Below are 57,505 nucleotides of genomic sequence, written 5' to 3'. Positions count from 1 at the left end.
CCGCCGAAAGTGTGGTAGGCCAGCGGCACCGGGATCGGCACGTTGATGCCCACCATGCCGATGTTCACACGGCTTGCGAAGTCGCGCGCGGTGTCGCCGTCACGGGTGAAGATCGCGGTGCCGTTGCCGTACTCGTGGTCCATCGCCAGCTTCAACGCTTCCTCGTAAGTGCCTGCACGGACGGTGGAAAGCACCGGGCCGAAGATCTCCTGCTTGTAGATGTCCATGTCGGGGGTGACATGGTCGAACAGGTGGGCGCCGACAAAGAAGCCGTCCTCGTAGCCCTGCAGTTTGAAGTCGCGGTTGTCGACCACCAGCTTTGCGCCCTGGTCGACGCCGGACTGGATCAGGCCCAGGATACGCTCCTTGGACGCCGCGGTCACAACCGGGCCCAGGTCGACGTCGTCGCCGGCGGTGTAGGGGCCGACCTTCAGGGTTTCGATGCGCGGGATCAGCTTTTCGATCAGCTTGTCGGCGGTTTCCTCTCCGACCGGCACCGCAACCGAGATTGCCATGCAGCGTTCGCCGGCCGCGCCGAAGCCTGCACCGACCAGCGCGTCAGCGGCCTGGTCCAGATCGGCGTCGGGCATGATGATCATGTGGTTCTTGGCGCCGCCGAAGCACTGGGCGCGCTTGCCGTTGGCGGTGGCGCGGGAATAGATGTACTGCGCGATCGGGGTGGAGCCCACGAAGGAGACGCCCTGGATGATTTCGCTGTCCAGGATGGTGTCCACGGCTTCCTTGTCGCCGTTCACGACCTGGAACACGCCTTCGGGCAGGCCGGCTTCGATGAACAGCTCGGCCAGCATCAGCGGCACGGAGGGGTCGCGCTCGGAGGGCTTCAGCACCACGGCGTTGCCGCAGGCCAGCGCCGGGCCGACATGCCACAGCGGCATCATGGCGGGGAAGTTGAACGGCATGATCGAGCCGACAACACCCAGCGGCTGGCGCATGGAGTACATGTCGATGCCGGGGCCTGCGCTGTCGGTGAATTCACCCTTCAGCATCTGCGGTGCGCCGACGCAGTATTCGATCACTTCCAGGCCGCGCTGCAGATCGCCCTTGGCGTCCGGGATGGTCTTGCCGTGCTCGCGGCTCAGCGCTTCTGCCAGCTTGTCCATGTCGCGGTTCATCAGGCCAACCATCGCCATCATCACGCGGGCGCGCTTCTGCGGGTTGGTCGCGCCCCATGCGGGCTGCGCCGCGGCGGCCTTTTCGATCGCATCGGTGGTCTCGGCAGCGCTGGCCATCGGGCACTGGTACTGCACCTCACCGGTTGCGGGGTTGAAAACATCGTCAAAGCGGCCCGAGGTGCCGGAGACCAGTTTGCCGTTGATAAAGTGGCCGAGTTCTTTCATCGGATCCTCCTCTGTTCATCTTGCCTCCATCGTAGGCTTGCAAAAAACATCGGAAAAGAGGAAACATTTCAAAGAGGCTTTGCAGGAACGCAAAAGGTTAACACTGCATTAGCAGGAAAACGGAGGACCCGGGGCCAATGGATCCGCAGTGGGATGATATGAAAGTGTTTTTGGCGGTGGCGCGGGAGGCGAGCCTGTCCGGCGCCGGACGTATCCTCAAGATGGATCCCGCCACCGTCGGCCGCCGCATTGCCCGGTTCGAGGCGGCGCTGGAAACGCCGCTGTTCGTGAAGTCGCCGCAGGGCTATGCCCTCAGCGCCGTCGGCGACCGTCTGCTGGTCCATGCCGAGGCGGCAGAACAGGCGATGCGGGCAGGCACCGAAGCGCTGAGCGGCCCCAGCGATACCATGTCCGGACAGATCCGCATCGGCGCGCCGGACGGCAGCGCCAACTATATCCTGCCGCAGGTCTGCGCCCAGATCGCCGAAGAGAATCCGGACCTGGACATCCAGATCGTGGCGCTGCCGCGGGTGATCAACCTCAGCCGCCGCGAGGCCGACATGGCGGTCACTGTCAGCGCACCGACCGCAGGCAAGCTGCTGGTGCAGAAGATCTGCGACTATAAGCTGCACCTGGTCGCCTCGCGCCATTACCTGAAGGAGCATCCGCCGATCGAAAAGCTGGAGGACCTGAAGGGCCACAAGATGATCGGCTATATTCCCGACATGATTTTTGACAAGGAACTGGACTATCTGAACGACATCGGCGTGGAGCGGGTGGCGCTGGCGTCCAACTCGGTCTCGGTGCAGATCAAGATGGCGGCGCAGGGCACTGCGGTCTGCGTGGCGCATGACTTCAGCCTGCCGGCCCACCGCATGCTGCGAAAAATCCTGACTGACAAGGTGAGCCTGACACGCAGTTTCCATCTGGTGCGGCATCAGGGCGACCAGCGCAGCGAGCGTCTGAACCGCTTTGCCCAGGCGTTGTCAAAGGGTATCCGCGACGAGGTGGCCCGGCTGGAAGCCTTGACTTAAAGCTGCGTTGCGGCAAACCTCTTAAATACGCAATATTATTTCGGAGGTTTGCTGAATGCTTGTCCAAGTGATTTTGAAGTCGAAAGCCAGCACTGGGGTCGTTACGGTCAAGCCGGACGCCAGCGTGGCTGAGGCGGCAAAAGTGATGTCGGACAACCGGTTCGGCACCGTTGTGGTCTCAGGTGACGGGGAGACGCCGGATGGAATCCTGTCGGAACGGGATATCGTCCGTGAACTCGCCAAGGTCGGCTCCGGCTGCCTGGACCGGCCGGTCAGCAGTTATATGACAAGGGATCTGGTCACCTGCACCAGCCAGTCCAACGTCGGCGAGATCCTGCAGCAGATGACCGACGGACGGTTCCGCCACATGCCGGTGGTTGAGGACGGAAAGCTGATCGGCATCGTGACGCTGGGCGATGCGGTCAAGGCGCAGCTGTCGCAGGTGGCGATGGAAAAGGACGCGTTGCAAGACATGATCATGGGGCACTGAGCCGCAGGCGGGCCCATCCGTATTTCTGCCCCCTTGCAATGGCGGCGGCAAATATGTTTGCGTGTGCAGAAATTCTGACAAGGCAGGAGGCCGCCCATGCGCGTGGGTCTGTATCCCGGCACCTTCGACCCGATCACCATCGGGCATATCGACATCATCCGCCGCGCCAGCGCGCTGGTTGACAAGCTGGTGATCGGCGTTGCCATCAACCGCGACAAGGGGCCGCTGTTCAACCTGGAAGAGCGGGTTGCGATGATCGAGGCGGAATGCGCCAAGCTGAGCGATGAGACCGGCACCGAGATCATCGCGCATCCGTTCGAGAATCTGCTCATCGATTGCGCCCGCGATGTCGGCGCCCAGATCATTGTGCGCGGCCTGCGTGCGGTTGCCGATTTCGAGTATGAATTCCAGATGGTCGGCATGAACCGGGCACTCGACAGCTCGATCGAGACCGTGTTCCTGATGGCCGAGGCCCGGCATCAGGCGATTGCCTCGAAACTGGTCAAGGAAATCGCCCGGCTGGATGGCGATGTGTCGAAATTCGTCACCCCGCTGGTCCAGAACAAGCTGATGGACCGGCTCGGCAAGACCGGCTGACCCGGTTCACAGCATTGGACACAGGCAAAGCCGGGCTAACGCCCGGCTTTGTGCTTTCGGCGGCGCGCTGCGCGTACAGGCGGCTGACGCAGCCGCTGGTATTCGGGGTAGGGCGCTTGGATCCCAGCGAATCCGCGTCAAGGTGATCAGCGCCAGAAGGCAACCCAGTCGATCAGCGCAAACAGCCTCTTGCCGAGAAAGATCATGTGGCGGTCGCCGAACAGGGCAATGTCGATGATGGCCGCGGCAATCAGGAACAGGCCCAGAAAAATAGCAATCCGGTTGGTCATGAAGGCTCCGCCGCAAATGAAAACGCCCGCCCAGATAACCTGAGCGGGCGTGAATTCTCAAGGGGGTGAGGCAGGTTCAGCCCAGCTTGCCCATCGCCACGGCGACGTCAGCCATACGGACCGAGAAGCCCCATTCGTTGTCGTACCAGGCCAGCACGCGCACCATGCGGTCCTCGACCACGCGGGTCTGGTCGGGCGCGAAGATCGAGCTTTCCGGGGTGTGGTTGAAGTCGGTGGAGACCAGCGGTGCCGGTTCAAAGCCCAGCACGCCCTTCATCGGGCCTTCGGCGGCTTCTTTGACGGCGGCGTTGATCTGCTCGGCAGTGACGTCGCGGCCAGCGCGGAAGGTCAGGTCCACGGCAGAGACATTCGGGGTCGGCACGCGGATGGCGGAGCCGTCCAGGCGGCCTTTCAGGTTCGGCAGCACTTCGCCCAGGGCCTTGGCGGCGCCGGTCGAGGTCGGGATCATCGACATGGCGGCGGCGCGGGCGCGGTAAAGGTCCTTGTGGCGTCGGTCCAGGGTCGGCTGGTCGCCGGTGTAGGCGTGGATGGTGGTCATGATGCCATGCTCGATACCGAACGCCTCGTCCAGCACCTTGGCCAGCGGCGCCAGGCAGTTGGTGGTGCAGGAGCCGTTGGAGATCATGGTGTCGCCGGCTTCCAGCTGGTCATCGTTGACGCCGAACACGATGGTCTTGTCGACGTTCTTGCCCGGTGCGGACAGCAGAACTTTCTTGGCGCCGCGCTCCAGATGCGCCTTGGCCTTCTCGCCGTCGTTGAACTTGCCGGTGCATTCCAGGACCACGTCGCAGCCGGACCAGTCCAGCTCGTTCATGTCGTAGGTGGAGAACATCTGCATGTCGCCGCGGCCCAGGTTCATGGTGCTGTCGCCGATGGTCACTTCACCCGGGAAACGGCCATGCACGGAGTCGTATTTGATCAGATGCGCCGCGGTCTCCAGCGGGCCGGTGGCGTTCACCTTGATCACTTCGATGTCGTCGCGGCCCGAGGCGGCGATGTGCGACAGGGTGCAGCGGCCGATGCGGCCAAAACCGTTGATCCCGACTTTGATGGTCATGAGTACGTCTCCAAGCGAGCAAAACCTTTGGCCGCCATATAGACCGGGGCGGATGTGGTCTAAAGGGGTAAAAGCGTCATTAAATGAAACTGTTAGCGCAAAATGCGCACGGTGGCGCTAACGTTTTCAGCCGGTGGCGGTAACGGAATTTTGCCGCCCGCAGGCGGTGGCGCTAACGCTTGTGCTGCGGCGCGGAAGCGGGCAGATTGCCTCTCAAACGCGGACAGGATTTGAGGAATTTGGCATGAGCGGATTGCTGGCGCTGCTGGATGATGTGGCGGGGATTGCCAAGGTGGCGGCGGCCTCGGTCGACGATGTGGCGGCAGCGGCGGGCAAGGCCGGGGCCAAGACCGCCGGTGTGATCATCGACGATGCCGCGGTGACGCCGAAGTACCTGCAAGGCTTTGCCCCCGCGCGCGAACTGCCGATCATCTGGCGCATCACCCGCGGCTCCTTGTTCAACAAGCTGATCCTGCTCTTGCCGGTCGCCATGCTGCTGGCGAATTTTGCGCCTTGGGCAATTACGCCCTTGCTGATGCTGGGCGGGTCGTACTTGTGTTTCGAGGGCGCCGAGAAGGTCTTTCACGTGCTGTTCCCCCACGCGATCCACGCCATCGACGAGGACATGAGCATCAAGGATCCCGGCCACCTGGAGGAGCAGAAGATCAAGGGCGCGATCAAGACCGATTTCATCCTGTCGGCAGAGATCATGACCATCGCGCTGGCCGCCATCGAGGCGCCGAACGTCTGGATGCAGGCTGCAACGCTGGCGGTGGTGGCAATTGGCGTGACGCTTGCGGTCTACGGCTCTGTCGCTCTGATCGTGAAGATGGACGATGTCGGCCTGTATCTGGCCAAGAACGCACCGACGCCGGTGGGGCGCGGGCTGGGGCGCGGGCTGGTCAAGTTCATGCCGGTGCTGATGTGGATCCTGTCGGTGGTCGGCACCGCAGCGATGCTGTGGGTCGGAGGCTCCATCATCATCCACGGGCTGGAGGTGCTGGGCTTTGGCTGGCTGGGCCATCTGATCCATGATTGGGCCAATGCCGTGGGCCACGCGGTGCCTGCTGCTTGGGAGGGCTTTGCCGAGTGGACGGCCAAGGCGGCGATGGACGGGGTGTTCGGCGTCGCGCTGGGGCTGCTGCTGATCCCGCTGGCAACCAAGGTGATCGGACCGGTGATTGCGGCGGTTTCGGGAAAGTCGGCAGAGCACTGAAAGAGGTTAGCTACTCAGTAGAAAGTTTGGAAACACGCATTTGAAGAAGCCAATTATCAAGATACTTTCCGGTCCAACTCCAAACCAAATTGCAGCAGGTGAGGTAACGACAGGTGGAACGGCGTCTTTGCTCTCGGCAATGACCAAGGCTGCGGACCTCGCCCCCATGGACGCGAAACAGTTGTACGGTTTCCTCCATTTTAGACTGCATTCCGCCAAACAAGCACAGGCTCGCAGTGGCTGGTTCGGAGGCCGGTTGTTCAACAAATTCAGCGGCGAGGATTCAGACTACGTCCCGCTTTCCGGCACTCAAATCAAGCAAGCTTTCCTTGCTGCGGGGATACAACCTCCAGAATTCATCATTGCCAGCGGTAGCTATGAATTGCGTTTGGACTACGCGCAGAAAGCCTATGATGCGTTGAAGGAAATGGCCGAAATTGACAACGCCCTAGGAGGTTCAGACAAAAAAAGGGCTCCGACAGGAGCCCTTTTCTGTTTCTGGTGTTTGACGGGCCTCAGCCCAGCAACTCTTTCACCTTCGCAACAGCGCCCTCGGCGGTGATGCCGAAGCGTTCGAACAGCTCGCCTGCCGGTGCAGAGGCGCCGAAGCGGTCCATGCCGACGAAGCCGGCTTTCTTCTCCTGGCCGCGCTCGCCCAGCAGCCAGCGGTCCCAGCCGCCGTCGCGGACGGCTGCTTCGATGCCGACACGGACCGGGCCTGCGGGCAGGACCTTGCGGCGGTAGGCTTCGTCCTGCGCTGCAAACAGCTCCATGCAGGGCATGGAGACGACGCGGGTGCCGATGCCTTCAGCTTCCAGCTTGGCCTTGGCTTCCATCGCAACTGAGACCTCGGAGCCGGTGGCGATCAGGATGACCTGACGCTTGTTCTCCGCCTCTGCCAGCACATAGGCGCCTTTTTCGACCATGTTGGTCAGCTTGTGCTCGGTCCGGACGGTCGGCAGGTTCTGACGGGTCAGGGTCATCACCGACGGGGTTTCCTTGGAGGTGAGGGCGATTTCCCAGGCCTCGGCGGTTTCCACGGTGTCGGCCGGGCGGAACACATAGGTGTTCGGGGTCGCGCGGCAGATCGCCAGATGTTCCACCGGCTGGTGGGTCGGGCCGTCTTCGCCGACGCCGATCGAGTCGTGGGTCATCACGAACACGGTCGGGATCTTCGACAGCGCGGCCAGGCGCATCGCCGGGCGGGCATAGTCGGTGAAGCAGAAGAAAGTGCCGCCGTAGGGGCGCATGCCGCCGTGCAGCGCCATGCCGTTCATTGCTGCGGCCATGCCGTGCTCGCGGATGCCCCAGTAGACATAGCGGCCCTTGCGGTTGTCGGTGTCAAACACGCCCAGGTCGCCGGTCTTGGTGTTGTTGGAGCCGGTGAGGTCGGCCGAGCCGCCCACGGTTTCCGGCATCAGCGGGTTGATGACCGCCAGTGCCATTTCCGAGGATTTGCGGGTGGCAACCTTGGGCTGCTCCTCGCTCACCTGCTTTTTCAGTGCCTTGATGGCAGCCGACAGCTTCTTGGGCGCGTCCAGGTTGTAGGCGCGGGTGAAGCGGTCCTGCTTCTGCTGCGACAGCTCGGCAAAGCGGGCTTCCCAGGCTTCACGCTCGGACTTGCCGCGGGCTCCGATCTCTTCCCACTGGGATTTGATCTCTGCCGGCACCTCGAACGCGCCGCCGGTCCAGCCGTAGGCGTCCTTGGCGGCCTGCAGCTGCGCAGGATCGGTCAGCGCGCCGTGGCCCTTGGAGGTGTCCTGCGCGGCGTGGCCCAAGGCGATGTGGGTCTTGCAGGCGATCATCGACGGCTTCTTCGACTTCTTCGCCGCGATAATGGCCTCGTCAATGGCAATCGGGTCGTGGCCGTCGATTTCCAGCACCTGCCAGCCCGACGCCTTGAAGCGCTGCACCTGGTTGGTGCGGTCGCTGAGGTCCACGGTGCCGTCGATGGTGATGTTGTTGTTGTCCCAGAAGACAATCAGCTTCCCCAGTTGGTGGCGGCCTGCAAGACCGATGGCCTCCTGGCTGATGCCCTCCATCAGGCAGCCGTCGCCGGCGATCACATAGGTGTGGTGATCGACAACTTTCTTGCCGTAATGGGCGCGCTGCATTTCCTCTGCCATGGCAAAGCCGACGGCGTTGGAGATGCCCTGGCCCAGCGGGCCGGTGGTGACTTCAACCGCGTCGATCAGAAAGTTTTCCGGGTGGCCCGCGGTGATCGCGCCGGTCTGGCGGAAGTTCTTGATCTGATCCAGGGTGACCTGCTTGTCGCCGGTCAGATACAGCAGCGAGTAGATCAGCATCGAGCCGTGGCCCGCCGACAGGACAAACCGGTCGCGGTCCGGCCACTGCGGGTTGCCGGCATCGAATTTGAGGTGCTTTTCGAACAGAACGGTGGCCACATCGGCCATGCCGATCGGCATGCCGGTATGCCCGGAGTTGGCGGCGGCGACGGCGTCCAGTGCCAGCGCGCGGATGGCGGCGGCCTTGTTCCAATGTTCGGGATTGGCGGTGCGCAGGGCTGTCAGGTCCACTTGGATTGTCCTTTGGCGTTAACAGGCATTTGCAGCGCTCAATAACAGCGATGCGCCAAAGATCAAGCGTGGTTGCGCCGATCGCCGGTATTCTGCGCGAAGATGGCGCGGCAAGTGGTTGAAACGCAAAGGGGGGTGATTTATCCCTGAAAGGGAAGAACTGGCCCATGCCGGCCGCGCGTGCTCGATTCGGGCAGGCCGCGGGACGACAAAGGAACGGCAGGGTGCGGGTGAGGGACAGGCATGAACCAGATTGAAGAACTGCAAGGCCGCATCCAGGCCGCGCTGGAACGCATCAGCGCAGGCGCCGCCGCGCTGCAAGAGGCGCGCGCGGCGGACAAGGTCAGGGCCGAGGAAGCGGCTGCCGAAGCCGTGCAGGCTGCTGAGGCCGCCGCCGCCGGTGCCGCCAATGCCGAGCTTGAGCAGGCGCTGGACGAGGAAAAGACCGCCAACGCCCAGCTGGAAGAGCGGGTGAAGGTGCTGCACGCCCGCCTGAAAGAGGTTGAGGGCAGCGCGCCCGCCGGGTCTGCCAGCGATGACGACGTGGCTGCCATGCAGGCTGAGCTGGAGCTCTTGCGCAACGAGGCCGGCGACCCGGCTGAGAAACAGGCGCTGCGGGCCGAGGTTGCCCGACTGAAGGGGGAGCTTGAGGCGGCCGCCAACACCGCGGCCAGCGATAAGGAAGCGCTGGAAGATCAACTTACCGAGGCCAAAGCCGCCAATGACAGCCTGAAGGCGCAGCTGGACGCCGCCCCTGCCGGGGAGGGCGCCCCGGCGGAGCAGCCTTCAGCCCCCGACATGAGCGCCGAGCTTGAACGCCAGAACGAAGCGCTGGTGCGGCTCGACACGGAGCTTCAGCAACTGCGCCAGGCCAATGAGGAACTGCGCGCCTCAAATGCCTCCCTGCGTGACGCAAACGCGCAAAGCCTCGGCGATGCGGGGCTTATCAATTCCGCGATGGAAGCCGAAATCGAAGGGCTGCGCGCCGCCCAGGCCAGCGATCAGGCCCAGGTCAACGCGGTCCTGGCCAAGCTGGAGCCGCTGCTGGCCACCGCCCGCAACCTGCCTGAGGGAGAGGAAGTCTGATGCCCGAAGTGACCATTCATATCGGCGGCCGCGGCTTTGAGGTCTCCTGCCAGGAGGGCGAGGAAAGCTATCTGCACTCTGCCGCCAAGATGCTGGACGACGAGGCCCAGGTGCTGTCGGATCAGATCGGCCGCATGCCAGAGGCGCGGATGCTTTTGATGGCCGGGCTGATGCTGGCCGACAAGACCGCCGCCGTCGAAGACCGGATCAAGGAAGTCGAGGCCGAACTGGCCGAGCGCATGCAGGAACTGGAAGCGCTGAAAGCCGCGCCGCCGCCGGAGCCCGAACGGATCGAAATCCCGGTGGTGCCGCCGCAAGTGACCGAAAGCCTGGCTGAACTGGCTGCCCGTACTGAGGCGCTGGCCCAGGAGATCGAGGAACAGGCGGCAGGCTGAGGCCGTTGCCCCAAGACATTGCAATAAAAGGAAAAGGCGCCGCATGGGCGCCTTTTTGCGTTACGGAGGATGGCGCCTGGGATCAGGCGTTGGCTTCGCGGATCTTGTCGGCGGCGTCCTTGTTGAAGGCGATGCCGTTGTCCTCGAACAAGGTGTCCAGCTCCGACGACAGGGCCATCTCGGTGATGATGTCGCAGCCGCCCACGAATTCACCCTTCACATAGAGCTGCGGGATGGTCGGCCAGTCGGAATATTCCTTGATGCCCGAACGGATCTCTTCGTCCGCCAGCACGTTCACGTCGGTGTAATCCACACCGATGTAGTTCAGCACCGCTGCCACACGCGAGGAGAAGCCGCACTGCGGCATTTCCTTGGTGCCTTTCATGTAGAGCACCACGTCATTGGCTTTGACGGTTTCGTCGATGCGGGTCTTTGCGTCGGTCATTACCGAGTCCTTTTCCTTCGAAGGGCCGTCATGCAGAGACGACACAAATTCTGTTACTGCTTCCGCAGCCTTGGAGACTGCACCAGAGCATAGCTCTTCTATCATTCAGGAGCTTTAGTCGTTAACGCCAGCGCGTGCAACTCGCCATCTGGGCCGTCCATCTTGCCTTTCAGCGCGGCATAAACGGCGCGCTGCTGCTGGACGCGGTTCTTGCCGCGGAAGCTTTCGTCGACCACCATGGCGGACATATGCACGCCGTCGGTGCCGCCGACCTGGATGTCGGCGTCAGGGAAGGCCTGGCGCAGCAAATCTTCAATTTCATGGGCTTGCATAGGCATCTGGGGGAGTCCTTTGTCTGATTTGACAAAAATGTAAGTGCCCGCTGAAGGCTGTGCAACCCGGATTAGCTGCGGTCTTGCGTATAAAGGGCGAGAGTTTCAACGAAATCCGGCAGTTCAGCCAGAGCCGCCTGAACGCTGTCTTCTTCGAAATCCCAGATGGATGACGGGGAGACCGGGCAGAGTGCGCGCGTCAGCTCCGCGCAGCGGTCCCGCAGGTCCTGCGGCAGCGGCAGCGCGGCGGCCTCCTGAAGCACCAGCAGCGCCTCGTGGATCGGGCGCAGCACCCGCAGGGCGTGGGTCATGTGGGTCAGGAGGTCCGGGTCGTCGCGCCAGGTTTCGCCGTCAAACAGCAGTTGCGTCACCCGCTGGCCGGCGCCTGCGCAGGAATAGGCGACGCAGCCGCCGAAACCGCATTTGGCCAGATCGGCGTGAATGGAGCAGCGGAAATCCGGAGCGAGGTTGGGGCAGGGGGTGTCGGCCTCCTTCAAGAGGCCGAAATCCTCATGCGCCTCAAACGGATAGGCGACACAGCACAGGCCCGCGCAGCGGCTGCAATCCTCTGTCAGCTCAGGAAGGGTCATCGGCCGGTCCCCGGGTCAAAGGAAAAGGCGGGACGGCTGTGCCGTCCCGCCCTTGAATGTTTATGTGGCGCGCCGCCGCCAAGGGCAGCGCCCGGGCATCAGGCCACGGCAGCGGCGAAGCTGGAGCGGAAGATGTCCTTCAGCTCGGCCAGCGGCGCTTCGGAGCCGCCGATCTTCACCATGTCGCCGCCGAACTTGCCAACGGTGGTCAGCGGAACGCCCGCCTGGCCGGCGGCCAGCATCAGCGCCTCGGCCTGGTCGAAATTGCAGGCGATCAAGTAGCGCGCCTGGTCTTCGCCGAACACGGTCTGGGTGTCGCCTGCGTCGATCTGCACGCCTACGCCGGCCTCTTCCGCCATCTCGAACGCCGCCAGCGCCAGGCCGCCGTCGCCGAGGTCGGTGCAGGCCTTGATCAGCTCGCGGTTGGCGCGGATGAACTCGCCGTTGCGCTTCTCGGCCTCCAGGTCCACCGCCGGGGCGTCGCCGTCCTCGCGGTTGAAGACCTCTGCCAGCAGCGCCGACTGGCCCAGGTGGCCCACGGTTTCACCCACCAGCAGGGCGACATGGCCGTCGCGCGCCTCGCCGATGATCGGCTCTTCGCCAGCGGCAATCAGGCCGACGGCGCCGATGGTCGGGGTTGGCAGGATGCCCTTGCCGTCGGTTTCGTTGTAGAGTGACACGTTGCCGGACACGATCGGCATATCCAGCGCGGCAACTGCCTCGCCGATGCCCTTGATGGCGCCGACGAACTGGCCCATGATTTCGGGTTTTTCGGGGTTGCCGAAGTTCAGGTTGTCGGTGGTCGCCAGCGGCTTGGCACCCACGGCGGTCAGGTTGCGGTAGGCTTCTGCCACCGCCTGCTTGCCGCCCTCAAACGGATTTGCCTTGACGTAGCGCGGAGTCACGTCGGAGGTGAAGGCCAGTTTCTTGTCGGTGCCATGCACCCGCACGATGCCGGAGCCTGCACCCGGACGACGCTGGGTATCGCCCATCACGGTGGTGTCGTACTGCTCATAGACCCACTGCTTGCCCGCGTAGTTCGGCGAGGAGAGCAGCGCCTTCAGCCCGTCGATCGGGTCGATGGTCGGCACGTCCGCGTCGGTCAGCGGTTCGGCGGCCGGGGTTTCCACCCAGGGGCGGTCGTATTCCGGCGCGGTGGAGGACAGTTTCGACAGCACCAGATCGGCTTTCACTTCGCCGTTGTGCATGATCAGGAAGCGGTCTTCTGCAATGGTTTCGCCGACGATGGCAAAGTCCAGGTCCCATTTCTCGAACACCGCGCGCGCCTCGGCTTCCAGCTCGGGCTTCAGCACCATCAGCATCCGCTCCTGGGATTCCGACAGCATCATCTCGTAGGCGGTCATGTTCTCTTCGCGCTGGGGCACCTTTTCCAGGTCCAGGCGCACGCCCAGCTTGCCCTTGTCGCCCATTTCCACGGCAGAGCAGGTGAGACCTGCCGCGCCCATGTCCTGGATCGAGATCACCGCGCCGGTCTGCATCAGCTCCAGCGTGGCTTCCATCAGGCGCTTTTCGGTGAAGGGGTCACCAACCTGAACGGTGGGGCGTTTTTCCTCGATGGTGTCGTCGAATTCGGCAGACGCCATGGTGGCACCGCCGACGCCGTCACGGCCGGTCTTGGCGCCGAGGTACACAACCGGCATGCCAACGCCCGACGCGGCGGAGTAGAAGATCGAGTCGGTGCGCGCCAGGCCCGCGGCGAATGCGTTCACCAGGCAGTTGCCGTTGTAGGCCGGGTGGAAGCGGACTTCGCCGCCTGCGCAGGGAACGCCGAAGCAGTTGCCGTAGCCGCCGATGCCTTCGACCACGCCGTTGACCAGCTGGCGGGTCTTGTGGTGGGACGGCTCGCCGAATGACAGCGAGTTCATCGAGGCAATGGGCCGCGCACCCATGGTAAAGACGTCGCGCAGGATGCCGCCAACCCCGGTTGCCGCGCCCTGGTAGGGCTCGATGTAGGAGGGGTGGTTGTGGCTTTCCATCTTGAAAACAACGGCATCGCCGTCGCCGATGTCCACGACGCCCGCGTTCTCGCCGGGGCCGCAGATCACCTGCGGGCCGTCGGTCGGCAGGGTGCGCAGCCATTTCTTGGAGGACTTGTAGGAGCAGTGCTCGTTCCACATCGCCGAGAAGATACCCAGCTCAGTGAAGGTCGGCTCCCGCCCGATGATTTCGAGGATCAGATCGTACTCATCGGGCTTCAGCCCGTGGTTTGCGATCAGTTCAGGCGTGATGGCGGGTTCCTGCATCCGTAAACGTCCCCAATGGCTGCGATTGCGCGCCTTTTAGAGCAAGCTTTGCCATTGGGAAAGAGGGGTTGCGCAAACGGATGCGCGCAGAGTGGCCGCAGGGTCAGAACCGCTGCCCGACATAGACATAGAGCTGGGTTTCCTGCTCGTTGTTGCGGCTGACATCAATGGAGAAATCGACCGGAAATTTCCTGGACACCCGGTAGCGGACGCCTGCGCCCGCCGCACTGTGGCTGCCGCCCTGCGTCAAATCGCCGAACTCCGGCCCGGTCCAGCCGGCGCCGGCAAAGACCACGCCGCCCCAGCGCTTGGAAAACCGTCTGCGGTACTCTGCCTGGACGGAGGCGGAGCGCGCGCCAATAAACTGGGTGCTGTTGAAACCGCGCATGTTGTCGGTGGCCCCGATTGAGCATTGGTCGAAGAACGGCGTGCTGGCGGAGGCGGCACACAGGGTGCCGCGCAGGACAAACACTCCGCGGCGCCCCAGCGGACGGTAGCCGTCTAGGATGGCATAGCCCTTGTCATACCGGCGGCTGAGCCCGCCCAGCGCGTGGGAGCGGGTGGCAAATGCCGTCAGCCGGGTGCCCTGGGTGGGATAGTCGCTGTCATCGCGCCGGTCCCAGTCAAGGCTGAGGCCGAAGGTGCTGATCTCCAGATCGGCGTCCGGTTGCAGCTCCGGCGGCAGCAGGCCCGCGTTTGGCGTGATGCTTGTCTCCAAGTAGCGCAGCACGATCCCAGCCGACAGATCCGGCGCCACCCCGTAGGCGGCGTTGATCCGCACCAGCGACCCGTCCTGGCTGACCGGCAGCACCCCAAGCCCGGTATAGAGGTCATAGACGGCATCCGCCCGCGCCGCGAGCGCCTTGATCTGCCAGCGGTTGCCGGGCAAGGCGAGGCTGACCATACCCGCCGCCGCCTGGCTGCCATTGTCGGACCTGAGCCCGCCCAGTCCGATCACCGAGGTATTGGCATCGGGGCTGGTCTTGAACAGATACCCGGCGCCCAGCGCCAGACCGGAGCCGATCATCGGGCTGGAAAACGGCACCGGCGCAACCACGACGGAGCCGTTGCGGAAGCCATAGCCCTCAGATTTCTGCGCCGTCTCGATATGGCCGAGGTGCCGTTCGGTTTGTTCCGGTCCGGCTGCCAGGGCAGGAAAAGCAAACGCTGCCAGCCCCGCGGCCAGAACACCAGACCGGATGGCACGCCGCATGCGGCTACTTTTTCTGCCCGGCACCGCCTTCGGCCCCTTCCGCCGCCTGCTGCTGTGCGGCACTGCCGGCGGCCGCGGCGATGGCGGCCTTTTCGGTGTCGTTCAACTGGTCGGTATCTTCCAGCCCCGGGATCGCCACCCGGACCTCGCGGCGGGCAAAGTCGATTCCGTTCTCGGCAAAGGCCGCCTTGACCCGGTTGAAGATCTCCTTGCGGATGGTGAACTGGGTGCCCGGCTTGGCCATGAACTTGCCGCGGATGATCATTCCGACGTCATCAAAGTCGAAGACACCCTGGCTTTTGAACGGCTGCAGGAAGTCGCCCTTGTAAAGCTCATCCTCCAGCATCGAGGCGCCGATTTTCTTGAAGATCTTCTTCACCTTGTTGGGGTCGGTGTCAAACGGCACGGTGAAGCGCAGCTTCATGATCACCCAATCGCGGCTGTAGTTGGTCAGCTTGGGGATCTCGCCGTAGGGAATGGTGTTGATCGGCCCGCGGTGGTGGCGCAGCTGCATGGAGCGGATCGAGATCTTCTCAACCGTGCCGCGGGTGCCTTCGACCTCAACATATTCGCCGACCCGGAAGGCGTCGTCGATCAGGAAGAAGATGCCGGAAACCACGTCCGACACCAGCTTCTGCGCGCCAAAACCGATGGCGAGGCCCAGAATCCCGGCCCCGGCCAGCAGCGGCGTGATGTCGATGCCCAGCGCCCCGATCGCCAGCAGCCCGAAGATCACCACAATGGCGATCTGGGCGGTGACCAGCAGCAGCGGCAGCACCGTTGCCAGCCGCGAGCCGCCCGCGCCGCCGCCTTCGCCGCCGGCCTCGGCCTCTTCGCCGGAGGTCTGCTCCTTGGCGAGGCGCCGGTTGATCCAGAGCGACACGCCCTCATAGACCACATAGCCCACCGCGATGGTCATGAGGCAGCCGATGATATTGCCGCCGATGCCCTCCGCGCCGGAGGCGATTTCCATCAGGTCGACATCCCAGGCATTGGAGATGATCATCAGCACGATGCCCGCCACCAAGACACGGCCAATCCGGATATAGCTGCGCTTGGTCGACTTATAGGCTTCGGCCGCCAGCCGGCCCTCGCCGGACATCGGCGGCACCAGATGCTTGACCAGCCCGCGGATGGCGGTGTCCAGCGCCGGCGCGGCCAGCAGCCAGAACATGGTTACGTAGTGGGCGCCGTGGATCAGCTGCGCCACCTTGCCCAGCCCGACCAGAGTCCCCACCACCACCCAGGTCAGGGCAGCCACCGCCATTGCGAAGTAGGGATAATAATGTGCTGCAACCTCGTCATACCGGGTGCGGTCCGGGTCGGTGCCGCGCATCATGTCTGTCAGGCCCTCTCGCGCGGTCCAGGCAATCCAGATGATGTAGACATAGACCAGGCTGTCCAGCCAGTAGGCCAGGCGGATCGATTCCGGTGCGATGCCGTTGGCGGTGTTGAAGTTGACCGAGAAGATGGTCAGCCCGGCCAGGAAGATCAGGCCGATGGTGTGCAGGTGCAGGAAATCCGCCCAGCGGTCGCTGGCGTTGACCAGCCGCCGGTCCGGCCGCTCCGGCGCCATAATGAAGCGGGACACGGCCGCACCCACACGCGGCAGCCAGATAAGATAGGTGACCATCGGTGCCGCAAACTGCAGCATCTGCGCGTCCAGCAGCGTCCGGCCCACTGCCCGGATCACGACGTAAAACACCACCAGGCCAATCATCTCGCGCAGGAACCGCCGGCCCAGAAAACTCAGCGCGCCAGCCAGCGTGTCCGCCGAACCGCTGACAGTCTCAAGATTGCGCCAGCGGGCAATCAGCTTGCGCACGGCAAATTCCGCAGCCAGGCCGATGGCCAGCGTCAGGGCAATCAGTCCGATCATTTGCAGCACACCACCCAGGCCGCCGTGCTTCTGGACAAAGTTGCTGATCGCGCGGGACTGGCCTTCCGGCAGCACCGGCAGTTTGCGCACCGCATCCGTGACCGGCAGCGTGAAGGCCGTCCACAGCTGCACCACCCGCCCGGTCAGTGTCGGCGGCGGGGCCGCAGCCTCCTCGCGGGCGGCCACCGCATCAAGCCGTTCCAGCAGCAGCGCCCGGACCTGATCGTCCGACATCCGGGCAACCATCTCATGTATGGCCTCTTCAGTCAGCGGATCGGGCAGGGCGGGCGCAGCCGCCGTTTGCGCCGTTGCAGGCGTCTGCCAGGCGGCTCCCAGAACGAGAACCGTCAAAATTACGCTGAAAATGCGGGCAAAGTGCTGAAAGAATGCCGTCATCGGAACCTCCTGGGTCAGGAAATCAAGCCGGGTGCGGGGAAAACCCTGGCCCAGTTGAACCGATGAGTTGTATTCAGGTCAAAGAAAAAAGGGACGATTGCGCAATGCGTTATTCCACTCCGCGCCTTGCAGGCGGCGGTTGGGGCCAAAAAAAAGGCCGAGCACTAAGCTCGGCCGAAGTCCAACAGGGAGGTATGAAGGGGGGCAGCGCCGCCGCCTTCATGAGGTTCATTTAGGGCGCCGCGGTTAACCCTTCAAGGGGATTAACGCCAAATCAGCGTCAATGCTGCTATGCGGTTTTTGCATGGCTGGCACCGGATGTGCCGGGCCGCGGATTTCCGGACCTTCCTAGCGGCCGCAGACTCGTAGAATGCTCAGGCCAGAAAAGGAACCGGACGCTCAGAGCTTGCCGAGTTCCTTCATATGCTTGCGGTGGGCCATGATTTCGCTTTGCACAAAGTCGCGGAAGGCGCCGACGCGCTGGGAATGGCGCAGCTCCTCCGGATAGGCGAGATAGACCGGCACCTCGTTCTGAACCTCTTCCGGCAGCACTTCGACCAGCTGCGGAAATTCCTCCGTCACATAGTCCGGCAGAATGCCGATTCCCAGATTATGCAGCACGCCCTGCAGAACGCCGAAGTAGTTGTTCACCGTCAGCAGCGAGCCGGGGTCCAGCGCCATCAGCTTCTTGCCCAGCACCGCGGCAGAGCCCACCTGGGCCGAGCGCTGGTTCTGACAGATCAGCCGGTGCTGGGTGATATCTTCGGAGGTTTCCAGATTGCCGTGCTTCTCCAGGTACTCCGGCGTTGCATAAAGCCCCATGCGCACGGTCATCAGCCGCTTGCGCACCAGATCGGCCTGGCTGGGCTCCTTCATGCGGATCGCCACATCGGCTTCGCGCATCGGCAGGTCCAGCACCCGCTCCTCCAGCATCAGGTCGATCTTGAGGTTGGGGTACTGCTCATAAAGCTTGGTCAGCCGCGGTGCCAGCCACAGGGTGCCAAAACCGACGGTGGTGGTGACGCGCAGCTCGCCGAACACTTCCTCCTCGCTGTCGCGGATACGGGCAGAGGCCGCCTCCAGCCGCGCGGACATGGATTGGGTGGCGTCAAACAGCAGCTCGCCCTGCTCGGTGAGAATCAGTCCGCGCGCATGGCGGTGGAAAAGCGTCGCATTGAGGCTCTCTTCCAGTGCGCGGATCTGGCGGCTGACCGCGGATTGGGACAGATTCAGCTTGTCACCCGCATGGGTCAGGCTGCCCGCATCGGCCACCGCGTGAAATATTCTGAGCTTATCCCAATCCATATGTGTTACTTTCTGTCCGTTCGGGGCCGACTGTATGAAATCTTAGTTATGTATCAGTTTTGACGGCGCAAGCGAGCAAAATCGAAAAAAATGCGGCTATTCAGGTCAGTATTTATGACCTATTCTTGCGGGCAGAAAGTGCAAGCTAATCCCGGTTGAGGAGGCCACGATGAGCACGCCGAAAATCACTCTGAACGACAAGTATGATCTGACCAAATCGCCCGTGCTGCTGAACGGCACACAGGCGCTGGTGCGGCTGATGCTGATGCAGAAGCACCGCGACATGGCGGCGGGTCTCAATACCGCCGGGCTTGTCACCGGCTACCGCGGGTCGCCCTTGGGGGCAGTGGACCTGCAGATGTCCCGCGCAGAAAAACAGCTGAAAGAGGCGGATGTCACCTTCCAGTACGGCTTGAACGAAGACCTCGCCGTGACCGCCCTGTGGGGCGCCCAGCAGGCAGAGGTGCGCGGAGAAGGCAAGTATGACGGCGTCTTTGGCCTGTGGTACGGCAAGGGCCCGGGCGTTGACCGCTCCGGCGATGCGATCCGCCACGCCAATATGGCCGGCTCCTCCAAGCACGGCGGCGTGCTGCTGGCGATGGGCGATGACCACACCGGCGAAAGCTCCACCGTGCTGCACCAGTCTGAATGGTCGCTTCTGGACTGCTACCTGCCGATCGTCAGCCCGGCCGGCGTGCAGGAAATCCTGGACTACGGCATCTACGGCTATGCGCTCAGCCGCTTCTCCGGCCTGTGGACTGGCCTCAAGACCATGAAGGACACCATCGAGGTGACCTCGGTTGTCGATGCCCGCCCCGAACGGATGCAGCTGGTCACCCCGGACTTCGACATGCCGGCCGACGGGCTCAACATCCGCCTGGATGACGACCGCTTCCGCCAGGAAAACCGCATCATCGACTACAAGCGCTTTGCGGCAGAGGCGTTCAGCCATGCAAACAAGATGGACAAGCGCATGTGGGGCAAGCCCGGCGCCAAGATCGGCTTTGTCGCCGCGGGCAAGAACTGGCTCGACCTGGTGCATGCGCTGAAGCTCTTGAACATCGACGAGAACATGGCCGAACGGCTGGGCATCACCACCTATAAGGTGGGGCAGACCTGGCCGATGGACATGAAGGGATTCAACGACTGGGCCGAGGGGCTGGACCTGATCGTCGTGGTCGAGGAAAAGCGCAAACTGATCGAGATCCAGATCAAGGAAGCGATCTTTGACAACCGCCGCGGCCGCCGCGTTTACGGCTGGTACAAGGGCGGCGCCGGCGGCATGCACCGCGAGGAGCTGTTCCCGACCAAATATGCGCTCGACCCGATCATGATTGCCGAGAAACTGGGCGGCATCCTGATCGAGGAAGGCCGCGAGACCGAGGCAATCAAGGCCGGGCTGGCAGCGCTGGCAGAGGCGCGCCGCGCGGATAACGCCGAGGAAATCGCCACCCGTCTGCCCTATTTCTGCTCCGGCTGCCCGCATAACAGCTCAACCAAGCTGCCCGACGGCTCCCGCGCCTATGCCGGCATCGGCTGCCACTTCATGGTGCAGTGGATGGACCGCGAAACCACCGGCTTCACCCATATGGGCGGCGAGGGCGTGAACTGGGTCGGCGAGGCGCCGTTCTCCACGCGTAAGCATGTGTTCCAGAACCTGGGCGACGGCACTTACAACCACTCCGGCGTGCAGGCGATCCGCGCAGCACTCGCCGAAGGCACCAACATCACCTACAAGATCCTGTATAACGACGCGGTAGCGATGACCGGCGGCCAGCAGGCTGAGGGCGGTCTCACCGCGCAGCAGATCGCGCATGAGCTGAAGGCGATGGGCGTCAAGACCATGGCCGTAGTCTATGACGAGAAGGAGGACGTGGACGCCGCGCTGTTCCCGGCCGGCATGCGGATGCATGAACGCGCCGAGATGATGAAGATCCAGCGCGAGTTCGAACAGGTCGAGGGCGTCTCTGCCATCATCTACATCCAGACCTGCGCCGCCGAGAAACGCCGCCGCCGCAAGCGGGGACAGTTCCCCGATCCGGACCAGCGAGTGTACATCAACAGTGATGTCTGCGAAGGCTGCGGTGATTGCGGCGTGCAGTCGAACTGCGTCTCCATCGTGCCCAAGGACACCGAGCTGGGGCGCAAGCGAGCCATTGACCAATCCTCCTGTAACAAGGATTTCTCCTGCCTCAACGGTTTCTGCCCGTCCTTCGTGACGGTTGAGGGTGCCAAGATCCGCAAGGAAGCTACCGCGGGCCTCGACCTGCCGGACCTGCCGAAACCGGAACTGCCTGCAATCGACGGCACCCATAACGTGGTGATCACCGGCGTCGGCGGCACCGGCGTTGTGACCATCGGCGCGGTGCTGGCGCAGGCAGCACAGATCGACGGCAAGGGCGCGGGCCTGATGGAAATGGCCGGTCTCGCCCAGAAGGGCGGCGCGGTGCATATCCACTGCCGGATTGCCAACAACCCCGAGGACATCTCCGCCATCCGCGTCGCCACCGGTGAGGCGCATGCGCTGATCGGCGGCGACCTGGTGGTCAGCGCCGGCGCCAAGACCCTGGGCCTGACCACCACCGGCAAGACCGGCGCGGTTGTGAACAGCCATGAGATCATCACCGGCGAATTCACCAAGAACACCGAGTTCAAGGTGCCCTCCGACCGTTTGGAACTGGCTCTGCAGGCGCGCCTGCGCGACCAGCTTGACCTGTTTGATGCCTCCGAGCTGGCCCGCGTCACGATGGGCGACTCGATCTTCTCTAACATGATGGTGTTCGGCGGCGCCTGGCAGAAGGGGCTGGTGCCCGTCAGCCATGAAGCCATCGAGCAGGCGATCGAGATGAACGGTGCCGCGGTGGAGCGCAACAAGCGCGCCTTCGACATAGGCCGCTGGGCCGTGCTGCATCCGGAAGAAGCGGCCAAGCTAATCCAGCCCAATGTGGTTGAGAAGCCGAAGTCGCTGGACGAAAAAATCGCCTTCCGCGCCGACCACCTCGTGGCCTACCAGGGCAAGAGCCTGGCGAAACGCTATGGCAAGCTGCTGGACGGCATCAGCGATCCCGCGCTGAAGGAGGCGGTGGCAAAGGGCTACCACAAGCTGCTGTCCTACAAGGACGAATACGAGGTTGCCCGCCTGCTGCTGGACAGCCGCGCCAAGGCGGAAGCGGAATTCGAAGGCGACCTGAAGCTCTCCTACCATCTGGCGCCGCCGATGCTGGGCGGCACCGACCCGAACGGACGCCCGAAGAAGCGCAAATTCGGCGCCGGCATGGAGCGCTGGTTCCGCCTGCTGGCCAATCTGAAGTCCCTGCGCGGCACTCCGCTCGACATCTTCGGCTACACCGAGGAACGCAAGATGGAGCGCGCGCTGATCAAGCAGTACGAGGCCGACATGAAGGAATGGCTGCCCAAGGCTGCGCCGGCAAACATGGAGCCGCTGGTGGCACTGGCCGAACTGCCGCTGCAGATCCGCGGCTTCGGTCCGGTCAAGATGGCCAATGAACAGAAGGCTGCCAAGCGCCGCGAGGAACTGCTGGCGGCGCTGCGCCAGGGCGGTGTGCCGGTCAAGCAGGCCGCAGAGTAACATCGGGCAGGGCGGGGCACTCCCGCCCGCCTTGACCCTTTTCCTTTCGAGAAAAGGCCCAAGACCGTTGGGCCGAGCGCCGCGCTGTCGCGCGGCGCTTGCCGTTCCGCGGCGTCCTGCCCGCAGCAATTCCTCTGCGGTCCGGAGCCGCGCCGCTGCCAGGGCTTGCAGCAAAGCGTCACACCCCTGTTACGCCCCTGTTGCATAATGCGCCTCCGGCTTTATCTGGCCGCAGACACCCAACGGAGACCTCCCGCAGATGCAGGCGCAGCGCCATATCGCCCGTGACATTTCCTATGCCCATTCGGCCTCCACCCGCGCAGGCCGCGCGGTGATCCGGCTGATGGAGAATACCACCGGGCGCCTCAACCTGATCCGCCGTGCTTCCGGCTACGAGCAGGAGGTCGCCGCCGGGCGCAGTTTCTGGACCGTCATGGCCGAACGCTACGGGCTGACGCTGGATATCGCTGGCGGCGCGCTGGCGAACATCCCGCAAGACAAGCCGGTCATCCTGATAGCCAACCACCCCTACGGCATCCTCGACGGGCTGATGATGGGGCATATCCTGTCCGAGGCCCGCGGTGATTTCCGGATCCTGGCGCATCAAGTGTTCCGCCGGGCGGAAGATCTGAACAAGGTGATCCTGCCGGTGGATTTCGCGGAGACGAAGGAAGCCATGCGCACCAACCTGGCGACCCGCAAGGAAGCGCTCAGCTATCTGGGGCAGGGCGGCGCCATCGGCATTTTTCCGGGCGGCACCGTCTCTACCGCCGCGCGTCCCTTGGGGCATCCGATGGACCCCGGCTGGCGGGGCTTCACCGCCCGGATGATCGCCAAGTCCGACGCGGTGGTGGTGCCGGTGTTCTTTGACGGCCACACCTCGCGCCTGTTCCAGATCGCCAGCCACCTGCACGCAACCCTGCGCATGGGGCTGTTGATCCAGGAGTTCCGCAAGCGTGTCGATACCCCGGTCCGGGTGGTGATCGGCGCGCCGATTGGCCGCGGCGTTCTGGCGCCGCTGGCGGGTGATACAAAAGCACTTATGGATTTCTTGCGCAAAGCGACGTATGAGCTTTCTCCAGTACCGCTCAAATCCTACGGGTATGGGTTTGAGTTCGAAGAGAAACACCGCGCGTGAGAAGGCGAAATGGCTGTAGGCATCTTTGATTCAGGCCTGGGCGGGCTGACCGTCCTGGACGCGGCGCAAAAGCGCCTGCCGGATGTGGATTTCCTCTATTACGGCGACAACGCCCGCGCGCCCTACGGCGTGCGCGACGCGGAGGATGTCTATCAGCTGACCAAATCCGCGGTTGCCAACATGTGGGACAAGGGCTGCGATCTGGTGATCCTCGCCTGCAACACTGCCTCAGCCGCCGCGCTGCGGCGGATGCAGGAGGGCGGGCTGCCTCAGGGCAAGCGGGTGCTGGGTGTCTTTGTGCCGCTCATCGAGGCGCTGACCGAACGGCAGTGGGGCGACAACTCGCCGCCGCGCGAGGTGGAAGTGAAGCACGTCGCGCTGTTTGCCACTCCGGCCACCGTCGCCAGCCGCGCTTTCCAGCGGGAACTGGCGTTCCGCGCCATCGGCGTCGATGTCGAGGCGCAGGCCTGCGGCGGCGTTGTCGACGCGATCGAGGACGGCGACATGATCCTGGCCGAAGCGCTGGTGCGCTCCCACGTCGATGCGCTGAAACGCAAGATGCCGCATCCGCAGGCGGCGATCCTCGGCTGCACCCATTACCCGCTGATGGAACAGACCTTTCAGGAGGCGCTGGGGCCGGAGGTCAAGGTGTTCAGCCAGGGCAGCCTGGTGGCCGACAGCCTGGCGGATTACCTGCAGCGGCATCCAAACATGTGCGGCAATGGCGGCGGCGGCTTCTTTACCACCGGAAACCCGGGCCGCGTCAGCGACCGCGCGACCCAGTTCCTCCGACGGGAAATCACTTTTCAGGCAGCCTGAGCACCAACGCCCCGGAACCTTGTTCCAGGTCAAAGTGCGCGGGCACAGTTTTCCCTATTCCTCTCCGCAGATGGCTGCGGAACCGGCATATCACATCGAAAGACGAGGTCTGACATGACCCATAAAGTGGCTATCCTTGGCGCTTCCGGCTACACCGGCGCCGAACTGGTGCGGCTGATTGCCCAGCACCCGAACATCGACATCGCGGCGCTGTCCGCCGACCGCAAAGCCGGCATGACCATGGCCGAAGTGTTCCCGCACCTGCGCCATATGGAACTGCCGGTGCTGTGCAAGATCGATGAGATCGACTTTGCGGGCATCGACCTCTGCTTCTGCGCGCTGCCGCACAAGACCAGCCAGGAAGTGATCGCAGCCCTGCCCAAGGACCTGAAAATCGTCGACTTGTCGGCGGACTTCCGGCTGCGCGACCCGGCGGAATACGAGAAATGGTACGGCAATCCCCACGCCGCGCTGGAGCAGCAGGAAGAAGCGGTTTACGGCCTCACCGAGTTCTACCGGGAGGACATCAAAACCGCGCGCCTGGTTGCGGGCACAGGGTGCAACGCCGCCACCGGCCAGTTCGCACTGCGGCCGCTGATCGCGGCAGGCGTCATCGATCTGGACGAAATCATCCTGGACCTGAAATGCGCCGTCTCCGGCGCCGGCCGGTCGCTCAAGGAGAACCTGCTGCACGCAGAGCTGAGCGAGGGCTACAACGCCTATGCCATCGGCGGCACCCACCGGCACCTGGGCGAGTTCGACCAGGAGTTCAGCAAGATTGCGGGGCGCCCGGTGAAGGTGCAGTTCACCCCGCACCTGCTGCCCGCCAACCGCGGCATCCTGGCCACCGTCTATGTGAAGGGCGATGCGCAGGCAATCCATGACACTTTCGCCAAGGCCTATGCCTATGAGCCCTTCATCGAGCTTCTGCCCTTTGGCGAGGCACCGAGCACCCATCATGTGCGCGGCTCGAACTTCTGCCATATCGGTGTTGCGCAGGACCGGATCGAAGGCCGCGCCATCGTCTTTGCGGCACTGGATAACCTGACAAAAGGAAGCAGCGGGCAGGCCTTGCAGAACGCAAACCTGATGTTAGGTGAGGAAGAGACTGAGGGCCTGATGATGGCGCCGCTGTTCCCGTAACCGGGGGCGGCGCTGGCCTGGGCCTGAAATGAGGACACCATGAAGAACCTGAAGAAACAGCGCCGTATCCAGGTCATCGCGGTTGCCGCGGTGGCCCTGATCGTTGCAACCGCCCTGATCGGCTATGCCATGCGGGACGGGATCAACTATTTCCGTTCGCCCAGCCAGGTTGCCGAAGCGCCGCCGAAACCGTCCGAGGTGTTCCGCATCGGCGGGCTGGTGGCCGAAGGCTCGCTGCAGCGCGGCCAGGGGGAGACCGTGCGCTTTGCCGTCACCGACGGCGGCGCAACGGTTCAGGTGGCCTACACCGGCGTTCTGCCCGACCTGTTTGAGGAGAACCAGGGCATGGTCGGCACCGGCAGCTACGTGAACGGCGTGTTCGAAGCTACTGAAATCCTGGCAAAACACGACGAAACCTACATGCCCAAGGAAGTCATGGACGCGCTGAAGGAGCAGGGGGTCTATCAGGAGCCCGAGACCTGAGGCTAGCGCTCAGGACAGAGCCTTCCCGCCCCAATTACGCCTCCCCTCGGGGAGGCGTTTTGCTTTGGGCCGGGCGCCGCGCACTGCGCGGCGCGGCGGCGCTTCCCAGGGGTGTTGCGCAGGCAGCGTACGGTGGTCTCAGCGGATGTTAGCACCTTTGCGGCAGCATGTTCCGAACCGGAAGTGGTGAGGTGACATGCAGACTGTAAACGAGATTGCAGAACAGATCGTGGCGCGCGAAGGCGGCTTTGTGAATGACCCGGATGACCCGGGCGGCGCCACCAAACACGGGGTGACCATCGGCACGATGCGGCGGCTGGGTCTGGATCTGACCGGCGACGGGCGGGTGGCGATCGCCGACGTGCGGGCGCTCAGCCGGGTGCAGGCGGTGGAGATTTTCATCCGCCACTATTTCGAAGCCCCCCGGATAGCCAGCCTGCCAGCCTGCCTTCAGGCGACGGTGTTCGATATGTATGTGAATGCAGGCAGCAATGCGGTGCGCATTCTTCAGCGGCTGCTGCGAGAAATGGGCTTTGCCGTGACCGTAGATGGCGCCATCGGCCCGCAGACCGCATCAGCAGCAGAGCAGGCGGCATTGGTTGACGCGGATGCCCTGCACGACGCCTACGGTATTGCCCGCCGGAACTACTACTTCCGCCTTGCCGACCGCCGCGCCGCCAGCCGCAAATTTGCCCGCGCCCGCGACGGAACCAAGGGCGGCTGGATCAAACGGGCAGAGGAGTTCATCTCCGCCCAGTACCATCTGAGCCGTCAGGCGTTTCAGCGGAGGACAGCAGAATGGCGATGATCGCAGATGTCCTTGGCCTGATTTTCGGCAGCCGCCGCAATGTGTTGCGGGAAACTGCTGAGGTGTTCCGCGAGAATGCCGAAGCCGGTGCGGCGCGGGCGCATCAGATGCAGTCCGCGGCACTCAGCCAGCTGGCCGCCGAATTCCAGTACGGCGGCAAAAGCCGGTTCGACCGGTTCATGGACGGGGTCAACCGGCTGCCGCGGCCGATGCTGGCGCTGGGAACCATGGCGCTGCTGATCTCCGCCCTCAGCGATCCGGTCTGGTTCGCCGCCCGGATGCAGGGTTTGGCGCTGGTGCCGGAACCGTTGTGGTGGCTGCTGGGGGTCATCGTCTCCTTCTATTTCGGCGCGCGGCATCAGGTCAAAAGCCAGGAATTCCAGCAGGGGCTGGCCGCCAGCGTGGCGCAGATGCCGCAAGTTGCCCGGAACATCGCGGCGCTGGAACGCTTGCGGGCAGACTCACCTGCTGCCGCCAGCACAGGCTCCGATGCAGCCGCCCGGCTGGAGACCACCTCAGCCGGGGCGAACCCGGCGCTGGAGGCCTGGAAAACCCGCCGCGGCTGATCACAATTTGCCTTCTGCGGCGGCGTGGCGCGGCGTTTGCCATTGGCCCTCCCCGCAGAGAGGCGTATAGGAAACCCATCCCTAGAGACCACGCATGGACATAGCGGCACATGATCACAGAACTCGGACATTTCGCCCTAATTCTCGCCTTCATGATTGCCATCGTGCAGGCCGTTATCCCGTTGATCGGCGCCCATAAACGCTGGCCCGGCTGGATGGCCGTGGCGGAGCCCGCAGCACAGGCGCAGTTCCTGTTCACCGCGTTCTCATTCGGCGCGCTGATGTGGGGGTTCATCACCTCCGACTTCTCGCTGAAGCTGGTGACGCTCAACAGCCACTCGGCCAAGCCGATGCTCTACAAGATCTCCGGCACCTGGGGGAACCACGAGGGCTCGATGCTGTTGTGGGTGCTGATCGTCAGCCTGTTCGGGGCCATGGCATCCGTCTTCGGCGGCGGGCTGCCACCGACGCTGAAGGCGCGGGTGCTGTCGGTCCAGGCGGCCATCGGCGTGGCCTTCTTTGCCTTCATCCTTTTCACCTCCAACCCGTTCCTGCGGCTGACGGTGCCGCCGTTTGACGGCCAGGACCTGAACCCGCTCTTGCAGGACCCGGGCCTCGCCTTCCACCCGCCGTTCCTCTACCTCGGCTATGTGGGGCTTTCGATGGCGTTCTCTTTTGCCGTTGCCGCCCTGATCGAAGGCCGCGTCGACGCAGCCTGGGGCCGCTGGGTGCGGCCCTGGACGCTGGCGGCCTGGGTATTCCTGACCATCGGCATCGCGCTGGGGTCTTGGTGGGCCTATTACGAGCTTGGCTGGGGCGGCTTCTGGTTCTGGGATCCGGTTGAAAACGCCTCCTTCATGCCTTGGCTGCTGGCCGCCGCTCTGCTGCACTCCGCCATCGTGGTGGAAAAACGCGAGGCGCTGAAAAGCTGGACCATCCTGCTGGCGATTCTGGCGTTCGGCTTCTCGCTGATCGGCACCTTCATCGTGCGCTCCGGCATCATCACCAGTGTGCACGCCTTCGCCAACGACCCGGAACGCGGCGTGTTCATCCTGTTCATATTGGCCTTCTTCACCGGCGGCGCGCTGACGCTGTTTGCAGCCCGCGCCCAGGCGATGGAAGCCAAGGGGCTGTTCGGCATGGTCAGCCGCGAAACCGCGCTGGTGGCCAACAATATCCTGCTGGCCGTGAGCTGCTTTGTGGTGTTCTTCGGCACCGTCTGGCCGATCGTCGCGGAGATGGTCTTTGCCCGCAAGCTGAGCGTCGGCCCGCCGTTCTTCAACTCTGCCTTCACCCCGTTCATGGTGGTGCTGGGGCTGCTGCTGCCGGTGGGCGCCATGCTGCCCTGGAAGCGCGGGCGCATCGGCCGGGTGGCCTGGCAGCTGCGCTATGTGTTCCTGCTGGCGGTGTCGCTGGGCGTGCTGGCCTGGGCGATGCAGACCGGCCGTTCCGCGCTGGGTCCGGTGGGGCTGTTCCTCGGCTCCTGGATGGTGTTCGGCGCTATGGCGGACCTGTGTCTGCGCAGCGGCAATTCGAACCGCCTGCAGCGGATGCTGCGGCTGCCGCGGGCGGATTGGGGCAAGGCCGTCGCGCACGGCGGGCTCGGCATAACCATTTTTGCCATCGCGGGCCTGACCGCCTGGGAGCAGGAGGACATCCGCGTCGCTCAGCTGGGAGAGCCGTTTGACGTGGGCGCCTTTACCCTGGTCCTGCAGGACGTCAGCCGCGAGCAGGGGCCGAACTACTTCACCACCAAGGGCCGGGTCGAGGTGACCCGCAACGGCCGCCACGAGGCGGTGATGTTCCCGGAGAAACGCGACTATCCGGTGGCCAAGATGCCAACCACCGAGGCGGCAATTGATTACCGCGTGACCCGTGACCTCTATGTGGTGCTGGGGGATCAGCAGCAGGACGGAAGCTGGACCATGCGGACCTATATCAAGCCCTTTGCCAACTGGATCTGGGCGGGCTGCATCCTGATGTCGCTCGGCGGGCTCCTGAGCCTCAGCGACCGGCGCTTCCGGGTGGCGGCGGGTGCGCGCAAGACACCATCGGCGGGAGTGCCAGCGGAATGAAACAGATGCGTCTTCTGATCCTTGCCCTGGCGGCGCTGATGGCGGTTGCGGTCTTCGCCCCGGCGCCCGTGCTGGCGGTGGAGCCGGATGAGGTGCTGGAGGATCCGGCGCTGGAGTCCCGTGCGCGGGAGCTGTCCAAGGACCTGCGCTGCCTGGTCTGCCGCAACGAGAGCATTGATGAATCCAACGCCGAGCTGGCCCGCGATCTGCGGGTGCTGCTGCGCGAGCGGCTGGTGGCTGGCGACAGCGACCGCGAGGCGATGGATTTCATCGTCGACCGCTACGGCGAATATGTGCTCCTGCGCCCCACTGCCAGCGGCGCCAACTGGCTGTTGTGGGCCGCCGGGCCGCTGATGCTGCTGGCGGCGCTGGTGATCGGTGTCTTCTATATCCGCGGCCGCGCGCGGTCGCCCAAGAAGGCTGAACAGCGGCTAAGCGAAGAAGAGCAGGAACGGCTGCGGAAAATCCTGGAGGATTGACGCCGGGTCTGGCTTTCCGGGCCGCGCGCTTTGCTTCACCATGCCTGCCAACCGGCTGCGGCGGCAGACAGATCCCGCGGTCCAGGACTTCAGTTAGGTAGGGCACTCCGATGGAATACAAAGAAATCCTGTTTTCGCTGCAGGACGGGCTGGCGGTGATCACGCTGAACCGGGAGGCGCGCAAAAATGCGCTGACCAGCCGGATGCGCTCTGAGATCACCCATGCGATGCGGCTGGCCGCGGGCGAGGCGCGGGCGGTGGTGCTGATTGGCGCGGGCGATGCGTTCTGCTCCGGCCAGGATCTGAGCGATGCGGGCAGCAACGGCGGCCCGCTCGACCTGGAACGCACGCTGCGCGACGAATACCTGCCGATGCTGCAGGCAATCTATGACTGCCCGGTGCCGGTGGTGGCCGCGGTCAACGGCGCCGCGGCCGGGGCGGGCGCCAATCTGGCGCTGGCCGCCGATGTGGTGATTGCCTGCGAAAGCGCGTTCTTCATGCAGGCCTTCACCAGGATCGGGCTGATCCCCGATGCCGGCGGCACCTGGTTCCTGCCGCGCCAGATCGGTCTGGCCAAGGCAATGGGTGCGGCCCTGTTTGCCGACCGCATCAGCGCCCAGCAGGCCAGCGACTGGGGGATGATCTGGGAAGCGGTGCCGGACGCTGAATTCGAGGCCCATTGGCGCCAACGTGCGGTCTATCTGGCCAGCGGCCCCAGCAAGGCCTTTGCCGCCACCAAATCCGCCCTGCGCGAAAGCTATGGCCGCACTCTGGCGGAGCAGTTGTCGGAAGAGGCGCATCTGCAGGGGCAGTGCGGCAAAACCCGGGATTTCCTGGAAGGCGTGACGGCCTTCATGGAAAAGCGCCCCGCGAAATTCGAGGGGCGCTGAGGCGTTCCAGGAGTCCCGGCGCTATCCAGCGCCGGGGCGGCAAACCGTTTAAGCCATCGGGGATGCCACCAAGGCAACCTGGGCTTCGAGATTGAAATCCTCACTTACGTCTGTGATGCGCAGCACGGTTTCACCATCAGCCCGCAATTCGGCATCATTTGTACCGTCCGGGTTGGCAATGCTCACTATAGTAAGGTTCGGCGCAGCGGCGGTTTCATCATAGCGGTAGACAATCATGTCTTCGCTGGTATTGAAATCGGTGACGGTGGCGTATTCACCGTCGCTCAGCCAGTCGCCTGCCACGAATTCATCCGCACCATCCCCGCCGTTCAGGGTATCATCCCCACCGCCGATCAGAGTGTCTTGGCCATTGCCGCCGATCAACTCGTCGCCGGTGCCGTCATCCCTGATCATATAGGACTCACTTCCGATGGAGTTCGGTGAAAGGCCATGAACCAGATCATCGAACACGTCCTCAGCAAAGCTCGGCCCCCGGCCTAGGACATCGCCGCCGTTCAGAAGGTCATTTCCTTCGCCGCCTTCAAGTGTGTCGGCGCCATCGCCGCCTTGAAGGGCGTCGCCGCCATATCCGCCTTCCAGACCGTCATTGCCATCATCGCCGCGCAGGTAGTCTGCGCCAAGGCTTCCCTTGAGCACGTCATTGCCGGTGCCGCCATGCAGAAAATCGAGACCGTCGCCGCCATTCAATGTGTCGTTCCCCGCCTCTCCGGCGAGAAAGTCGGGATCGGCTTCGCCATGCAGGTAGTCATTGCCCTCGTCACCGTAAAGTGAATCCTGTCCCTCACCACCGTCCAGTTCGTCCGCACCGCTGCCGCCATCCAGAAGATCACTTCCATCTTCGCCCCGGATCAGGTCATTGCCGCCAAAGCCGCCGATGGAGTCCGCCCCCTCGCCGCCGCTGATGTGGTCGTTCCCGTCGTTGCCGAGCAGAAGATCGTCACCATCAGTGCCGTTTTGCGTTTGAAAGGCTTCCTCCTCATCATCATCCAGCGCAACCGCCACGCCGCCGATGGTGAGGCCGATGCCGAGCAAGAGTAAAAATTCCATGTTATCAATCCCATATTCAGCTGGCAGACGGCATTCTGCAAATACACGCGCGGGGCGGTCTGCCAAATCGAGTAAACTCTCCAGTTCAGTATGCGGTTGTGTGGGTTTAGTCAAATACTCCTAAATATTGAATTTTCAGAAGAAACAGTCCGGCTGGAATCTGGCTATTGTCCCGGACAGCCACCATTTCCGCGGGTTGCCCCGCAGAGTTCGGGACAGCCGCGTGCAGGGGGCACAAAAGAAAACGCCCCGCAGAATGCGGGGCGTCTGGATGGCTTGAACCGGCGCTTAGCGCTGTTCGATGTCAACGTAGTCACGCATGGTTTCGCCGAGGTACAACTGGCGCGGGCGGCCGATCTTGTTCTGCGGATCGGCGATCATTTCCTTCCACTGCGAGATCCAGCCGACGGTGCGCGACAGCGCGAAGATCGGGGTGAACATCGAGGTCGGGAAGCCCATCGCCTCCAGGATGATGCCGGAGTAGAAGTCGACGTTCGGAAACAGCTTCTTCTCGATGAAGTAGGGGTCGTTGAGGGCGGTCTGTTCCAGTTCCTTGGCAACCTGCAAGAGCGGGTTGTCCTCGACGCCCAGCAATTCCAGCACCTCGTCCGCGGACTGCTTCAGCACCTTGGCGCGCGGGTCGGTGTTCTTGTACACGCGGTGGCCAAAGCCCATCAGGCGGAACGGATCGTTCTTGTCCTTGGCGCGGGCGATGTATTCCGGAATGCGGTCGACGGTGCCGATTTCCTTGAGCATTTCCAGGCAGGCCTGGTTGGCGCCGCCGTGGGCCGGGCCCCAGAGGCAGGCGATGCCGGCCGCGATGCAGGCGAACGGGTTTGCTCCGGAGGAGGACGCCAGGCGCACGGTGGAAGTGGAGGCGTTCTGCTCGTGATCCGCGTGCAGAGTCAGGATGCGGTCCATGGCCCGGCTGAGGATCGGGTTCACGTGGTATTCCTCGGCCGGAACCGAGAAGCACATGTGCAGGAAGTTGGCGGCGTAATCGAGATCGTTCTTCGGGTACACAAACGGCTGGCCGATCGAATACTTGTAGGCCATCGCGGCGATGGTCGGCAGCTTGGCGATCAGACGGACCGCGGCAACCTCACGCTGCCAGGGATCGGTCACGTCCAGCGAGTCGTGGTAGAAGGCCGACATTGCGCCGACAACACCCACCAGGGTTGCCATCGGGTGCGCGTCGCGGCGGAAGCCGCGGAAGAAGTTGTGCATCTGCTCATGCACCATGGTGTGACGGGTCACACGGGTCTCAAAATCCTCGAGCTGCGCCGCGGTCGGCAGTTCGCCGTAAAGCAGCAGGTAGCAGACCTCGAGATAGTGCGATTTGGACGCCAGCTGGTCGATCGGGTAGCCGCGGTGCAGCAGTTCACCCTTGTCGCCGTCGATATAGGTAATGGTGCTGTCGCAGCTGGCGGTGGAGGTGAAGCCCGGGTCGTAAGTGAACACACCTGCCTGCGCATAGAGCTTGCGGATGTCGACAACATCGGGCCCGGCCGTTGGCGAGAAAATGGGCAGCTCGTAATTTTCGCCATTCAGCGTGAGCGTGGCAGATTTCTGTGTCTCGGTCATAGATGTCCCTTCCTGTTGCGGGCACGAAAGCTGCCCCGTTCGGGCGTCTTCATGCGGGGCAGCGCCTGCGCGTCTCCGCGCAGGGGTTGTCGTCTCAGAAACAGGCGTGCCCGGCAGTTCAGACCCGGGTCAGCCTGTTGCGTCCTTGAGCCGGGCGAGGGTTTCCTCGCGGCCCAGAATCAGCATCATATCGAACACCGAAGGCGTTACCGCCCGGCCGGCCAGCACCGCCCGCAAGGGGCCTGCCAGCTTGCCGAACTTGGTATCATGTGCTTCTGCAAATGCGTTCAGAAGCGCCTCCAGATCGTCACGGACCCAGCTAGCATTTTGCAGCTGCGGCGTCAATTCTTCCAGTATACCATCGGATACAGAAGACAATGCCTTTTCTGCCTTCGCGTCCCGTTCAAGAGGCCGTGAAGCAAGGATAAAATGCGCTTTTTCAAGCAGTTCAGGGAAAGTGCGCGCCCTATCCTTGAGGCAATACATCGCACGTTCCAGCCCCTGTGACTGCGCGTCAGTCAAGGCGGGTTCCCCGGCAGCGGCCAGATAGTCACAGATTTCCTGCCGCAGCGCGGCATCATCGCCAATGGCAATGTGCTGGCCGCAGAGATTCTCCAGCTTCTTGGTGTCGAACCGGGCCGGGCTTTTGCCGATGCCAGCGAGATTAAACCACTCTTTGGCCTGGCTGTCCGTAAAAAACTCGTCATCGCCGTGCGACCAGCCGAGACGTGCCAGGTAGTTGCGCATGCCCGCGGCCGGGTAGCCCATCGCCTGGTACTCCTGGGCGCCGAGCGCGCCGTGGCGTTTGGACAGCTTCTTTCCGTCGGCGCCGTGGATCAGGGGGATATGGGCCCAAACCGGCACGTCCCAGCCCATCGCCTGATAGATCATCATCTGGCGGGCGGCGTTATTCAGGTGATCGTCGCCGCGGATCACATGGGTCACTCCCATGTCGTGGTCATCGACCACCACCGCAAGCATGTAGACCGGGGTGCCGTCGGAGCGCAGCAGGATCATATCATCGAGCTGATCGTTGCGGATGGTGACATCGCCCTGGACCTCGTCCTTGATCACGGTGGCGCCGTCCTGCGGTGCCTTGATGCGGATCACATAAGGCGCATCCGGGTGGCTGGCCTCATCCGCGTCGCGCCATGGCGACCGGTAGAGGGTCGATTTGCCCTCGGCCTTGGCCTGGTCGCGGAAGGCGGCGATTTCCTCCTGGGTGGCAAAGCACTTGTAGGCCTTGCCTTCGGCCAGCAGCTGCTTGGCAACCTCGGCGTGGCGGCCGGCGCGCTCGAACTGGCTGATCACTTCGCCGTCATGATCAAGGCCCAGCCATTCCATGCCCTGCAGGATGGCGGCGGTTGCCTCGGGCGTGGAGCGTTCGCGGTCGGTGTCTTCGATCCGCAACAGGAACTTGCCGCCGCGGCCGCGGGCGTACAGCCAGTTGAACAGCGCGGTGCGGGCGCCGCCGATGTGCAGATAGCCGGTGGGAGAGGGCGCGAAGCGGGTGACAACCGGTTGGGTCATGTGCAGGATTTACCTTTTGGAAACCATGTGAGGCGTAGTGTTTCCGCCTGTCTACCGGGCCAGAAGGCGGGGGGCAAGCATGCGCCTTGGCACTGCCATCAGCGACGTTCTGCACGCACAGCGCGGCAACCTGTTTCTCTGGGTGCCGGTGCTTTTGGGCGCCGGGATCGGGACCTATTTCAGCCTGAAATCCGAACCAGGCGGCGCGCTGATTGCCAGCTTGGCCGCCCTGTCGCTGATATTCGGCGTCTGCGCGCTGCTGCGGCGGCCGCTGGCGTTTCTTTGCTGGGTGCCTGCGCTGCTGGCGTCGGGGCTGTGCCTGGCCTATGCGCGGGCGCATTGGGTCTCCGCCCCGGTTCTGGACTTGCGCTATTACGGCCCGGTCGCGGGGAGGGTGGTGTCGGTGGACCGGTCGCCCACCGATGCGCTGCGGCTGACGCTGGATCAGGTGCGGCTGGACCGAGTTGCGCCCTCGGATACGCCTGCGCGGGTCAGGATTTCGCTGAAGGGGCAGACGGATCTGCCACCGCCTGGCGCGCGGGTGATGACCACCGCGCATCTGCTGCCGCCGCAGGGGCCGGTGGAGCCCGGCGGGTTCGATTTCCGGCGCCACGCCTGGTTCAAGCAGCTCGGCGGGCTGGGCTACACACGGGTGCCGGTTCTGCTGGCGGAAGCCCCCGGTGCTGACAAGCCGGTTGAACGGCTGCGCAGATCGCTGGCGCAGAACCTGCAAAAGCGGCTGCCCGGGGAGGCTGGCGGCTTTGCAGCGGCTGTCACCGCCGGTGACCGCAGCGGCGTGGGCGAGGAGACACTGACCGCGCTGCGGCAGAGCAACCTGGCGCATCTTCTGGCCATCTCCGGCCTGCACATGGGGCTGCTGACCGGATTTGTCTTTGCCGCGCTGCGCAGCCTGATGTGCCTGGTTCCCTGGGCCGCGCTGCGCTGGCCGGTCAAGAAGCTGGCCGCCGCCGTGGCGCTGGCAGCCGGGGCGGGGTATCTGCTGCTGTCGGGCGGCAATGTGGCGACGGAGCGCGCCTTCGTCATGGTGGCGGTGATGTTTGGCGCAGTGCTGCTGAACCGGCGGGCGATCACCCTGCGCGCGGTGGCAGTGGCAGCGGTGATCGTGCTGCTCAGGCGGCCGGAAAGCCTGCTGAGCCCCGGTTTCCAGATGAGCTTTGCCGCCACTGCAGCGCTGGTGGCTGTGTTTGCCGCGCTGCGGGACGGGCAGGTGCCGCTGGGGCCGCGCTGGCTGCGCCCGGTGGCGGCGCTGGTGATTTCTTCTGCCGTGGCCGGGGCTGCCACAGCCCCCTTTGCGGCGGCGCATTTCAACACCGTCCCGCACTACGGGCTGCTGGCGAACCTGCTGTCGGTGCCGGTGATGGGCACGGTTGTGATCCCCGCCGCCGTGCTGGCTTTGTGCCTGGCGCCCTTTGAACTGGAGGGGATCGGGCTGGCGGTGATGCAATTGGGGATGGAGTGGATCCTGGCGGTGGCCCGGAGTGTCTCCGGCTTTGACGGTGCGGTGTCGCATGTGGCGGCGCCGGGACCCTGGGTGCTGCCGCTGCTCTCCGGCGGCTTGGTCTTTGCGGTGATCTGGCAGGGCCGGTTGCGGCTGGCGGGGCTGCTGCCTGCCGCCGCGGCGCTGGGGATCTGGACCATGGCGGAGCGCCCGGACATCCTGATTGCCGATTCCGGCGGGCTGGTCGGGGTGATGGGGGCCGAGGGCCGCGCGCTGTCGCGCGCCAAGGCGCAAGGGTTCACTGCAGAGATCTGGTTGGAGAATGACGGCGATCCGGCATCACAGCCCGCTGCCGCCTCCCGCTGGGCTGACGGGCTGGACAGCCTGCCGGTGTGGCAGGGTGAGGGGTTCCGCCTGATGCATGCGCCGGGAAAGCGTAAACTTGCGGCAGCAAGCGATTGCAAAGACGGGGATATCGTCATTTCCACCGTACCGGGCGCCAGCGGCTGCCTGCTGCTGACGCCGGAGGTGATGCGGCAGACCGGAAGCCTCGCCCTGACCCGGGACGGCAAGCTGCTGACGGCGCGGGACGCGGCGGGCGAGCGGCCCTGGACAGGCTGGCAGCCGGAGGGGCGGGAAATCCGCCGCCTGCGGCTGCTGCTGAACGGGGCGGGAGGTCAGTAAGTGCGGATCAGCCCGACCAGGCGGCCCTGCACCTGGACCATGTCCTCGGGATAGCGGCGGGTTTCATAGACCGGGTTGGCGGCTTCCAGGGCGATCATGGAGCCCTCGCGGTAATAGCGCTTCAGCGTCGCCTCCTGGCCCTCGACCAGCGCCACCACGATATCCCCGTTGTCCGCGGCAGAGGTTTCGCGGATCACCACGATGTCGCCGTCGTTGATGCCGGCCTCGATCATCGAGTCGCCCTTGACCTCCAATGCGTAGTGCTGGCCGGTTGGGGTGATCATGCCGCCCGGCACCGCAACCTGGTGCGAAACCTGGCTGATCGCCTCGATCGGCACACCGGCGGCTATGCGGCCCATCACCGGCAGTTCGACCGCCGCCTGGCGCAGCGGGTCTGCTGATGCCGGGGCCGGCGCCGTGGTCTTCGCCTGGCCGCCCTCGATCACCTTGGGTGCGAAACCCTGCGGTTCGCCGGTGCCGCCGAGGCTTTCGGGCAGACGGATGATTTCGATGGCGCGGGCACGGTGCGGCAGGCGGCGGATGAAGCCGCGTTCCTCAAGCGCCGTGATCAGCCGGTGGATGCCGGATTTCGACCGGAGGTCGAGTTCGGTCTTCATTTCGTCAAAACTGGGGGGCACGCCATCGCGCTGCAGGCGTTTGTGAATGAATTCCAGCAGTTGAAGTTGCTTCCTTGTGAGCATCGCCGCGCCCTCCGTGCCTCGTGTTTTCTTTTGTTCTACGCATGTTCACGTTTTGTGTCAACATGGATGTAGTTGCACAGAAGCAGAGAACCTGCCAGCGGCGCGTGCCGCTGGCTTGAGTATTTGTGCAAAGAAGAAACCGTTTCAGATGGAGAGGTATTGCACGGTTTCACCTGCGGCGCGGGCGCCGTCGGCGGGCGGGCGGACCAGCAGAGCGTTGGCGTCTGCCAAGACGGTGAGCAGCGAGCTGTCCTGGTTTTCAAAAGCCGTCAGCCGGCCGTTTTCGACCTTGGCGCGCATATAGTGCTCCCGCGGGCTGTTTGCCGGCAGGGCAGCCGCCAGGACTGCCGTGCGCAGCTGTGCGGCCTCAGCCGGCAGGCCCAGCATGGTGCGGATCACCGGCGCCAGGAAGACATGGCCGCAGACCATGGCGGATACTGGGTTACCGGGCAGGCCAACCATGGCGGCCCCGCCCATCCGGCCCGCCATCAGCGGCTTTCCGGGGCGCATGGCGACCTTGTAGAAGCTGCGCTCCATCCCGAGGTCTTGCGCCACCTTGCCGACCAGATCGTGATCACCGACCGAGGCGCCGCCGATGGTGACCACAAGATCCGCCCCCTCAGCCAGTTCGAATGCGGTGCGCAAGCTGCTTTCGGTGTCGCGGGCGATGGGCAGGATTCGGGCGCGGGCGCCGAGATCCTCCAGCATCGCCTTGAGGCCGAAGGTGTTGGAGGCGATGATCTGGTCCGGTCCTGGCGTGCCGCCGGGCATCACCAGTTCGTCGCCGGTGGAGATCAGCGAGACCTCCGGGCGGCGGGTGACAGGAACCGAGGGGATGTTCATCGCGGCCAGCAGTGCGATGTCCGCAGGCGTCAGCAGCTTGGGTGCGCTTACGGTCTGGCCATCGGTGAAATCACCGCTGCGGGGGCGGATATTGTGGTTGCCGCCGGGCTCATCTGTGATGGTGATGAGGTCGCCGTTGCGGGTCACATCCTCTTGAATGACAACGAAACTTGCGCCTTCCGGCACCGGGGCTCCGGTGAAGATCCGAACCGCCTGTCCGGCCCCGACGCGGCCGCTGAATGCGTGGCCGGCAGCGGCCTCGCCAATCACTTTGAACATGGCGTGCAGCTCGACCTCGGCGGCGTTGACCGCATAGCCGTCCATGGCGGAGGCGGAGAACGGCGGCTGGTCGCGGCGGGCCTGCACATCGCGGGCGAGCACCCGGCCTGCGGCCTGGTCCAGCGGCACTTCCTCGGTTTCCAGTTGGCTGACAAGCGCCAGAATATGCGCGCGGGCTTCGCTGACAGGGATCATTTACGCCTCATACCTGCCTGATTTTCCGCCATCTTTCAGCGTGACGCGGATGCCGCCGATCTGCATTGCCTTGTCCACGGCCTTAGCCATGTCATAGACGGTGAGCGCGGCGGTGGAGACTGCGGTGAGCGCCTCCATCTCAACCCCGGTCTGGCCGGTGGTCTTGACCGTGGCCTCGATCCGAACGCCGGGAAGGTCCGGATCCAGCGTGAGCTCCACCGCGACCTTGGTCACCGGCAGCGGGTGGCAGAGCGGGATCAGTTCCGGTGTCTTCTTGGCGCCCATGATACCGGCCAGACGCGCCACGGACAGCACATCACCCTTCTTGGCACGGCCTTCGGAAATGATATCAAAGGTTTCCTGCGCCATGGTGATGTGGCCCTCGGCGGTGGCAATGCGCGAGGTCACCGCCTTGTCCGAGACATCAACCATATGGGCGTCGCCCTTGGTGTCGAAATGGGTGAGGCTCATCCGGTCCTCCCTTACATCATGCCGGGTGTCAGCGGGTTGGCGAGCAGCGCGCGGGTAGCGGCGGCCACATCGTCCTGCCGCATCAGGCTTTCGCCGATGAGGAAGGTGCGGGCGCCGTAGCGGGCCATGTCGCTGAGATCCGCGGACGTGAACAGACCGCTTTCGCAGACGATGGTGCGGTCAGCGGGCACCATTCGGGACAGGGTCCGGGTGGTGTCCAGCGTCGTCTCGAAGGTCTTGAGATTGCGGTTATTGATGCCCATCAGCGGCGACTTCAGATTGCAGGCACGCTCCAGCTCTTCGGCGTCATGCACCTCCAGCAGCACATCCATACCCCATTCAAAGGCGCTTTCTTCCAGCTCCTGCGCCTGGGCGTCTGAAACGGAAGCTAGGATGATCAGGATGCAGTCAGCCCCCAGCGCGCGGGCTTCGGCCACCTGGTAGGTGTCATACATGAAGTCCTTGCGCAGCGCAGGCAGGGAGCAGGCGTCGCGGGCTTGGGTGAGAAACTCCTTGGCGCCCTGGAAGCTGGGAGTGTCGGTCAGCACCGACAGGCAGGTGGCGCCGCCGTCCTCATAAGCCTTGGCCAGTTCCGCCGGCTCGAAATCGGGGCGGATCAGGCCCTTGGACGGGCTGGCCTTCTTGATTTCGGCGATCAGCCCGTAACCGGTGCGGTTGGCCTGCATCAGGTTTTTCGCAAAGCCGCGCACCGGTGAGGCATTCTTCGCCTCGGCCTCGACAGCCTCCAGCGGTTTGGCGGCCTTGTCTGCGGCCACTTCCTCGAGCTTGTAGGCCTTGATTTTTTCGAGCACGTTTTCGGTCATACCGGTGCCTCCGTTCCTGCATTCCAGTCTATGGCAGTTTCACCGCGGGCGGCGAGCCAATTGTTCACTTTTGAAAAGGGCCGGGACCCGAAGAAGCCGCGCCGCGCCGACAAGGGCGAGGGATGGGCGGTTTTCAGGATCAGGTGATCGCCCGGTTTGATATGTTTTTCAAGCTTCTGCGCCGAATTTCCCCAGAGAATGTAGGCCGTTGGGGTTTCGGACGTCAGTTCAAGCACCTGATGCACCAGATGGTTCCAGCCAAGGTGCTTGTGGCCGTTCGCCTCACCTGCCGGGACCGAGAGGGCTGTGTTCAGCAAAAGCACCCCCTGGCGCGCCCAGCCGCGCAGGTCGGCGTTCGGGGGGAGCACACCAAGATCCTCCTCCAGCTCTTTGTAAATATTCGACAATGAGCGGGGAAGGGGGCGCACATGCGGTTCCGCCGAGAAGGCAAGCCCGTGGGCGTGGCCGGGCGTCGGATAGGGGTCCTGGCCCAGGATAACCACGCGGGTGTCCTGCGGCTGGGTCAGCTCCAGCGCCGCAAACCGCTGGCCGGCGGGCGGCAGGATGTCACGCGCATCTTCTGCGATTGCCGCTGAGATGGCTGGCCAGCGGGTGGTGAAAAAAGGCAGGCTGGACCAGGCGCCCAGCCCTGCGGGCAGGTCGGTCATGCGGCTGAAGTGATCCTGGCCAGAGCATCGACCTTGGCTTTGGCAGCGCCGTTGTCGATCGACTCTGCAGCGAGGGCGACGCCCTCCCTGAGGTCCGAAGCCTTGCCTGCAACCACCAGCGCGGCGGCGGTGTTCAGCAGCACCGCATCGCGGTAGGCCGAGGGCCTGCCCTGCAGCAGGACGCGGAAAGCCATTGCGTTTTCCTCGGGCGTGCCGCCAACGATCTTGTCGAAGGAATGCACCGGAAGGCCGGCATCCTCCGGATGCAGCTCCACCTCGCGGATTTCGCCGTCCTCCTCCAGCGCCGAGACCCAGCTGACGCCGGTGATGGTCAGCTCATCGGTGCCGTCGGACCCGTGCACCAGCCAGGCGCGCTCGGAGCCAAGGGCCTTGAGGGTTTCCGCCATCGGGCGGATCATCTCGCGGCTGAAGGCGCCGGTCAGCTGGCGCTTGACGCCGGCCGGGTTGGTAAGGGGGCCGAGGATATTGAAGATGGTGCGGGTGCCCAGCTCTTGCCGGGTCGGCATCACATGCGCCACCGCCGGGTGGTGCATCGGCGCCATCATGAAGCCGATGCCGGCCTCATTGATCGCCTTTTCAACCACTTGCGGGCCGACCATCACGTTGATGCCCATCTGGGACTGCATGTCGGCAGTGCCGGATTTCGAACTGAGGTTGCGGTTGCCGTGCTTTGCCACAACCACGCCGGCACCGGCCGCGACAAAGGCGGTAGCAGTGGAAATGTTTAGGGTGTTTTTGCCGTCGCCGCCGGTGCCGACGATGTCCATCGCACCGGCGGGGGCCTTCACCGGGTGGCACTTGGAGCGCATCACGGCAGCGGCGGCGGCGTATTCGTCGACGCTCTCGCCGCGGGTCCGCATTGCCATCAGAAGGCCGCCGATCTGGCTCGGCGTGGCCTCGCCCTCAAACAGCAGGGTAAAGGCGGTTTCGGCTTCTTCGCGGGTCAGGGACCGCTCGGCGGCGGCGCCGATCAGCGGCTTCAGGCGATCGCTCATGCTGGCACCTGCATCACGTCGAGGAAGTTTTTCAGCAGCGCGTGGCCGTGCTCCGACGCAATCGATTCCGGGTGGAACTGGACGCCGTGGATCGGCAGCTCCTTGTGCTGCAGGCCCATGATGGTGCCGTCTTCCAGATCAGCAGTGATTTCCAGGCAATCCGGTAGGCTTTCGCGCTCCACCACCAGCGAGTGGTAGCGGGTGGCCTCAAAAGGCGACGGCAAACCTTTGAAAACGCCGGTGTCCTTGTGATGCATCATGCCCATCTTGCCGTGCACGATCTCATGGCAGCGAACCACCTTGCCGCCGAAGGCCTGGCCGATGGTCTGATGACCGAGGCAGACGCCCATTAGCGGCGTTCGGGTTTCGGCCGCCGCCTCTGTCAGCGCCAGGCAGATGCCGGCCTGATCCGGGTCGCAGGGGCCGGGCGACAGCAGGATGCCAGCGGGCTTCATCGCCATTGCTTCCTGCACGTTGATGGCGTCGTTGCGGTGCACTTCCATTTCAGCGCCAAGCTCGCCGAGGTAATGGACGAGATTGTAGGTGAAGGAATCGTAGTTATCGATCAGCAGCAGCATCTTGCGGGCTCTTTTAAGGGTGGCGGGCGGGGTGCGCGCCGCAGTATAGTGGTTGCAACATACTTGTTCAGGGATACGGGGCAGCGTCAAGGGCAGGAACGGCGAATGCAGGGGCGAACCGGTATAAGGTGCGCACAAGCAAGCCAGGACAGCGCTGCACGGCAGAAAGATTGAGAGGCAAAACAGGCATGCGGGGATTTCTGGGCGGCGTGAGTGTCGGGGCATTGCTGGCTGCTGGCGGGCTGGCGATGCTGTCTTTGTCGGTGCCATTGCCGCAGACGGCGCCCAAACCGGATCCGGTTCCGGAGCCTGCCGGGGAGACCGCGAGCACTGCCCCCGAAGCGGCGGAAGAGACAGCCGGCGGGTTGCCTGAACCGGTGGCGCAAGATCCCGGCGCAGCGCCGCAGATGCCCAATGGCGGCAGCGACGGGACAGAAGTTCCCGGCAACGGCCAGGGACGGGATGCGGATCTGGCCGAGGTTCAGCCGGAAGTGCCTGCAAGCGTGGCCGCGGAGGATGACCTGAGCGCCCTGGCGGGGGCAGATACCAAACCGGCCCAAAGGCCGGCGGTTGGGCTGTCTACCTCCGCAGAAAGCTCTGAAAGCCTGGCACTGACCGAAGCTCCGGATCCTGCGGAAGCTGCGTCTGAGCGCCAGCCGCAGGCTGTGCTGCCTGCGGTGCCAGAAGCGCCGGACGGCGAAAGCGCGGTTGTGGCCGCAACAGAACCCGCGCCGGAACCCGAGCAAAAAACGGCAGAAGAGGACATCGCTGAAACTGCCCCTTTGGAGCCGGAATTGACACCTAAGGCGGTTGAAGCCCCGGCCGCCAGCTCCATCCAGGCCCCTGATATCGGCAGCGCACCGAAGGCCACAACGCTTCCGGTGATTGGTGCGGCCCCAGCTGTTCCGGCCGCGCCGGACGGCAGCACTGGCGGGACCGAAGCGGAAAGCGATGCGCCGGGCACCACCGCTGAAGCCGCTGAGCCAGCCCCTTTGACGCCCGGAATCGGCACGCCGGTGGTGCCGCTTACCGAGCGCGACAAGCAGGGCCCAAGCTCAGCTGATGCCGCCGGATGGCAGGAAACCGCACCGTTTACCGTCAATTCAGAGCCGTTCTTCAATCCCGAAGACCGGCCCCTGATGTCGATCGTGCTGATTGACGATACCGGCGCGTTTGGCTCGGAAGCGCTGGCGGAGTTTCCTTATCCTTTGAGCTTTGCCATCGATCCCGATGACCCGGAAGCGGCAAAGAAGATGGCTGCGCGCCGGGCGGCTGGATTCGAAGTGCTGATGCTGGCAGACCTGCCGCGCGAAGCTACGCCGCAGGATGCGGAGACCGCATTGGAGGTTTGGCGCAGAAAACTGCCCGAGGCGGTGGCAATCCTGGAAGGCGTTGAGACCGGCGTGCAGGGCAACCGCCCGCTGGCGGATCAGGTGGCGGCGGTAGCGGCCTCTGCCGGTTACGGGCTGGTGACACAGGACAGCGGCCTAAACACCGTGCAGAAGCTGGCGCTGCGCGACGGTGTGCCGGCCGGGGTGGTGTTCCGCGACTTTGACGGAGCAGGCCAGGATCCGCGGGCGATCCGGCGGTTCCTGGATCAGGCAGCGTTCCGGGCCGGGCAGGAGGGCGCTGTGATCATGCTGGGCCGCCTGCGCCCGGACACGATTTCGGCGCTCTTGTTGTGGGGGCTGCAGGACCGGGCAGAAAGGGTGGCATTGGCGCCGGTTTCGGCCAGCCTGGATTCGCTGCTGCCTGCCAAATGAAAACGGCGCCCTGCGCGGGCGCCGTTGCCTCCGGCGGGAGTATTTTCGGAAAGATGAAACACTGAGCCTTATGGCTTGGCCCCTTAGCTGTTGCCGCTTCCGGTGAAGCGGGCCGCGTCTGCAGCAGCACGGCGGATGGCGTTGGATTTGTGGACGGTCTCCATGTATTCCGCCTCCGGGTCGCTGTCATAGACGACGCCGCCGCCGGCCTGAATATAAAGGTTCTGGTCCTTGACGATGGCGGTGCGCAGCGCAATGCACATGTCCATGTCGCCGCCAGCCGAGAAATAGCCGACGCCGCCGCCGTAGATGCCGCGTTTTTCCGGCTCCAGTTCGTCGATGATTTCCATCGCGCGCACCTTGGGCGCGCCGGAGACGGTGCCGGCCGGCATGCCGGCAAAGAAGGCATCCAGCGCGTCCTTGTCCTCTGCCAGTTCCCCCACAACGTTGGAGACGATGTGCATGACGTGGCTGTAGCGCTCAATGATGAACTTCTCGGTCGGGCGCACGGTGCCGATCTTGGCGACCCGGCCGGTGTCGTTGCGGCCCAGATCCAGGAGCATCAGGTGCTCTGCCAGTTCCTTCTTGTCGGCCAGCAGATCCGCTTCTAGCGCCTTGTCCTCTTCCGGCGTGGCGCCGCGGGGGCGGGTACCTGCGATCGGGCGGATGGTGACTTCCTGCCCGAAGACGCGAACCAGGATTTCCGGGGAGGCGCCGACCACCTGGAAGCCGCCGAAGTTGAAATAGAACATGAAGGGCGACGGGTTGGTGCGGCGCAGCGAGCGGTAAAGTGCGAAGGGCGGCTGGCGGAATTCCTGGGTCCAGCGCTGTGCCGGAACGACCTGAAAGATGTCGCCTGCGCGGATGTAGTCCTTGGCCTTCTCCACCGCGGCCATGTAGCCGTCCTTGGTGAAGTTCGAGACTGGCGGGGAGACTTCGTGCGCGTCGCCGAGGTCGCGGCTTTCGGCGGGCATGGCGCGTTCCAGATCGCGCACCGCGTCCATCACCCGTTCGGCGGCCTGGGCGTAAGCCGCCTTGGCGGTCTGGCCGTCGCTGGACCAGACAGGCGACACCACGGTGACCTCGCCCTTGACGCCATCGAGCACGGCAATGACCGAAGGACGTAGCATCAGCGCGTCGGGCAGGCCGAGCGGGTCGGGGTTCACGTCCGGCAGGTGTTCCACCAGGCGGATCATGTCATAACCCAAGTAGCCGAAAAGGCCGGCCGCGGCCTGGGGCAGATCGTCGGGCAGGTCAATTTTGCTTTCGGCAATCAGCGCCCGCAGGTTGTCCATCGGGTTGCCGTCCTGGGCCGTGAAGTCATCCGCATCAAACCGTGCCGAGCGGTTCAGGGCCGACAGCTCCCCGTGGCAGCGCCAGACCAGATCCGGTTTCATTCCGATGATCGAGTAGCGCCCGCGCACCTCGCCGCCGGTCACCGATTCCAGCATGAAGGCGTCCTTCTGGGCGCCGGTCAGCTTGAGCATCAGCGACACCGGGGTGTCGAGGTCGGCGGCAAGGCGGGTGTAGACGACCTGGTTTTCGCCGGCCTCGTAAGCCTTGGAGAAACTGTCGAAATCGGGGGTCAGGGCCATGGGTCTGGTGCCTTGGTTACTGGAAGTTTGCCTGCGCTGCATTCAGCGCCTGCTGGTCAACACGGGGTTCGGCGCGGGTCTGGACGTCCTGCGCATAGGCCTGGAACAGCTCCTGCGCCAGCGCCTGGTCCAGCTGCGCCTGCAGCGCCTGGGTGAGCAGAGTCATGTCGTCGCTCTGCTCCGGCGGCAGGATGGCGTCGAGGCGGACAACCACTGCGGAGTCCGCATCCTGCACCAGACGGAAATCACCGACCTCCATCGCGAACACACCTGTGACCAGATCAGCCGGCACGGTGTCGATATAGGCGGTGCGGGTCAGGCCGCTTTCGGTTTTCACCGCGGCCTCCTCGGCAAAGCCGTCTGCGGCTTCTGCCTGCGCCAGCAGCGCTTGGCCCTGTTCCGTGAGCGCATTGGCAAGCCGGTCGGCCTGCCAGGCGGCCAGGACATTGTCCTTGGCTTCGGCAAAGGGTTCCGGGCGCTCCGGCAGGGTGTCATCGAGGCGCAGGGCGAACAGGCTGCCGTCCTCCAGGAAGCCGACCTCCGGGAAGTCGTCGGCGGTGACGGCGGCGGCGGCGGTGCGGAAGGCCTCATAAGCGGCGATGTCGCCGCTGCGCTCCTCGGTCCAGTTGATCTGGGCCAGCTCCAGCCCGCTTTCGGTTGCCAGCTCCTCCAGCGTGGCGCCGCCGGCCAGCATGTCGTCGATGTCTTCGGCCTGAGTTTCCACCAAGCGGCGGGCACGGTCGGAGGCGAGTTCCTCAACCAGTTCCGGCTTGGCGTCCTCAAAAGTGGTGATCTGCGCCTCCAGGCGGCCGTTGACGCGGTAGAGCGCCGGGCCAAGGTCGGAGGGCAGGGGGCCGGCGACGGTGCCGACCTCAGCCGAGAAGACATCAGTGCCTGCCGCGCCGAGATCACCCATGGTGACGTCGCCCATGTCGATGTCCTGCAGGGTCAGTCCGCGGCCCTCAACCAAGCTTTCAAACGTGGCGCCGCCGGTTTTCAGCTGCGCCTTGGCGCTGGCGGCGGCCTCATCGTTGCCGAACACCAGGCGTTCAACCAAGCGTCGTTCCGGCACCTGATACTGATCCGAACGGTCTTCGAACAGGCGTTGCAGCTGTGCCTCGTCCACCTCGATCTCGTCCAGCAGCATGGAGGGACGCAGGGCGGCATATGTGATGACCTTCGTTTCCGGCAGCATGAACTGGTCCTGATTGGCCTCGTAGAAGGCTTTCAGGTCGGCGTCAGAAGGCACCTCAGTCGCCAGGGCAATGTCCGAGGCGTTAAGTTGCACATAGGAGAAGCTGCGGCGGGCGCCGATGTAGCTGGTCAGGGTTTCGGTCAGGGTTTCGGGCATTTTGGTGCCGGACAGCACTGCGCCTTGAACGATGGTGCGGGCGGCCTCGCGGCGCAGGTCTTCCTCAAACTCCTTTTCCGTCAGGCCCGCGTTGCGCAGGGCAAAGCTGTAGGCCTCGCGGTCGAACTGGCCGTTCACGCCCTGGAAGGCGTCGATGGCAGCCAGTTCCTCAATCAGGTTTTCATCGCCCAGCGACAGGCCGAGGCTCTTGGCCTCGTGATCCAGCGCCGCCAGAGAGATCAGGCGGCCCAGAACCACCCGGTCGAGGCCGAATGCGGTCATTTGAGACATCGGCATGGCCTGGCCGGTCTGCGCCTGCAGGGCCCGCTGTTCGCGCTGAAGCTCGCGAACGTAGTTGCCGATACTGACTTCCTCGTCGCCGACAGTTGCGACCGACGAGGACGAACTGGTGAAGTTCACCGCGCCAAACCCGGCAAGGCCGACAATCAGCATCCCCATCAGGATCCAGACAAAGGTTTTGGAAAGATGTTTCATGCCTGCGGCCATGATGCCCTCTTTATTGTTCTGCTGCGCAAGGGGGTGCCTTGCAGCGGGAAATGCCGCTGACTGAATACGCGGCTGCCCGCAGAGGGGCAAGATGATTGCAGAGCAAACTGCTGGATGATCAGGGATTAAAGGCTGCCAGCCGGTCGAACAGAGTGCGGATGCCCGCGCGGTCCACATTGGCAAAGGCAATCCGGAACTGGCGGGCACCGTCCGGGTTTCCGGCGGGCATGAACATGGAGCCCGGCAGCATCAGGATGGAGGCTTCTTCAACCAGTTTGCGGGCGATCTGTTCGGACGGCTGGCTGAAGGGGTGTTCGACATAGGCGAAGTAAGCGCCGCAACCGAGCAGTTTCCAGCCTTTTTCAGCCAGCACCGGAAAGCCTTCCTCGATGGCAAGGCGCCGGTCGAGGATTTGCTGGCGCTCGCCGGCCAGCCAGTCCTGCAGGTTTTCGATCCCCCAAAGCGCCCCGGCCTGGCCCAGCTGCGAGGGGCAGATTGTGACGGTGTCGAGGAACTTCTCCATTTCGAACAGGCGGTCCTCCGAGGCAGCGATGGCGCCGACCCGGTGGCCTGTCAGCCTGTAGGCCTTGGAGAAGGAATAGAGATGGATCAGGGTCGTGTCCCAGTCCGGCATCCGGAACAGCCCGTGCGCTGCGCCTTCTCTGCTGTCGAAGTCGCGGTAGGTTTCATCGACGATCAGGGCCAGGCCGCGCGCGCGGGCGAGGCTGAAGAAGGCCTGAACCAGTGCCGCCGGGTATTCCACGCCGCAGGGGTTGTTAGGGGTGACCAGCACGATGGCGCGGGTGCGGTCGGTGATCAGGGCCTCAGCGGCAGCCAGGTCCGGCAGCATGCCGTCGCCAACATGCAGCGGCACGGCGGAGACGCCGGCCATATCCAGCCACATTTTGTGATTGAAATACCAAGGGACCGGGATGATCACCTCATCCCCTTCACCGCAGAGAGCGGCGATGGCGGCGGCAAAGGCCTGGTTGCAACCTGAAGTGATGCCGATCTGCTCCGGCTTCACGTCGGCCCTGTAGTGGCCGGAAACCTGCCGGGCCAAAGCCTGCCGCAGCGGGTCATTGCCCAAAACGGGGCCGTAGAGATGTGCTGAGACGTCGTTCAGTGCCGCCTCTGCCAGTGCCTGACGCAGCCCTTCGGGCGGGGCTTCGGCCGGGGCGGCCTGGCTAACGTTCAGCAGCGGGCGGTCCGGCGGAAACGCGGCCCCGGCCACCCAGCGGCGCGATTCGACGATGGGAGAAACGAAGGTGGCTTGGGTGCGGGAAACGGGCATGGGAAGCTCCGGGCGGCAGCGGAAAATGTGAGGTGCGCCGGATTGGGCGCCGGCATATGTCTGGCATGGCGCCTAAAGCATCTCAAGCGGTAACAGCTGATGCGGGCGCGGCCAAAGAAAAAGGCGCGCTGCAGCGCGCGCCTTTCCGATATTGCTGCCGGGACCGGATCAGTCCTTGCCGCGGTAGGGTTCCACATACTGCAGCGCCATGTCCCACGGGAAGAAGATCCAGGTGTCCTGGCTCACCTCGGTGATGAAGGTGTCCACCATCGGACGCCCCTTGGGCTTGGCATAGACGGTCGCGAAATGCGCCTTGGGGTACATCTCGCGCACCAGCTCAAGGGTTTTGCCGCTGTCCACCAGGTCGTCGATGATCAGCACGCCCTCGCCGTCGCCCATCAGATCAGCGTCGGGGGATTTCAGCACTTCGGCCTCGCCCTGGGCCTGGTGGTGGTAGGAGCGCACCGAGATGGTGTCGACGGTGCGGATGTCCAGCTCGCGGCTGACGATCATGGCCGGCGCCATGCCGCCGCGGGTGATCGCCACAACGGCGCGCCAGGCGCCGTCATCGGGGCCTTGCCCGTCCAGGCGCCACGCCAGCGCGCGGCTGTCGCGGTGGATCTGGTCCCAGCTGATGTGAAAGCCTTTTTCGTGCGGCAGACGATCGGTCATTTTATGTGCTCCCCGCGGTGTCGCGTCAGCTTGCCGGAGCCCGGACCGCTGTCCAGGGCTCCACCCGTTCAGTTACTTGGAAATATCCGGTGCATCCACCGCCTTCATGCCGACAACGTGGTAGCCGGCGTCCACATGCAGATTCTCGCCGGTGACGCCGGAGCTGAGGTCGGACAGCAGGTAGAGCGCAGAATTGCCCACATCATCGATGGTCACATTGCGGCGCAGCGGCGAGTTATACTCGTTCCACTTCATGATGTAGCGGAAATCGCCGATACCCGATGCAGCCAGGGTCTTGATCGGGCCGGCAGAGATCGCGTTGACGCGGATGCCGTCCTTGCCCAGATCCTCGGCCAGGTATTTGACCGACGCTTCCAGCGCCGCCTTGGCCACACCCATCACATTATAATGCGGCATCACCTGTTCGGCACCGTAGTAGGTGAGGGTCAGCAGCGAGCCGCCGTCCTTCATCATCTTCTCGGCGCGGTTGGCCACGGCGGTGAAGGAAAACACCGAGATGTCCATGGTCATCTGGAAGTTGCTGCGGCTGGTGTCGACATAACGGCCGCGCAGCTCGTTCTTGTCGGAGAAGCCGATGGCGTGGACCACGAAGTCCAGCTTGCCCCATTTGGCCTCCAGCTCGGCGAACAGCGCGTCGATGGACGCTTCGTCCGACACTTCACAGGGCAGGACAATATCGCTGCCCAGTTGCGCCGCCAGCGGATCGACCCGCTTCTTCAGCGCTTCGCCCTGATAGGAAAAGGCAAGCTCGGCGCCGGCATCGGCGCAAGCCTTGGCAATGCCCCAAGCAATGGATTTGTCGTTGGCCAGGCCCATGATAAGGCCGCGCTTACCGGCCATCAGTTGACTAGACATGCAGGTTCTCCGCCTGTGATCTGATAATTTAGCGGTGTTTAATATGCCGCGCGGGGCGCTTCAAGGGTTCACGCCCTTGTCGTGTGGCAGGAAGCTGCATAGGTTGCATCAAAATCCGAAAAGAGGTGCCCATGTCCGACCGTTCCGGAATCTTTGCAGGCGACGATCCTTTTGCCATTGCCAGGTCCTGGCTGGCAGAGGCGGAACAGTCCGAACCCAATGACCCAAACGCAATTGCGCTGGCAACGGTGGATGAAACCGGGTTGCCCAACAGCCGTATGGTGCTGCTGAAGGAAATCGAGGACGGCGCCTTTGTGTTTTACACCAACTATGAAAGCGCCAAGGCGCGGGAATTGGACCAATCGGGCAAAGCAGCCTTTGTCATGCACTGGAAATCGCTGCGCCGCCAGATCCGGGTGCGCGGCACCATCACCCGGGAGGACGGGCCGCTGGCAGATGAGTATTACAAGTCACGCTCGCTCAAGAGCCGGCTGGGCGCCTGGGCGTCGAAACAGTCGCAGCCGCTGGACAGCCGCGGCACGCTGATGGCGGAGGTCGCAAAAGTGACAGCCATGAAGGGGACGAACCCGGAGCGGCCACCGTTTTGGGGCGGCTACCGGCTAGTGCCGGTCGAGATCGAATTCTGGGCCGATGGCGCATTCCGGTTGCACGACCGGTTCCGCTGGCGCCGCGATGTCGCATCTGCAGCATGGACGATCAATCGCCTTAATCCCTGACGAGAATCGTCAGCTTACCTAGGGTCAAGACCTCTTTCGTGACAGTTTCAAGACTTTTTAGCTTGAATTCCAAGGTCAGTTTGGCGCATCAGGGCACCAGCAAAAACAAGAAACGCGGTAGGGAAAATCCAGTGGCAGAAGATCTCAGCAGCTTGCAGCAGGTTCAGGGGCTGGTGAAGTGGTTCGACCCGGCGAAAGGGTATGGCTTTGTCGTATCTGACGCCGGCGGCCCGGACATTCTTCTGCATGTGAATGTGCTGCGCAACTTCGGGCAAAGCTCAGTCGCGGACGGCGCCCGCATTGAAATCGTCACGCATCAGACCGGCCGCGGTGTTCAGGCTGTCGAGGTGATCGCGATCCAGCCGCCGGAGCGGGAAGACACCCCGGTGCTGAGCGACTTTGCCGAGCTGGACATGGTCAGCCTGCAGAATGAACCGCTGGAGCCTGCACGCGTCAAATGGTTCGACAAGGGCAAGGGCTTCGGCTTTGCCAATGTGTTCGGCCGCGGTGAAGACGTGTTCCTGCATGTCGAAGTTCTGCGCCAATCCGGCCTTGCGGACCTGCAGCCGGGCGAAGCGCTTGCAATGCGGGTGATTGATGGCAAGCGCGGCCGCATGGCGGTTGAAGTGCTGGCCTGGGAAGCCGCACTGGCGGCCGGAAACCAGGACTGAACGGGTGCTGCGGCGTCTTCTAAGCTGGAGTTTCGCCGCCGCCATATGTTCCGTTACTGGCGCCCCGGTTCTGGCCGGGGACTGCCAACGCACCCGGGTCGACCTGCGTGGCAGCTGGGGACAGACCGGGTTTTCCGTTGAAATCGCCGACGATGAACAGGAACGCGCCCAGGGGCTGATGTTCCGGGAAACCATGCCGCGCGGGGCAGGGATGCTGTTTGTCTATGACCGGCCGCAGCCGGCGGCGTTCTGGATGAAGAACACGCTGATCCCGCTGGACATCATTTTCCTGGACCAAAGCGGCCAGGTGACCTCTGTCCACGAAAACGCCGAACCCGGCGATCTGACCCCGATCCCGGGCGGCGATCAGGTGTTTGCGGTGCTTGAAGTTAACGGCGGGCTTGCACGGCGCTACGGCATCTCTGCCGGCACCCAGATGCGCCATGAAATTTTTTCAGATAGCAGCGCAGTTTGGCCCTGTTAGGGGTTTTCAAATCATTCCGCCGGATATAGGAAGGCGCACGGTCCGGGGCGTGGCGCAGTCTGGTAGCGCACCTGTTTTGGGTACAGGGGGTCGTGAGTTCGAATCTCGCCGCCCCGACCACTTCTCTCCAAAAATGTCAGCGAATCTCTCCGCAGCGGAGGCGCCTTTCGGATTCGTTTCATGCAAATATTGAGTTTTCCTTCCATCGCTCAACTTTAGGTGTTAATGCTTTCTTAAGATCCTGTTAACACACCCTTAACCTTCTGCTGCTGAGAAGCATCAGTTGCTCAACTTGGAGATTGATTGCGCCGTTAACGCTGAGTGATGCTGTCGTGAGATCACCGTAAAGCTGTGGGGGCGGCCTGGTCTCTGCTCACTGGCAACTAGCTGTGCACGACCGCCGAAGTGTTTCAGCGTTCCGGCTCCTCTGCGAAGCAGCAAGTCACTCGCTCGGCGAAAGAAATCCGGGTTGCCGGCGCGCCTGCTGGAAGGCGTGAACGCCACCGCAGCCTGTGGATGAATCAACGCCCTGAAGCAGACCCTTCAAACCGTAGATAGCGTCAACAGCAAAGATCGTTGCCAACGGGTAAATTTAACGTTGACCCTTTGTGTGTGAATACGCCAAATTGTGGACACCGGTTGCGACGGCACTAAATCTGGTGGGTTAAGAGGCCGCAGCAACAACGCTGAAGAACAGCAGACAGTCCTGTGAAGAAAGGCCGGCGAGGGCCGCGAGTGCGCCATTTGCGGCGTGCGCCGGGTATCTGCGTGTTGCGCGGCCGGGATGGCTGGTGCGGGGGCACCGTGACACTTGACCGATGTGTGCTTGAGAAGGGGCAGAGCATGAAGATCGAACGGAAATTCACCAAACCCGGGCAGGATGCTTACGCCGATCTGGCCTTTGTCTCCGCCACCTCGGAGATCCGCAACCCGGACGGGACCATTGTTTTCCGGCTCGACAATATCGAAATCCCCGCATCCTGGAGCCAGGTGGCAAGCGACGTCATCGCCCAGAAGTATTTCCGCAAGGCGGGTGTGCCGTCCCGTCTGAAGAAGGTCCGCGAAAAAGATGTGCCGGAGTTCCTGTGGCGCTCTGTCCCCGAAAAGGGCGCCGAGCTTGGCGGTGAGACCTCCTCTAAGCAGGTGTTTGACCGTCTGGCGGGCGCCTGGGCCTATTGGGGCTGGAAGGGCGGCTATTTCTCCTCCGAGGAGGACGCGCGCGCCTATTACGACGAGATGCGTTATATGCTGGCGACCCAGCGCTCGGCGCCGAACTCGCCCCAGTGGTTCAACACCGGCCTGCACTGGGCCTATGGCATCGACGGCCCGGCGCAGGGGCATCATTATGTCGACTACAAGACCGGCAAGCTGACCAAGTCGGACAGCGCCTATGAGCACCCGCAGCCCCACGCCTGCTTCATCCAGTCCGTTTCCGATGACCTGGTCAAGGACGGCGGCATCATGGACCTGTGGGTGCGCGAGGCGCGGCTGTTCAAGTACGGTTCCGGCACTGGCACCAACTTCTCCCATCTGCGCGCCGAGGGCGAGCCGCTGTCCGGCGGCGGCAAGTCCTCCGGCCTGATGGGGTTCCTCAAAATCGGCGACCGCGCGGCGGGCGCCATCAAATCAGGCGGCACAACCCGTCGGGCAGCAAAAATGGTGATCGTGGACGCCGATCACCCGGATATCGAAGACTTCATCCAGTGGAAGGTGATCGAGGAGCAAAAGGTCGCGTCCATCGTCGCGGGCTCCAAGATGCACGAGAAGATGCTGAATGGTATCTTCGAGGCGATCCGCAGCTGGGATGGCGGCGAAGCCGATGCCTATGACCCGTCGGTCAACGGCGGGCTAAAATCGGCGATCCGCGAAGCCAAGAAGGTGGCGATCCCGGAAACCTACATCAAGCGGGTGCTGGATTACGCCAAGCAGGGCCATACCTCGATCGAATTCCCGACCTATGACACCGACTGGGATTCGGAGGCCTACAGCTCTGTCTCCGGGCAAAACTCCAACAACTCGATCCGGGTGACCAACGCTTTCCTGCACGCGGTCGAAAAGGACGCCGACTGGGAACTTTTCAACCGCACCGACGGCAAGGTCGCCAAAGTGGTGAAAGCCCGCGATCTGTGGGAGAAAGTGGGACACGCGGCCTGGGCCTGCGCCGATCCCGGCATCCAGTTCCACGACACTGTAAACGAATGGCACACCTGCCCGGAAGACGGTGAGATTCGCGGCTCAAACCCTTGTTCGGAATACATGTTCCTGGACGATACCGCCTGCAACCTGGCATCGCTGAACCTGCTGAGCTTCCTGAAGGACGGGCAGTTTCAGGCAGATGACTACATGCATTGCTGCCGTCTGTGGACGCTGACGCTGGAAATCTCGGTGATGATGGCGCAGTTCCCGTCCAAGGAAATCGCACAGCGCTCCTACGACTTCCGCACCCTGGGTCTGGGCTATGCCAATATCGGCGGTCTGCTGATGAACATGGGCTACAGCTACGACTCGGATGAGGGCAGGGCGCTTTGCGGTGCGCTGACCGCGCTGATGACCGGTGTGGCCTATGCGACCTCCGCCGAGATCGCCTCGGAGCTGGGTGCCTTCCCGGGGTATGCGAAAAACGCGGACCACATGCTGCGGGTGATCCGCAACCACCGCAACGCTGCAAAGGGCAATGCTGACGGCTATGAGGCGCTGTCGGTCAAACCGGTGGCGCTGGACATCGCCAGCTGCCCGGATGCGCTGCTGACCGATCTTGCCGCCAGCGCCTGGGACGAAGCGCTGGAGCTGGGTGAGAAACACGGCTACCGCAATGCCCAGACCACGGTGATTGCACCGACCGGCACCATTGGCCTGGTGATGGACTGCGATACCACAGGCATCGAGCCTGACTTTGCCCTGGTGAAGTTCAAGAAGCTGGCCGGCGGCGGCTATTTCAAGATCATCAACCGTTCGGTGCCGTCGGCGCTGGAGGGGCTGGGCTACAGCTCCTCGCAGATCGAGGAAATCGTGTCCTACGCCGTCGGCCACGGCTCCATCGGCAACGCGCCGGGCATCAACCACACTTCGCTGGCGGGCCACGGCTTCGGCCCCAATGAGCTGGCCAAGGTCGATGCCGCCCTGGAATCCGCCTTCGACATCCGCTTTGTGTTCAACCAGTGGACCTTGGGCGAGGATTTTTGCACCGGCGTACTGGGTATCCCGGCGACCAAGCTGAACGATCCGGCCTTTGACCTGCTGCGCCACCTGGGTTTCACCAAGGCAGACATCGAAGCGGCCAACGACCACGTCTGCGGCACCATGACTCTGGAGCGCGCGCCGCATCTTCAGGAAGAGCACTATGCGATCTTTGACTGCGCCAACCCGTGCGGCAAGAAAGGCAAGCGTTTCCTGAGCGTTGACAGCCATATCCTTATGATGGCGGCGGCCCAAAGCTTTATCTCGGGTGCTATCTCCAAGACCATCAACATGCCGAATTCGGCGACCATCGAGGACTGCCAGAAGGCCTATGAGTTGAGCTGGAGTCTGGGCATCAAGGCGAACGCGCTCTACCGCGACGGCTCCAAGCTGAGCCAGCCGCTGGCGGCTGCGCTGGTCGAGGATGACGACGATGCGGCAGAGGTGCTCGAGAGCGGCGCGCCTCAGGAAAAGGCGGCGGTTCTGGCAGAGAAGATCATCGAGAAGGTGGTCATCAAGGAGGTGCTGAAATCGCACCGCACCAAGATGCCGCAACGACGCAAGGGCTATACCCAAAAAGCGGTCGTCGGCGGGCACAAGGTGTATCTGCGCACCGGCGAATACGAGGACGGCAACCTCGGCGAGATCTTCATCGACATGCACAAGGAAGGCGCGGGCTTCCGGGCGATGATGAACAACTTCGCCATCGCGGTATCGGTCGGCCTGCAGTACGGCGTTCCGCTGGAGGAGTTCGTCGACGCCTTCACCTTCACCAAGTTCGAGCCCGCGGGCATGGTTCAAGGCAACGACTCGATCAAAAACGCGACTTCGATCCTCGACTATGTGTTCCGGGAGCTTGCGGTTTCCTATCTCGACCGTACCGATCTGGCGCATGTGAAGCCGGAAGGCGCGACCTTCGACGATCTGGGACGAGGCGAGGAAGAAGGCGTGTCGAACCTGTCCGAACTGAGCGAAAGCGCGGCGACCCGGTCACTGGAAGTACTGAAGCAAATCTCCTCGACCGGCTACCTGCGCAAACGCCTGCCGCAGGACCTGGTTGTGCTGCAGGGCGGCCAGATGGACGCGGGCGTGCTGGGCACCGGAACCGATCCGGTGGCGGCGCTGCAAACCCTGGTTCCGGAAACCAACGAAGCACCGGCGCAAACCACCGGCAGCATGGACGCGCGCACCAAGGCGAAAATGCAAGGCTACGAGGGCGAAGCCTGCGGCGAATGCGGCAACTACACACTGGTACGCAACGGAACCTGCATGAAATGCAACACCTGCGGGGGCACCTCTGGCTGCAGCTGAGGACCTTCGCTTGCGGCGCCGGCTAACCCCCGACGGCGCCGCAACTAATACGGAAAGCAGGCGCAGATCTGCTCGTGACGAAATTAGGAACGGGTGCGCCCGTTCTGAACACCGGGATGGCCCAGGTAAGAAAAAACTTTCGGGCAGTCAATGAAGGAGCCTGACCGGTGACAACTGGCTTCCTCTGGTTCAGAGGGAGCCATTTTCTTTTCGGGGGCTGGTCGCAGGCTGTGGCCGTCAGGACATCCTATAATCAGAATTATGGTAAATATTGGAATCACCTAGATTCGAGTGGAGAACTATTTCCATCAAAATCAGCGCCTTAGAGGCCTCAGCAAACCTTCCTGCGCTACACTGGCAACGAGTATTCCGTCTTCCGTGTAAATTGACCCGCGATTGAAACCGCGGGCACTGCCGGTGAATGGCGCGTCCATGGAATACAGATGCCAGTTCTGCAGCTGCACCGGCGCATGGAACCACATTGCGTGGTCGAGGCTGGCAGTCATCGCTTTCGGATTGTGAAACGTCAGCGCGTGCGGACGCATCGAAGATCCTAGCAACCCGAAGTCGGACACGTAAGCCAGCAGGATGTGCTGAAGTTCAGGCCCGGCACCTTTGGCAGCTTCCATTCGAATCCACATCTGGTTGGCATCACTGGTTTTCTCCGGCGCC

Annotated in this window: 50 protein-coding genes and 1 tRNA gene (2 of these 51 cut by a window edge); 24 read left to right on the top strand and 27 right to left on the bottom strand. The window is 63.6% G+C overall.

The genetic code is table 11. From position 1 onward, the window contains the following. Positions 1-1,358: the 5' portion of a CoA-acylating methylmalonate-semialdehyde dehydrogenase gene (locus AC58NV_RS02775; RefSeq protein ID WP_174144791.1), read on the bottom strand. Its footprint begins 142 nt before the window's first position; 1,358 of the gene's 1,500 nt are visible here — the first part of the coding sequence; the start codon lies at positions 1,356-1,358; its stop codon lies beyond the left edge, outside the window. 137 nt (positions 1,359-1,495) lie between these two features. On the opposite strand from AC58NV_RS02775, the gene AC58NV_RS02770 reads away from it, so the two are divergent. From AC58NV_RS02770 to coaD, 3 genes are all read left to right on the top strand, one after another. After that, positions 1,496-2,392 (top strand): LysR family transcriptional regulator, encoded by an 897-nt coding sequence (locus AC58NV_RS02770; RefSeq protein WP_497225776.1) that lies wholly within the window; start codon positions 1,496-1,498, stop codon positions 2,390-2,392. Positions 2,393-2,447: 55 nt separating this feature from the next. Then, positions 2,448-2,882 (top strand): CBS domain-containing protein, encoded by a 435-nt coding sequence (locus AC58NV_RS02765; RefSeq protein WP_366662603.1) that lies wholly within the window; start codon positions 2,448-2,450, stop codon positions 2,880-2,882. A 96-nt stretch (positions 2,883-2,978) separates the two neighbouring features. After that, positions 2,979-3,479 (top strand): pantetheine-phosphate adenylyltransferase, encoded by a 501-nt coding sequence (coaD, locus tag AC58NV_RS02760; RefSeq protein WP_497225775.1) that lies wholly within the window; start codon positions 2,979-2,981, stop codon positions 3,477-3,479. A 146-nt stretch (positions 3,480-3,625) separates the two neighbouring features. Here coaD and AC58NV_RS02755 read toward each other — a convergent pair whose 3' ends face one another. Together AC58NV_RS02755 and gap are read right to left on the bottom strand one after the other, a co-directional pair. Then, a complete protein-coding gene (locus AC58NV_RS02755; RefSeq protein WP_497225774.1) occupies positions 3,626-3,769 on the bottom strand; it encodes a hypothetical protein in 144 nt (47 codons plus the stop codon). Positions 3,770-3,845: 76 nt separating this feature from the next. Beyond that, positions 3,846-4,847 (bottom strand): type I glyceraldehyde-3-phosphate dehydrogenase, encoded by a 1,002-nt coding sequence (gene gap / locus AC58NV_RS02750; protein ID WP_497225773.1) that lies wholly within the window; start codon positions 4,845-4,847, stop codon positions 3,846-3,848. Between the two features lie 244 nt (positions 4,848-5,091). Between gap and AC58NV_RS02745 the strand changes: the two genes are divergently transcribed. Further along, positions 5,092-6,063: a DUF808 domain-containing protein gene (locus tag AC58NV_RS02745; RefSeq protein WP_497225772.1), complete on the top strand. Its 972-nt coding sequence runs from the start codon at positions 5,092-5,094 to the stop codon at positions 6,061-6,063. A 40-nt stretch (positions 6,064-6,103) separates the two neighbouring features. Beyond that, a complete protein-coding gene (locus tag AC58NV_RS02740) occupies positions 6,104-6,625 on the top strand; it encodes a hypothetical protein (RefSeq protein ID WP_497225771.1) in 522 nt (173 codons plus the stop codon). Here the strand turns inward: AC58NV_RS02740 and tkt are convergent. Beyond that, positions 6,579-8,600, bottom strand: coding sequence for a transketolase (gene tkt, locus AC58NV_RS02735; RefSeq protein ID WP_497225770.1), 2,022 nt, complete (start codon positions 8,598-8,600; stop codon positions 6,579-6,581). The genes AC58NV_RS02740 and tkt overlap by 47 nt on opposite strands. Before the next feature lie 243 nt (positions 8,601-8,843). Between tkt and AC58NV_RS02730 the strand changes: the two genes are divergently transcribed. Both AC58NV_RS02730 and AC58NV_RS02725 read left to right on the top strand, forming a co-directional pair. After that, entirely contained in the window at positions 8,844-9,686 is an 843-nt protein-coding gene (locus AC58NV_RS02730) for a coiled-coil domain-containing protein (protein ID WP_497225769.1), read from the top strand. Beyond that, entirely contained in the window at positions 9,686-10,081 is a 396-nt protein-coding gene (locus AC58NV_RS02725; RefSeq protein ID WP_366662611.1) for a cell division protein ZapA, read from the top strand. The genes AC58NV_RS02730 and AC58NV_RS02725 overlap by 1 nt, the downstream gene beginning before the upstream one ends. An 82-nt stretch (positions 10,082-10,163) precedes the next feature. Here the strand turns inward: AC58NV_RS02725 and grxD are convergent, their stop codons facing one another. The 7 genes from grxD to AC58NV_RS02690 form a co-directional block, all read right to left on the bottom strand. Next, on the bottom strand, positions 10,164-10,526 hold the full coding sequence (gene grxD, locus AC58NV_RS02720) for a Grx4 family monothiol glutaredoxin (protein ID WP_174144801.1): 363 nt from the start codon (positions 10,524-10,526) through the stop codon (positions 10,164-10,166). A gap of 101 nt (positions 10,527-10,627) precedes the next feature. Next, entirely contained in the window at positions 10,628-10,864 is a 237-nt protein-coding gene (locus tag AC58NV_RS02715; RefSeq protein WP_366662614.1) for a BolA/IbaG family iron-sulfur metabolism protein, read from the bottom strand. A 65-nt stretch (positions 10,865-10,929) separates the two neighbouring features. Further along, a complete protein-coding gene (locus tag AC58NV_RS02710; RefSeq protein ID WP_497225768.1) occupies positions 10,930-11,448 on the bottom strand; it encodes a hypothetical protein in 519 nt (172 codons plus the stop codon). A 98-nt stretch (positions 11,449-11,546) separates the two neighbouring features. Further along, entirely contained in the window at positions 11,547-13,712 is a 2,166-nt protein-coding gene (purL, locus tag AC58NV_RS02705) for a phosphoribosylformylglycinamidine synthase subunit PurL (RefSeq protein ID WP_497225767.1), read from the bottom strand. A gap of 103 nt (positions 13,713-13,815) precedes the next feature. After that, the gene (locus AC58NV_RS02700) at positions 13,816-14,925 is read right to left on the bottom strand and encodes a BamA/TamA family outer membrane protein (protein WP_497225766.1); all 1,110 of its coding nucleotides are present in this window, start codon (positions 14,923-14,925) and stop codon (positions 13,816-13,818) included. A 4-nt stretch (positions 14,926-14,929) separates the two neighbouring features. Next, the gene (locus AC58NV_RS02695) at positions 14,930-17,200 is read right to left on the bottom strand and encodes a mechanosensitive ion channel family protein (RefSeq protein ID WP_497225765.1); all 2,271 of its coding nucleotides are present in this window, start codon (positions 17,198-17,200) and stop codon (positions 14,930-14,932) included. 399 nt (positions 17,201-17,599) lie between these two features. Beyond that, positions 17,600-18,505, bottom strand: a complete 906-nt coding sequence (locus AC58NV_RS02690; protein WP_366662619.1) for a LysR family transcriptional regulator — start codon at positions 18,503-18,505, stop codon at positions 17,600-17,602. Positions 18,506-18,674: 169 nt separating this feature from the next. On the opposite strand from AC58NV_RS02690, the gene AC58NV_RS02685 reads away from it, so the two are divergent. The 10 genes from AC58NV_RS02685 (at position 18,675) to AC58NV_RS02640 (ending at position 30,495) form a co-directional block, all read left to right on the top strand. Further along, positions 18,675-22,094, top strand: coding sequence for an indolepyruvate ferredoxin oxidoreductase family protein (locus AC58NV_RS02685; protein WP_497225764.1), 3,420 nt, complete (start codon positions 18,675-18,677; stop codon positions 22,092-22,094). Positions 22,095-22,353: 259 nt separating this feature from the next. Next, a complete protein-coding gene (locus tag AC58NV_RS02680) occupies positions 22,354-23,232 on the top strand; it encodes a lysophospholipid acyltransferase family protein (protein ID WP_497225763.1) in 879 nt (292 codons plus the stop codon). A 9-nt stretch (positions 23,233-23,241) separates the two neighbouring features. After that, positions 23,242-24,051, top strand: a complete 810-nt coding sequence (gene murI, locus AC58NV_RS02675) for a glutamate racemase (RefSeq protein WP_497225762.1) — start codon at positions 23,242-23,244, stop codon at positions 24,049-24,051. A 114-nt stretch (positions 24,052-24,165) separates the two neighbouring features. Further along, positions 24,166-25,194, top strand: coding sequence for an N-acetyl-gamma-glutamyl-phosphate reductase (gene argC / locus AC58NV_RS02670; RefSeq protein ID WP_497225761.1), 1,029 nt, complete (start codon positions 24,166-24,168; stop codon positions 25,192-25,194). Between the two features lie 39 nt (positions 25,195-25,233). Beyond that, positions 25,234-25,677 (top strand): cytochrome c maturation protein CcmE, encoded by a 444-nt coding sequence (gene ccmE / locus AC58NV_RS02665; protein ID WP_174144811.1) that lies wholly within the window; start codon positions 25,234-25,236, stop codon positions 25,675-25,677. A 196-nt stretch (positions 25,678-25,873) separates the two neighbouring features. Next, on the top strand, positions 25,874-26,485 hold the full coding sequence (locus tag AC58NV_RS02660; RefSeq protein ID WP_497225760.1) for a holin-associated N-acetylmuramidase: 612 nt from the start codon (positions 25,874-25,876) through the stop codon (positions 26,483-26,485). Beyond that, a complete protein-coding gene (locus AC58NV_RS02655; protein WP_497225759.1) occupies positions 26,476-27,051 on the top strand; it encodes a holin family protein in 576 nt (191 codons plus the stop codon). Before AC58NV_RS02660 ends, AC58NV_RS02655 begins: the two co-directional genes overlap by 10 nt. A 110-nt stretch (positions 27,052-27,161) precedes the next feature. After that, the gene (locus AC58NV_RS02650) at positions 27,162-29,126 is read left to right on the top strand and encodes a heme lyase CcmF/NrfE family subunit (protein ID WP_497225758.1); all 1,965 of its coding nucleotides are present in this window, start codon (positions 27,162-27,164) and stop codon (positions 29,124-29,126) included. Between the two features lie 5 nt (positions 29,127-29,131). Further along, positions 29,132-29,605 carry a cytochrome c-type biogenesis protein gene (locus AC58NV_RS02645; RefSeq protein ID WP_497226386.1) on the top strand — a complete coding sequence of 158 codons (474 nt, stop codon included), beginning with the start codon at positions 29,132-29,134 and terminating at the stop codon, positions 29,603-29,605. Positions 29,606-29,715: 110 nt separating this feature from the next. Further along, entirely contained in the window at positions 29,716-30,495 is a 780-nt protein-coding gene (locus AC58NV_RS02640) for an enoyl-CoA hydratase-related protein (protein WP_497225757.1), read from the top strand. A gap of 48 nt (positions 30,496-30,543) precedes the next feature. On the opposite strand, the gene AC58NV_RS02635 is transcribed toward AC58NV_RS02640, so the two are convergent. The 3 genes from AC58NV_RS02635 to gltX all read right to left on the bottom strand — a co-directional run bounded on the left by AC58NV_RS02635 (position 30,544) and on the right by gltX (position 34,677). Beyond that, positions 30,544-31,563, bottom strand: a complete 1,020-nt coding sequence (locus tag AC58NV_RS02635; protein WP_497225756.1) for a calcium-binding protein — start codon at positions 31,561-31,563, stop codon at positions 30,544-30,546. 288 nt (positions 31,564-31,851) lie between these two features. Next, complete coding sequence (locus tag AC58NV_RS02630; RefSeq protein ID WP_497225755.1) at positions 31,852-33,147, bottom strand: citrate synthase; 1,296 nt, start codon at positions 33,145-33,147, stop codon at positions 31,852-31,854. Between the two features lie 129 nt (positions 33,148-33,276). Continuing rightward, positions 33,277-34,677, bottom strand: coding sequence for a glutamate--tRNA ligase (gltX, locus tag AC58NV_RS02625; RefSeq protein WP_497225754.1), 1,401 nt, complete (start codon positions 34,675-34,677; stop codon positions 33,277-33,279). Between the two features lie 79 nt (positions 34,678-34,756). Between gltX and AC58NV_RS02620 the strand changes: the two genes are divergently transcribed. Next, positions 34,757-36,820 (top strand): ComEC/Rec2 family competence protein, encoded by a 2,064-nt coding sequence (locus AC58NV_RS02620; protein WP_497225753.1) that lies wholly within the window; start codon positions 34,757-34,759, stop codon positions 36,818-36,820. Here the strand turns inward: AC58NV_RS02620 and lexA are convergent. The 7 genes from lexA to AC58NV_RS02585 form a co-directional block, all read right to left on the bottom strand. Then, positions 36,814-37,521: a transcriptional repressor LexA gene (gene lexA, locus AC58NV_RS02615; RefSeq protein ID WP_497225752.1), complete on the bottom strand. Its 708-nt coding sequence runs from the start codon at positions 37,519-37,521 to the stop codon at positions 36,814-36,816. The two genes, AC58NV_RS02620 and lexA, sit on opposite strands and share 7 nt — an antisense overlap. A 144-nt stretch (positions 37,522-37,665) precedes the next feature. Next, the gene (locus AC58NV_RS02610; RefSeq protein WP_497225751.1) at positions 37,666-38,838 is read right to left on the bottom strand and encodes a molybdopterin molybdotransferase MoeA; all 1,173 of its coding nucleotides are present in this window, start codon (positions 38,836-38,838) and stop codon (positions 37,666-37,668) included. Further along, entirely contained in the window at positions 38,839-39,309 is a 471-nt protein-coding gene (gene moaC / locus AC58NV_RS02605; protein ID WP_497225750.1) for a cyclic pyranopterin monophosphate synthase MoaC, read from the bottom strand. 11 nt (positions 39,310-39,320) lie between these two features. Continuing rightward, positions 39,321-40,133, bottom strand: a complete 813-nt coding sequence (trpC, locus tag AC58NV_RS02600; protein WP_497225749.1) for an indole-3-glycerol phosphate synthase TrpC — start codon at positions 40,131-40,133, stop codon at positions 39,321-39,323. Further along, a complete protein-coding gene (locus AC58NV_RS02595; RefSeq protein WP_497225748.1) occupies positions 40,130-40,801 on the bottom strand; it encodes a uracil-DNA glycosylase in 672 nt (223 codons plus the stop codon). Before AC58NV_RS02595 ends, trpC begins: the two co-directional genes overlap by 4 nt. Continuing rightward, the gene (gene trpD / locus AC58NV_RS02590) at positions 40,798-41,817 is read right to left on the bottom strand and encodes an anthranilate phosphoribosyltransferase (RefSeq protein WP_497225747.1); all 1,020 of its coding nucleotides are present in this window, start codon (positions 41,815-41,817) and stop codon (positions 40,798-40,800) included. The genes AC58NV_RS02595 and trpD overlap by 4 nt, the downstream gene beginning before the upstream one ends. Further along, positions 41,814-42,395: an anthranilate synthase component II gene (locus tag AC58NV_RS02585; RefSeq protein WP_497225746.1), complete on the bottom strand. Its 582-nt coding sequence runs from the start codon at positions 42,393-42,395 to the stop codon at positions 41,814-41,816. The genes trpD and AC58NV_RS02585 overlap by 4 nt, the downstream gene beginning before the upstream one ends. Positions 42,396-42,583: 188 nt before the next feature. Here AC58NV_RS02585 and AC58NV_RS02580 point away from each other — a divergent pair, with 188 nt between their 5' ends. Further along, a complete protein-coding gene (locus AC58NV_RS02580; protein WP_497225745.1) occupies positions 42,584-44,158 on the top strand; it encodes a divergent polysaccharide deacetylase family protein in 1,575 nt (524 codons plus the stop codon). Between the two features lie 83 nt (positions 44,159-44,241). Here the strand turns inward: AC58NV_RS02580 and trpE are convergent, their stop codons facing one another. From trpE to fabI, 5 genes are all read right to left on the bottom strand, one after another. Continuing rightward, the gene (gene trpE, locus AC58NV_RS02575) at positions 44,242-45,753 is read right to left on the bottom strand and encodes an anthranilate synthase component I (protein WP_497225744.1); all 1,512 of its coding nucleotides are present in this window, start codon (positions 45,751-45,753) and stop codon (positions 44,242-44,244) included. Positions 45,754-45,769: 16 nt separating this feature from the next. Continuing rightward, positions 45,770-47,611: a peptidylprolyl isomerase gene (locus AC58NV_RS02570; protein ID WP_497225743.1), complete on the bottom strand. Its 1,842-nt coding sequence runs from the start codon at positions 47,609-47,611 to the stop codon at positions 45,770-45,772. Positions 47,612-47,729: 118 nt separating this feature from the next. Continuing rightward, positions 47,730-48,905 carry an aminotransferase gene (locus AC58NV_RS02565; protein ID WP_497225742.1) on the bottom strand — a complete coding sequence of 392 codons (1,176 nt, stop codon included), beginning with the start codon at positions 48,903-48,905 and terminating at the stop codon, positions 47,730-47,732. Between the two features lie 168 nt (positions 48,906-49,073). Beyond that, positions 49,074-49,577 (bottom strand): xanthine phosphoribosyltransferase, encoded by a 504-nt coding sequence (gene gpt, locus AC58NV_RS02560; RefSeq protein ID WP_366662644.1) that lies wholly within the window; start codon positions 49,575-49,577, stop codon positions 49,074-49,076. 72 nt (positions 49,578-49,649) lie between these two features. Next, positions 49,650-50,453 carry an enoyl-ACP reductase FabI gene (fabI, locus tag AC58NV_RS02555; protein ID WP_497225741.1) on the bottom strand — a complete coding sequence of 268 codons (804 nt, stop codon included), beginning with the start codon at positions 50,451-50,453 and terminating at the stop codon, positions 49,650-49,652. A gap of 125 nt (positions 50,454-50,578) precedes the next feature. Between fabI and pdxH the strand changes: the two genes are divergently transcribed. The 5 genes from pdxH to AC58NV_RS02530 all read left to right on the top strand — a co-directional run bounded on the left by pdxH (position 50,579) and on the right by AC58NV_RS02530 (position 56,833). Beyond that, positions 50,579-51,190 carry a pyridoxamine 5'-phosphate oxidase gene (gene pdxH, locus AC58NV_RS02550; protein ID WP_497225740.1) on the top strand — a complete coding sequence of 204 codons (612 nt, stop codon included), beginning with the start codon at positions 50,579-50,581 and terminating at the stop codon, positions 51,188-51,190. Positions 51,191-51,321: 131 nt separating this feature from the next. Next, positions 51,322-51,861 (top strand): cold-shock protein, encoded by a 540-nt coding sequence (locus AC58NV_RS02545; protein ID WP_366662646.1) that lies wholly within the window; start codon positions 51,322-51,324, stop codon positions 51,859-51,861. Positions 51,862-51,868: 7 nt separating this feature from the next. Then, a complete protein-coding gene (locus tag AC58NV_RS02540; RefSeq protein ID WP_497226385.1) occupies positions 51,869-52,345 on the top strand; it encodes a DUF192 domain-containing protein in 477 nt (158 codons plus the stop codon). A 43-nt stretch (positions 52,346-52,388) separates the two neighbouring features. Then, positions 52,389-52,465: transfer RNA gene (locus AC58NV_RS02535), tRNA-Pro, on the top strand. A gap of 723 nt (positions 52,466-53,188) precedes the next feature. After that, on the top strand, positions 53,189-56,833 hold the full coding sequence (locus AC58NV_RS02530; RefSeq protein WP_497225739.1) for a vitamin B12-dependent ribonucleotide reductase: 3,645 nt from the start codon (positions 53,189-53,191) through the stop codon (positions 56,831-56,833). Positions 56,834-57,147: 314 nt separating this feature from the next. On the opposite strand, the gene AC58NV_RS02525 is transcribed toward AC58NV_RS02530, so the two are convergent. Continuing rightward, on the bottom strand, positions 57,148-57,505 hold the final stretch of the coding sequence (locus AC58NV_RS02525) for an acyl-CoA thioesterase (RefSeq protein WP_497225738.1). It continues 506 nt past the right edge of the window; only the last 358 of its 864 coding nucleotides appear in the window; its start codon lies beyond the right edge, outside the window; the stop codon is at positions 57,148-57,150.

The sequence above is a fragment of the Leisingera sp. ANG49 genome, from assembly GCF_059694505.1.
The sequence above is the reverse complement of the archived record's forward strand: the minus strand, read 5'-3'. Positions and strand labels throughout refer to the sequence as shown.

Coding starts and splice junctions, on each gene's coding strand:
- gap (WP_497225773.1), bottom strand. CDS start 4,847: ATGACCATCAAAGTCGGGATCAACGGTTTTGGCCGCATCGGCCGCTGC.
- AC58NV_RS02570 (WP_497225743.1), bottom strand. CDS start 47,611: ATGGCCGCAGGCATGAAACATCTTTCCAAAACCTTTGTCTGGATCCTG.
- murI (WP_497225762.1), top strand. CDS start 23,242: ATGGCTGTAGGCATCTTTGATTCAGGCCTGGGCGGGCTGACCGTCCTG.
- AC58NV_RS02715 (WP_366662614.1), bottom strand. CDS start 10,864: ATGCCTATGCAAGCCCATGAAATTGAAGATTTGCTGCGCCAGGCCTTC.
- gltX (WP_497225754.1), bottom strand. CDS start 34,677: ATGACCCAACCGGTTGTCACCCGCTTCGCGCCCTCTCCCACCGGCTAT.
- AC58NV_RS02635 (WP_497225756.1), bottom strand. CDS start 31,563: ATGGAATTTTTACTCTTGCTCGGCATCGGCCTCACCATCGGCGGCGTG.
- AC58NV_RS02530 (WP_497225739.1), top strand. CDS start 53,189: ATGAAGATCGAACGGAAATTCACCAAACCCGGGCAGGATGCTTACGCC.
- trpE (WP_497225744.1), bottom strand. CDS start 45,753: ATGGCCCTGACCCCCGATTTCGACAGTTTCTCCAAGGCTTACGAGGCC.
- AC58NV_RS02640 (WP_497225757.1), top strand. CDS start 29,716: ATGGAATACAAAGAAATCCTGTTTTCGCTGCAGGACGGGCTGGCGGTG.
- trpC (WP_497225749.1), bottom strand. CDS start 40,133: ATGACCGAAAACGTGCTCGAAAAAATCAAGGCCTACAAGCTCGAGGAA.
- AC58NV_RS02745 (WP_497225772.1), top strand. CDS start 5,092: ATGAGCGGATTGCTGGCGCTGCTGGATGATGTGGCGGGGATTGCCAAG.
- AC58NV_RS02580 (WP_497225745.1), top strand. CDS start 42,584: ATGCGGGGATTTCTGGGCGGCGTGAGTGTCGGGGCATTGCTGGCTGCT.
- gpt (WP_366662644.1), bottom strand. CDS start 49,577: ATGACCGATCGTCTGCCGCACGAAAAAGGCTTTCACATCAGCTGGGAC.
- AC58NV_RS02660 (WP_497225760.1), top strand. CDS start 25,874: ATGCAGACTGTAAACGAGATTGCAGAACAGATCGTGGCGCGCGAAGGC.
- AC58NV_RS02645 (WP_497226386.1), top strand. CDS start 29,132: ATGCGTCTTCTGATCCTTGCCCTGGCGGCGCTGATGGCGGTTGCGGTC.
- AC58NV_RS02695 (WP_497225765.1), bottom strand. CDS start 17,200: ATGACGGCATTCTTTCAGCACTTTGCCCGCATTTTCAGCGTAATTTTG.
- AC58NV_RS02565 (WP_497225742.1), bottom strand. CDS start 48,905: ATGCCCGTTTCCCGCACCCAAGCCACCTTCGTTTCTCCCATCGTCGAA.
- AC58NV_RS02655 (WP_497225759.1), top strand. CDS start 26,476: ATGGCGATGATCGCAGATGTCCTTGGCCTGATTTTCGGCAGCCGCCGC.
- moaC (WP_497225750.1), bottom strand. CDS start 39,309: ATGAGCCTCACCCATTTCGACACCAAGGGCGACGCCCATATGGTTGAT.
- AC58NV_RS02700 (WP_497225766.1), bottom strand. CDS start 14,925: ATGCGGCGTGCCATCCGGTCTGGTGTTCTGGCCGCGGGGCTGGCAGCG.
- argC (WP_497225761.1), top strand. CDS start 24,166: ATGACCCATAAAGTGGCTATCCTTGGCGCTTCCGGCTACACCGGCGCC.
- coaD (WP_497225775.1), top strand. CDS start 2,979: ATGCGCGTGGGTCTGTATCCCGGCACCTTCGACCCGATCACCATCGGG.
- AC58NV_RS02710 (WP_497225768.1), bottom strand. CDS start 11,448: ATGACCCTTCCTGAGCTGACAGAGGATTGCAGCCGCTGCGCGGGCCTG.
- ccmE (WP_174144811.1), top strand. CDS start 25,234: ATGAAGAACCTGAAGAAACAGCGCCGTATCCAGGTCATCGCGGTTGCC.
- AC58NV_RS02730 (WP_497225769.1), top strand. CDS start 8,844: ATGAACCAGATTGAAGAACTGCAAGGCCGCATCCAGGCCGCGCTGGAA.
- AC58NV_RS02725 (WP_366662611.1), top strand. CDS start 9,686: ATGCCCGAAGTGACCATTCATATCGGCGGCCGCGGCTTTGAGGTCTCC.
- trpD (WP_497225747.1), bottom strand. CDS start 41,817: ATGAGCGATCGCCTGAAGCCGCTGATCGGCGCCGCCGCCGAGCGGTCC.
- AC58NV_RS02630 (WP_497225755.1), bottom strand. CDS start 33,147: ATGACCGAGACACAGAAATCTGCCACGCTCACGCTGAATGGCGAAAAT.
- grxD (WP_174144801.1), bottom strand. CDS start 10,526: ATGACCGACGCAAAGACCCGCATCGACGAAACCGTCAAAGCCAATGAC.
- AC58NV_RS02685 (WP_497225764.1), top strand. CDS start 18,675: ATGAGCACGCCGAAAATCACTCTGAACGACAAGTATGATCTGACCAAA.
- AC58NV_RS02585 (WP_497225746.1), bottom strand. CDS start 42,395: ATGCTGCTGCTGATCGATAACTACGATTCCTTCACCTACAATCTCGTC.
- AC58NV_RS02620 (WP_497225753.1), top strand. CDS start 34,757: ATGCGCCTTGGCACTGCCATCAGCGACGTTCTGCACGCACAGCGCGGC.
- AC58NV_RS02610 (WP_497225751.1), bottom strand. CDS start 38,838: ATGATCCCTGTCAGCGAAGCCCGCGCGCATATTCTGGCGCTTGTCAGC.
- AC58NV_RS02755 (WP_497225774.1), bottom strand. CDS start 3,769: ATGACCAACCGGATTGCTATTTTTCTGGGCCTGTTCCTGATTGCCGCG.
- AC58NV_RS02650 (WP_497225758.1), top strand. CDS start 27,162: ATGATCACAGAACTCGGACATTTCGCCCTAATTCTCGCCTTCATGATT.
- purL (WP_497225767.1), bottom strand. CDS start 13,712: ATGCAGGAACCCGCCATCACGCCTGAACTGATCGCAAACCACGGGCTG.
- AC58NV_RS02690 (WP_366662619.1), bottom strand. CDS start 18,505: ATGGATTGGGATAAGCTCAGAATATTTCACGCGGTGGCCGATGCGGGC.
- AC58NV_RS02680 (WP_497225763.1), top strand. CDS start 22,354: ATGCAGGCGCAGCGCCATATCGCCCGTGACATTTCCTATGCCCATTCG.
- AC58NV_RS02770 (WP_497225776.1), top strand. CDS start 1,496: ATGGATCCGCAGTGGGATGATATGAAAGTGTTTTTGGCGGTGGCGCGG.
- AC58NV_RS02595 (WP_497225748.1), bottom strand. CDS start 40,801: ATGACCGACCTGCCCGCAGGGCTGGGCGCCTGGTCCAGCCTGCCTTTT.
- lexA (WP_497225752.1), bottom strand. CDS start 37,521: ATGCTCACAAGGAAGCAACTTCAACTGCTGGAATTCATTCACAAACGC.
- AC58NV_RS02765 (WP_366662603.1), top strand. CDS start 2,448: ATGCTTGTCCAAGTGATTTTGAAGTCGAAAGCCAGCACTGGGGTCGTT.
- fabI (WP_497225741.1), bottom strand. CDS start 50,453: ATGTCTAGTCAACTGATGGCCGGTAAGCGCGGCCTTATCATGGGCCTG.